This is a genomic window from Nocardioides lijunqiniae, assembly GCF_015024225.1.
Lineage (GTDB): Bacteria > Actinomycetota > Actinomycetes > Propionibacteriales > Nocardioidaceae > Nocardioides > Nocardioides lijunqiniae.
The window spans coordinates 56,366-113,516 of record NZ_JACJGM010000005.1; the positions used below are offsets into that span (position 1 = coordinate 56,366).

The following is a 57,151-nucleotide window of genomic DNA, read 5'->3' on the forward strand; positions in this document are numbered from 1 at the left end:
CGCCCACCACCTCCGGCAGGAACGGCTGGTAGGTCATGTACGGACGAGGGTCGAGGATCGTCACGGACGCCTCCGACCGCTTGAGGCGCTTCTCGAGGTGCCACGCGGCGTAGAAGCCGGCATAGCCGCCACCGACGATGAGGATCTGGGGAGTACGGAACATCGACGCTTCTCCTGACTGGGTGCGATCCCGTGCGGGGTCTCGCTTCTTCGACACCTGGGCGCCGCCGGATGTGAGGTGGGGCGTGGAGAGGGCCACCGGGCCGGCGCAGGACGCCGGCGTACCGTGGATGGCATGGACCGGGGACTTATGCTCAACGACGCGGACTGCGGCTTCTGCATGCGCACCGCCACGCTGGTGCCGCGCCTGGGCGTCGACGTCGAAAGCTCCACCGTGCAGTCGGCCGACCTCGCCGCACTGGGTGTCGACGAGGAGCGAGCCCTGGTGGAGATGCCCTACGTCCACCCCGACGGACGCGTGGACTACGGACACCAGGCGTTCGCGGCGATCCTGCGCACCGGCCCGCTGCCGTGGCGCCTGGTCGGGCGGCTGATGACGACCCGGCCCGTCGACCCGGTCGCGAGGCGCGCCTACCACTGGATCGCCGCCAACCGCTCGCGCCTGCCGGGCGGGACGCCCGCCTGCTCGCTCGACGCTCGCTGAGTCTCGGGCCTGGCGGGTCCGTCGACCCTTGACCTCACGAACGACGGCGGTGCGTGGTCGAGGGACCATGACCACCCCCAGGCCTGAACGCATCCTCGTCATCGGCGGCGGCTACGCCGGCGTCCTGTGTGCCAACCGGCTCGCTGGGAGGCTGGGGTCGCGAGCGCGGATCACCCTGGTCAACCCGATCGAGCCGTTCGTCGAACGGGTTCGCCTCCACGAGGTCGCCGCCCGGACCGACGCCGAGCCGGCCACCCGCCACTCGCTCCGGTCCCTGCTGAGGCCCTCGGTGGGGCTCCGGATCGCCCGCGTGACGAGGATCCGACCCGACGCCCATCGGGTAGACGGTGTCGAGGGCGCGGAGAACAGACCGTGGACCGACCACTACGACACGCTGGTGTACGCCGTCGGCAGTGGCGTGCCGGTCGGCGCGGTCCCCGGCGCGGCCGAGCACGCCCACAACATCTCCAGCCTGGAGGCGGCCCAGGCGCTGCGCCGCCGACTCGCCCAGCTCTCCGACGACGCCTCCGTCCTCATCGTCGGCGGGGGAGCGACCGCGATCGAGCTCGTCACGGAGCTCGCATCGCGACGACCGAGCCTGCGGCTCAGCATCGTCACCTCGTCCCGGCTCGCCCCCACCCTCTCGGTGAAGGCACGCCGCTACCTCGAGCAGGCTCAGGCGATGTCCTACGTCGACGTCGTGGAGCACACTCCCGTCACCGAGGTGACCCGGACCGGTGTCCGCACCGACCAGGGCGAGGAGCTGGCCGCGGACTGCGTGGTGTGGGCCGCGTCGTTCGCGGTGCCCACCCTCGCGCGGGACAGCGGTCTCGAGGTCGACCGCTCCGGTCGGCTGGTCGTCGACGAGTGCCTGCGCACCGCGAGGCACCCGGACATCCTCGGCGCGGGCGACGGGAGCGTCATCCTCGGACCGTCCGGCGCGACCCTGCGGATGGCGTGTGCGACAGCGATCCCCCAGGGGGGTCATGCGGCCGCCACGGTCATCGCGGGACTCGAGGGGCGCTCGCCCGAGCCCTTCGCGCTCGCCTATCTCGTCCTGGCGATGAGCCTGGGGCCCGGCGACGGACTCGTCCAGCGGACCCGGTTCGACGACACGCCGAGCGGGACCGTCCTCACGGGCAGGCCCGCGGCGGCGTTCAACGAGCTGAACACCAGGTACGCGAGGTCGGTCCTCGCCTGGGAGCGGACGCGCGCCGGCGCGTACCGCTGGGCCAAGCCGCCCACGAGCGCCCGCCGCGAGGGGCGCCGCAGGTCGGGACGACGCAGACTGCGAATCTGAGCAGCGACATCACATCTCACCGGTCTGTCCGGTCGAGCACGCAGAGGAGGTCCACCATGGACGAAGAGCCAGCTGAGACGAACCGTGACCTGCGTGCTGCCGACGGACCGGACCCGGGCGTCGACGTCCTGGAGGAGAGACGTCACCTGATCTCGTTGGCGTTCAGGATGCTCGGGACCATGGCCGAGGCCGAGGACGCGGTCCAGGAGACGTACGTGCGCTGGTACCGGATGAGCCAGGAGGAGCGGGACGTCATCGAGGTCCCGGCGGCGTGGCTGACCCGCGTGGCGAGCCGCGTCTGCCTCAACGTGCTCGGCTCGGCGCGCTGGCGACGGGAGTCGTACGCCGGGCCGTGGCTGCCGGAGCCCATCCCTGCGCACGCGGTCAGCGGGCTGTCCGCCTCGGTCACCGACCCGGCCGACCAGGTCACGTTGGACGACTCGGTCAGCACGGCTCTGCTCGTCGTCCTGGAGTCGATGACCGCCGCGGAGCGGGTGTCGTTCGTCCTGCACGACATCTTCGCCATGCCGTTCAACGAGATCGCGGAGATCGTCGGGCGAAGCCCGGCAGCCTGTCGTCAGCTCGCCACCTCGGCACGACGCCGGGTGCAGCAGGGGCGTGACCGCCGGGTCTCGCGGGCCGAGCACGACGAGGTCGTGACCGCGTTCGCCACGGCCGCTCGCAACGGGGACCTCGCCGGCCTGGTGGCCGTGCTCGACCCCGAGGTGGTCTGGAGGTCCGACGGTGGCGGTGTCGTGAACGCCGCGCGCAAGCCCGTGGTCGGGGCCGACCGGGTCGTGAGCTTCTTCATGGGCCTCCTCGCCAAGTACCCGCAGGCCGCGGTGCGCGAGCAGGCGACGCCGGACGGCCTCGGCTTCGCGCTGTGGGACGAGGGACGGGTCATCGGCGTGGTCACCCTCGAGGTCGTGGACGGCCTCATCTCCGACATCCGCACGGTGATGAACCCGCACAAGCTGACTCTCTGGAACTGACGGCACCTCACATCTCGCGGGCCCGTCTTGTCGTCGTCGTTGTCAGCACCGTGCTGCCGCTACGAAGGAGACCAGATGAGCACCACGAAGTGTCGCGCCGTCGTCATCGGCGGGGGATACGCCGGAGTCATGGCCGCCAACCGGATGCAGGGCAGCGCCGAGGTCGACGTCACCCTCGTCAACCCCCGGCCCGTGTTCGTCGAGCGCATCCGGCTCCACCAGCTCGCCATCGACGACGACGACGCCGTCGAGGACTACGCGTCCCTGCTCAACCCGGATGTCGAGCTCGTGGTCGACTCGGCCGAGCGCATCGTCGCGTCCCAGCGTCGCGTGTTCCTCGCCTCCGGCGCGACCGTCGAGTACGACTACCTCGTCTACGCCGTGGGCAGCACGGGCCACGTGCCCTCCGCCGTGCGGGGCGCTGCCGAGCACGCCTACCCCATCAGCGAGCTCGAGCAGGCACAACGGCTCAGGTCACGGCTGGCAGTCCTGCCGCTGTCGTCGCCCGTCACGGTGGTCGGCGGTGGTCTCACGGGGATCGAGACCGCCTCCGAGCTCGCGGAGGCGGGGCGGCGCGTGACCCTGGTCAGCGACGCCATCGCGCCGACGCTGAGCACGCCGGGTCGCCGGTCCGTGACCCGGCAGCTGGCCGCGCGCGGGGTCACCCTGGTGGAGGGGCCGGGCGCCGCGGTCGCCGCGGTCGCCGCGGACCGGCTGGAGCTCGCGGACGGCAGGGTGCTGCCGAGCGAGGTCACGGTGTGGACCGCAGGCTTCAGCGTTCCGCAGCTGGCCGCCTCCAGCGGCCTGAGCACGGACTCGTGCGGCCGGCTGCTGACGGACGAGACGCTGACGAGCGTCGACGACGCCCGGATCGTCGCCGCCGGCGACGCCGCGGCACCGTCCGACATGCCGTTCCGGATGAGCTGTCAGTCGGGGCTGCCGCTCGGTGCCCACGCGGGCGACACCGTGGTGGCTCGGTGGGGGAGCGGCCGCGTCACCGAGGTCAGCGTGCCCATGTACGCCCAGTGCATCAGCGTCGGGCGCACCGGGGGGACCGTCCAGGTGCAGCGCAGCGACGACACCCCCCGGCGCCTCTACGTCGGGGGGCGCGCCGGTGCCCTGATCAAGGAGCGGGTGTGCCGTCAGACCCTCCAGTGGATGCGCGGCGAGGCCCGGAAGCCGGGCTCCTACCGGATGCCGAAGGGGCCCGAGCGAGCCGGCACCATCGCGTCGCCCCACGTCTCCGGGGCCTCCTGAGCGACCGGTGTCCACCCGCCGGGTGGGAGCCCAGGCTGGGTCAGGCCGCACGGGCGGTGTCGCGGTGGCCATCCTCGTCCAGGATGCGTCGCAGGATGGCCCCGATCACCTGCGGCTCTGCCTCGAATCGTCGGAAGCGCGGGACGACGCTCGACGCGAGCCAGCGCCACCGGTCGTCGTAGTCGGTGATCCGCGGCCACCCCCGTGCGCCGGAGGCACGCTGGTCCGCGCGGGCGAGGGTGTAGAGGTAGAACGAGGTGAAGTAGTCGATCGCCTGGCACGGTCCCCGCGTCTCGAACGTCGTCGCCGACCCGACCGAGACGGCCCACGCGTACCGGCCGGAGAGACGGTCGAAGCGGGGCTGCACCACGACGCGCTGCTCGTGCTCGAGCAGGAGGAGGTTGCCCCTCCAGACGAGTTCCCGGGCCCTCCCTCGAGCCGCGGGCGACGCCGTCGCGTCCTCCAGCACCTGCCGAGCCTGGTCCAGTGCCTCGAACCCTGCCAGCACGGGGGCGTAGCGAGGCTCGTCGCGCAGGAGCGCGCGGAGCAGCGTGATCCCGTCCTGCGAGGTCAGGTAGGCGAGGTGGACCCAGAACAGGTCGTCGAAGATGGCGTTGTTCGTCGCCCGGAGCGTGTCCACGTCCCCGGTGAGCACCCGCCACCTCTCCGGTCCCTGCCGTCGGGCGGAGCCCCGGAGCCCCGGGTGGAGGTGGAGCGGAAGGAGGGCCACGCGGACGTGGTGCGACGCGATCGCCGCCATGCCGGCCCACTTGAAGCACGTGGGCAGCGCCAGGTAGGCCCAGGCGTAGCACGACGAGATCTCCCGGTTGCGGTGCAGGGCGCAGCACTCGTCCACAAGGAGCCCCTGGGCCAGGGCCTTCCAGCCGGCGACCGTGCGGGGAGCGCCCTGCTCCTGGATCCGATCGAGGGCGACGAGCAGTCGCCCGCCACCGAGCCCTTCCTCGCTCGCTGTGCTCACGCTCGACATCCGTGCCTCCTAGGTGATGAGGGCGACCCCCTCATCACCTACGACCGTTGCGGCACGCCGATCGTGAGGTCGCCGACCTCGGTGGTCGAGGCGCGAGCGCAGCGAGCCTCGAGACCACCCCGACGCACCGGCGGCCGTCTCCCCGTGCGGTCAGCCGAGGAACGCCCGCAGGGCCGCGTTGACCTCGTCGGCGTGGGTCCAGAGCAGGCCGTGCGGGGCGCCCTCGACCTCGACGTAGTCGGCGTGCGGCACGAGGTCTCGGAAGCGCCGGCCGGTGACGTCGATCGGCAGGATGTTGTCGGCGGTGCCGTGGAGGATCAGCGTCGGCAGCTGCGCGGCGCGGACCGCCTCCACGTCGTGCCGGAAGTCCTCGATCCAGCTGGACACCACGGCGTACGCCGCGACGGGGGCGCTGGCGGTGGCGGTGTTCCAGTTCGCCCGGACGACGTCCTCGCTGACACGCGATCCCAGAGTCTCGTCGAGGTTGTAGAAGTCCCGGAAGAACTGGGTGAACCACGCATAGCGGTCGGCTCTGGCCGCGGCCTCGATGTCGTCGAAGACCTTCGACGGGACTCCGCCCGGGTTGTCGTCGCGCTGCACGAGGAAGGGCTCGAGGGAGGCGAGGAACGCGAGCCTGGCGATGCGCTCGGTGCCGTGCTTCGCGACGTAGCGGGCCAGCTCGCCCGTGCCCATCGAGAAGCCGACCAGGATGACGTCGCGGAGGTCGAGCGTCGTGAGCACGGCGTCCAGGTCGGCGGCGAAGGTGTCGTAGTCGTAGCCGGTGCCGACCTTGGAGGACCGGCCGAAGCCGCGACGGTCGTAGGTGACGACGCGGTAGCCGGCGGCGAGCAGCTCGCGCGTCTGGCGCTCCCAGCTGTCACCGTCCAGCGGGTAGCCGTGGATGAGGACGACGGGCTGGCCCGCCCCCTGGTCCCGGTAGTACAGCTCGATCGGAGTGCCGTTCTCGTGGCCGACGCTGATGAGTCCCATGGTCGTTCCCTTCCAGTGATGTGCGGTGCGGTCAGCAGGCCAGGGCGGCCGTGCCGGTGTCGATGCCCCTGCCGAAGGTCAGGGGCACGTCGTGGACGACGGCGCGCGCCTGGGCGCCGCCGGGGTGAGGGGTGAGGCCGTGCGCGGCCGACCGAAGCGCTCGGGCGAAGGCTCGCGCGTCCTGGAACCGGTCGTCGGGGGACTTGGCGAGGGCCTTCGCCAGCACCGCGTCGAGCGCGGGAGCCAGGTCGGGGCGGTGGGTGCTGAGCGTCGCCGGCTCCTCGTGCACGTGCTGGTAGGCGACGGAGACCGGGTCGTCGCCGACGAACGGCGGCCGCCCGGCCAGCAGCTCGTACAGCAGGCAGCCGGCGGAGTAGAGGTCGCTGCGAGCGCCCGCAGTCGCGCCGCGCGCCTGCTCCGGTGAGAGGTACGCGGGAGTTCCCAGGAACGCCTGGGCATGGGTGAGGGTCGCCGCGGGATCGCTGCCGTCACGAGCGATCCCGAAGTCGACGACCGTGACCGTGTGGTCCGGGGTGATGATCACGTTGCCCGGCTTGATGTCGCGGTGGACGACACCGGCCCGGTGGCTGAACTCCAGCGCCGAGAGGACTCCCAGCTGGTAGGAGATGGAGCGCTCGAGGGTCGAGTCTCCCTGTTTGAGCAGCTCTCGCAGCGACCGGCCAGGGACGTGGTCCATGACGAGGAACGGGACGCACACCCGGTCCGGCGAGGATCCGTCGACCGCGTCCCACCCGGCGTCCAGGAAGGTGACGATCGCGGGGTGACGCAGGCCGGCCAAGAGCTGCCCCTCGCGCCGGAACCTGGAGGCGAGCTGTGGATCGGCGGCGAGCTCCTGGCGCAGCACCTTCACGGCGACCCGGCGTCCTGCGCGGAGGTCGTGGGCCGAGTGCACGACGGAGGTCCCGCCACGACCGATCACCTCACCCAACCGGTAGCGGCCCCCCAGCACTCGTGACGGGCTCATCGGCGTGGCCTCCAGTGCAGCAGCCGGGACGTCAGGGCGACCGTGACGACGACCCAGACCAGGGTGCCCACCAGGAGGAGCAGCGAGTCGGCGAGGGAGACGACGCCGTTCCAGGCATCGAGGACCACGTGGAGGGTCGAGCCGCCGGCGAGCAGCCGCTCGAGCAGCGGGAGGTTCTCGGTCATCCAGACCCAGATCCAGTGCCAGCTGGCGACCGCGATCATCACGAGCCCATCGGCAGCGGGGTCGCCGGCGCGTGCTCCGGGCACGTCACGTGCAGGCTGCTCACGTCGGTGACGGGACTGGCGGGCATGACGGTCCTTCGTGTCTGGGGGATCCCGGCCCGCTGGTGGGGGCCGGTCGTTGCGGTGGCCATCAGGCTCGCAGCGGCGGCTGCCCCTTCGCGTCAGTGAAAAGCCCTGAGTGCTCCCCGGACGTCACGGTGCGGGACGCGCACGGGGACGGTGGACGCCCTGCCGCGCAGGCGGATCAGGGACTTCTACCGACGCGAAGGTGCAGCCGCCGGTGGGAGGCTGCGGAGCCGGCACTCGGCAGCGGAGGGAGCCGAGCGGCCCACCGCCCACGAGGAGGACGATGACCTGGAGCACGCGCGAGCTTGCCGAGCTGGCGGGGACGACCGTGAACACGATCCGGCACTACCACCGGCTCGGTCTCCTCGCTGAGCCGAGACGCCTGCCCAACGGCTACAAGCAGTACGGGGAGCGGGACCTCCTGCGGCTGCTGGAGGTCCGGCGGCTGGCCGAGCTGGGCGTCCCGCTCTCACGGATCGGGCAGGTCGGCGCGCGCGGCGAGGGCGGGCAGGACGCGTTGCGCGAGCTGGACGCCGAGCTCGCCGCCGGCGTCGAGCGTCTGCTGCGTGCTCGGGCCGACATCTCCGCGATCCTGGACGACGCCGACGTGGTCGGGACTCCGCACGACGAACACGGATAGGTCGGCGGCCCGCTCCACGGCGGCCCGGCCGCCAGGCTGTCAGGTCGGCTCGGGACGGCCGTAGGTCTCCAGCAGCCGGAGCCAGATCTCGTTCATGGTCGGATAGGCAGGCACGGCGTGCCACAGGCGATCGAGCGGCACCTGACCGACCACCGCGATCGTCGCCGCCTGGAGCAGCTCCGCGACGTCCTGACCCACGAAGGTCACCCCGAGGATGACGCGGCGCCTCTCGTCGACGACCATCCTGGCCATGCCCTGGTAGCCGTCGGCCTGGAGGCTCGCCCCCGCGACCGAGCCGAGGTCGTAGTCGACGACGCGCACGTCGTAGCCCGCCTCGGTGGCCTGCGCCGAGGTGAGGCCCACCGAGGCCACCTCCGGCACGCTGAAGACGACCTGCGGAACCGCCTCGTGATCAGCGGTCGCCACGTGAGCGCCCCAGGCGGTGTCGTCCACGGTCCTGCCGAGTGCGCGGGCGGCGATGGCGTCACCGGCGGCGCGCGCCTGGTACTTCCCCTGATGGGTCAGGAGAGCGCGGCGGTTCACGTCGCCGGTGGCGTACAGCCAGTCGGTGCCCCTCACGAGCAGGGTGTCGTCCACGTCGATCCACATGCCGGGCTCGATGCCGGCGACCTCGATGCCGATGTCGTCGGTGCGCGGAGCGCGGCCGGCGGCGACGAGCACCTCGTCGACCTCGACGCTGCGATCGCCGATGGACACGGTGACCCCGGCGGGGGTCCGGGTGACGGCGGTGGGCGACTTGCGGTGGATGGTGACGCCCAGCCCGTAGAGACCCGCCGTGACCAGGTCGCCGACGAAGTCCTCCTGGCCCCGCAGCAGGCCGCTGCGGGCGAAGACGGTCACCTCGGTCCCGAACGATGCGTAGGCCGTGGCCATCTCGACCGCGACGACACCGCCCCCGACGACGGCCAGCCGTGGGGGAGCGGCCTGCGCGCTGGTGGCCTCGCGCGGGGTCCACGGGCTCGCGTGGGCGAGGCCGGGGATGTCCGGGAGGAGCGGGTCGGATCCGGTGCTGATGACGACGGCGTGCCGCGCGGTCAGCACGGTCTCGACGCCGTCCGACGCGGTGACGGTGACCTGCCTGGTCGCGGTGAGCCGGCCGTACCCGCGGATCAGGGCGATGCCGGCCCCGGACACCCAGTCCACCTGGCTCGAGTCGTCCCAGCCCTGGGTGAAGCCGTCGCGGCGGGCGAGGACCGCGAAGACGTCGAGACCGCCGGTCACCGCCTCGCGTGCCCCGCCGACCTGTCGGGCCGCACGGAGCGCCATGCCGCTGCGGATGAGTGCCTTCGAGGGCATGCACGCCCAGTAGGAGCACTCACCGCCGACGAGCTCGTGCTCGACGAGCACGGCGGTGAGCCCGCCCTTCACCGCGCGGTCGGCGACGTTCTCCGCGACCGCGCCTCCTCCGATGACCACGACGTCGTATGCCGTCTCCATGAGACCTCCTTGCTGGCTGGTGCGTGCGCGGGCGCAGGGTGACGTCGTCGGTGACGCCGCGCCTCAGGACTGCGATCGAGCTGGACCGCCGAGACTCCGTCAGTCGAAGACGGCGGTGGCCTCGATCTCCACGAGCAGCGCGGGCGTCCACAGCGCCTGCACCCCGATGACGGTGATGGGCGGCAGCGGCGTGGTGAAGCCGTCGGACTGCTGGGCGCGCGCGGTGCCCTCCAGCAGCTCCTCGGCCATGGAGGGTGTCCAGCCGACGACGTAGATGGTCAGTCGTGCGACGTCGCCGACCTCGCCCCCAGCGCTCGTGACGCCCACGGCCACGTGGTGCATGGCGGAGTGGACCTGGCCGGCCAGGTCGGTCGAGGTCACCTCACCTTCCGGGGTCACGGCTGCCTGGCCGGCGAGCAGGAGCAGGCGAGTGCCGACGCCCAGGGCGACGGGCGCGTAGTCGGGCTGCTGCAGGAGGCCGTTCGGGTGGGAGAGGGTCACGGGCACGTGGGTCGTCCTTCGTGTCGGGGTCGGACGTGGCCGACCGTGGGGAGCGGTGGCGTCACAGCCACCCGTTCGTGCGGGCGACGCGAGCGGCCTCGTGACGGCTGCGCGTCTGGGTCTTGCGGATGGAGCTGGAGAGGTAGTTGCGCACGGTGCCCTCGGCCAGGCACAGGGCCGCTGCCATGTCGGAGACGCTGCGGGCCTCGCTGGTGAGGAGGAGGACGTCGAGCTCGCGGTCGGTGAGGGGGGAGTCGTCGACGATGGCGCGCGCGGAGACCTCCGGGTCCATCCAGCACCTGCCGTCGTGCAGGAGCCTGATCGCCGAGGCGATCTGGTCGACGTCGGACGACTTGCTGACCACGCCGCGGACGCCGGCCCGGAGAGCTCGGCGCAGTGTTGCCGGCCCTGCATGACGCGCCAGCACCAGGACTGCCTGGTGCGGTCGCGCACGGAGGATCGCGGAGACTGCCTCCAGCCCGTCGATCCCGGGCATCTCGACGTCGATGACGAGGACGTCCGGTCGCTCACGCACGGTGACCTCGACCGCCCGTCGTCCGTCAGCCACCTCGGCGACGACCTCGATCGCGCCCTCCATCGGCAGGAGCCTGGCCAAGGCCGTGCGCAGCAGCGACTCACCGTCCGCCAGGACGATCCTTGCCGGTGCGAGGTCGCGCTCCGTGGAGCCGAGCCCTTCCGGCTCGAGCAGACGTAGGCTCATGGTGCGGGTCCCGGCTCTCTCGGATCGCTGGCTGCTGGTGCTCGGACGGCGCGACGGCGCTAGCGGCCGGTCTTGCGACGGAACGCTCGCCACGTCATGGCGCGCGTGTCGGGATCATCGATCACCCCGGGCCTCAGCCGGTGGATCGCCTGGTGGTGGGGTGCTGTCTTGACGATCTGAGGATCGGAGTACGCCTCGTCGGAGATCCGCTGCATGACCGCGACCCACAGGTCCAGCGCCTCCTTGCCGTACATCTCGCCCGACTCGGGCGTGAACGGCTCGGGGACCAGCCAGGGCTCGTGGCTGGTCCACGCCGGGTCCACACCGAAGTCGGACATGCGGTTCAGGACGTCGTGGACGTCGACCCCGGTTTCCTCCTTCATCGTCTGCACGCTGTAGCGCGTCATCTCCATCCGAGGCGACGTCGCGTCAGGGTGCGAGCGGGTGATCCCGCGGATCGCGAGCAGCCCCTTCTCCATGTAGTTGTTGCCGAGGACGGACAGGTCCGACGCCTGCGCGATCTGCTCGGCACCCATGGAGCGGACCCACGCGTAGGCCTTGAGCACCACCGGGACGTTGCCGAAGAACTCGCGGATCTTGCCGCTGCTCTGCGGGCGGTCGTAGTCGAGGTGGTAGCGCTCGCCGTCTTGCACGACCAGCGGCGCCGGCAGGAACGGCGCCACCTCGGCGGAGCAGCCGTACGCACCGACGGCGGGGCCGCCGACGCCGCTCTTGGGCGCACCGAACGTCTTGTGCAGCATGAACATGCAGGCGTCGAAGCCGATCTCGCGCGGGCGGATCTTCGACATGGTGCCGTTGAAGTTGGCGCTGTCGTAGAAGCACAGGCCGCCCGCCTCGTGGACGATCCGCACCCACTCCTTCATCTCGGGGTTGTAGACCCCCATGTCGTCGGGGTTCCCCACCATCAGGCCGGCCGTCCGATCGGAGACCGCGGCCTTGAGCGCGTCGAGGGACGGGTAGCCGTTCTCGTCGAGCATCAGCGTGATGACCTTGAACCCCGCCGCCGCAGCGGTCGCGGCGTTGCACGGGTGGGTCTGGATGGTCGTGATGATCTCGTCGCGCTGCTCGAGCTCGCCGCGAGAGGCGTGGTAGGCACGGACCACGGCGCAGTTCGTGAACGCCGCCTCGGCGCCGCCGCCGGCCTGGAACACGAACTGGTCCATCCCCGACATCTCCCGCAGCACGAGATCGGCGTTGTGCACGATCTCCAACGTGCCCTGCATCGTGTCCTCGTGCTGGTGCGGGTGCACCTCGGTCACCTCGGGCCGCCACGCGAGCTCCTCGTTGACCTGGGGGTTGTACTTCATCGTGCAGGTGCCGAAGAGGCTGACGCCCATCATGCCCAGCGTCTGCTGGGACAGGCGCAGGTAGTGGTAGAGGACCTCCGGCTCCGAGAGCTCCGGCAGCGCGGGCGGCTGCCGGCGGCGTACGCCGGCGGGAACCAGGTCCGCGACGGGACCGACCCGGGACTCGATGTCCGGACCGACGTCGGAGAACACCACCCCGCGACGACCGGGGTATCCCATCTCCATGATGACCGGCTCGTTCCACACCGGGGCCTGGTACTCCTGGGGCTGCGTGCTCATCACGTGACGACCTTCCTGATGGCCTCGACGAGGCGCTCGATGTCGGACTGGGTGTGGATCTCGGTGACGCAGTAGAGGGCGCTCTGCCCCAGCTCGGGGAAGTCCTCCGACAGGTCCTTGCCGCCGAAGATGGCGACGTCTCGGAGGGCCTCGTTGACGGCATCGACGCTCCTGCCGGTCTCGTCGAAGTTGACGACGAACTCCTTGAAGAATCCCTGCGGGAAGGTGACGCTCACCCCCTCGACCTCGGACAGCAGCTGCGCCGCGTAGTGGGCGCGCTGCAGGATCTGTCCGCCGATCTCCTCGAATCCCCGGGGACCCATCATCGCCATGTACGTGGTGGCGGCGATGGCCCACATGTAGACCGAGTGGCCGGTCCAGTCGTTGCCCTTGTCGCGCAGTCCGTAGGAGGACTGCTCGAACAGGCTGAGCCCGAAGCCGTACTCGCCCTCCTGCAGGGTCTCGCCGATGCTGAGCAGCAGGGTCGGGTACTGGTGGGCGTAGCGGTCCTCGTCGCGCGAGGCGATGAACCCGCCCACGCCACCGCCGGTGTGCAGGTGCACTCCGAGCGGCTGGATGGTGCCCACCACGATGTCCGCGCCGACGTGGACCGGCGAGGCGAGCACGCCGAGCGAGATGGGGTCGACCCCGACGACGGTCTCGGCGCCCGCCGCTCGCGCGATGGCGGCGATCTCGGCCCCCTGGTGCTCGATGATGCCGAGGTAGGAAGGAGTCTCGAAGTAGACGGCGGCCGTCTGCTGGCCCACCGCGGCGCGCAGGTCGTCGAGGTCGACGAGGCCCGTGGCCGGGTCGTAGTCGATCAGACGGACCGCGATGTGGCCGGCCATCTCGGCGGGCTCGCAGTAGCTGCGGATGACGGAGAGCCGCTCCGGGTCGATCGCGCGCACGACGGCGACCTCGTGGCGACCGGTCAGGCGCGCGGCCATGCGCATGGCGTGCCCGGCAGCGGAGCCCCAGCTGCGCACCGGCAGGCCGACGAGCTCGAGGTCGACGAGCTCACCGAGCTGGCTGCTGAACTCGAACCACGCCTGGTTGCGGCCGTGGTCGGAGCTGGGCTCTCCGAACACCGAGGTGAGGAACTCGTTGCGCCGCACGACCTCGTCGCAGGCGGCGGGCACGTGGTGCTGCCACGCCCCCGCCCCGAGGAAGCTCAGGTTCTGCTCGCAGGTGCGGTTCTTCGACAGGATCCCGACGAGGTGGCGCTTGAGCTCGGCCTCGCTGAGCGCGGGCGGGAGATCCAGCGGACGCGTGCTGCGGTGGTCCGCGGGGATCTGCGAGAACAGCTCGTCGATGCTGTCGACGCCGATCGAGTCGAGCATCTCCTGCTGGATGGCCGGTACGGAGTTGGCCATGTACGGATGTGCGGTGCGTCCTCTCACGAGGATCTCCTTCGGTTGTGGGGGATGGGAGGTCGTCAGGTGCTGATCTTGAGAACCGTGCTGCGGTCGTGGCCGGTGACGATCCGGAGGTAGCCGCTGAGCTGCGCATCCAGGTCGTCGTCGCCGGTGTCGACGCGCAGCACGGGCTCGTCGAGCGCGGCGAGCTTCTCGACCGAGGAGACGACGATGATCCGGTCGCGGCCCGCTCGGCGGATCACGGCGGCGCTGAGCTGCTGGTTGCCTCGGCCGAACAGGCTTCCCTGTCCGCCCAGGACGCCGACGACGAGGTAGGTCTCGTGATCGGCCGTGAGTCCCAGCAACGACCGCTCGTCGAGATCGAGACCGACGGACTCACCGTCGAGGACGGCGTCGACGCCGAGCAGCGTGGACGGCACGCCCAGCGCCTCCGAGACCCGCCTCGTGGTCGTCCCCGGGCCCAGCAGGTACAGACATCCGGGTCGCATGCGCGCTGCCACCTGCCGGCTGGCCCCCGCCAGCGAGCCGTCCTCGCCCGGATGCCCGCCGGACTTCGCATGCTGCGCGAGGTGTCGTTCGTACGGACTCCGGGCGTACCCGTGGAGCTGGGCGGAGACCCGGTCCTCGCGGAAGGCCGCCTCGTCCAGATCCATGACCTCGGCGTCGCGGAGCGGCGCCCGGGGGCTGCGTTGCAGGAAGAGGGCCGCCAGGTTGGCGGCGTTCCTCGGGTTGGTGCCGAAGACCGCCGAGTGCATCTTGACGCCCGCCGGGACGCCGAGCATCGGTACCCCGTCACCCACGGCGCCGAGGACGTCACGCGCCGTGCCGTCGCCGCCGACGAAGAGGATGAGGTCGACCGGTCGGGACGCCAGTGTCTCGGCCAGCGCGCGGGTGTCGGCCGCCGAGGAGATGCCCGGCTCGCGTCGATGGACCACCAGCGGATCGAGTCCGGCTTCGCGCGCCGGCGTCTCGCCCAGCTCGCCGGAGCCGGTCACCAGGCGCAGGGGCGCCGCCAGCTCCGCGAGACGGCTCAGCGCGACGTACGCCCGCTCCTGGGCCTGGGGGGTCGCGCCGCGCCGGCGCGCCTCCTCGAGGACGCGCGGGCCGTCGGTTCCCTTGAGCCCCACCGATCCGCCCATGCCCGCGACCGGGTTGACGATGAGGCCGAGAGCGGGTCCGTCCTCCGGCAGGGGTGACGCGCTCACGGCGCCACTGCCGAGGTCGACGGCCCGACTGCACCGGCAGTCACGCGAGTCCGGGTGCTGCTCTCGTGGCCGATGCAGACGTGGCGCATGGTGCCTCTCCCTCGCGGACTCGATCGGTGGCCTGCGGCTCCGGTCGATCCGGTCGTGGCTCGTCGGTGCCGCACCACCACCCTCGGGCCGGCGGCTGCGCGTTCGCGTCGGTAGAAGTCCCTGGCGTCCTCAGGTCTCGTCACTGCCGGGTACTGGCACCGTCAGGACGGCGACCACACCGTCGGTCGGCTCACGTGGCGCGACCGGGGAAGGCGGGTCGCACGGGTCTGCCCGAGCCGGTCAGGGGAGCTGGAGGTCCTTGAGCTGTCGGCGGGAGCTGATGCCGAGCTTGCGGAAGATGTTGCGCAGGTGGGACTCGATGGTGCGCGGACTCAGGAACAGCTGCGCACCCACCTCTCGGGAGGTTGCTCCGGTGGCGACCAGGCGGGCGATCTGCAGCTCGTGGTCGGTGAGGGTGCTGGTCGGGTGCACGCTGCGTCGACGCGGGTGCTCGCCGGTCGCGCGCAACTCGCGAGCGGCGCGCTCAGCGAAGGCGTCCGCGCCCATGTCGGTCAGCAGCTCGTGAGCGGTGCGCAGCTGCTCGCGAGCGTCCTGCCGCCGACCCTCGCGGCGCAGCCACTCTCCGTAGACGAGATGGGTGCGGGCGAGGTAGGTGACCATGCGACACGCTCGAAGCTGCTCGATCGCCTCTCGGTAGTGGCCCTCTGCCGACGCACCCGTGCTGACCAGGGCACGCGAGCGCGCCTCCAGCCCGCGGGCGAACGGAGTGCCGCTGGCGCTCGTGCGCACGACCAGCTCGTCCAGCGCCGCCGTGGCGGTCTCGGGCTGGTCGGCTCGGACAGCCGCCTCGACGAGCTCGGGCAGGGCCAGGCCGCGGCTGCTGTTCGTCAGCTCGTAGGACTGCCGCGCTCGCATGGCGGCGTCCTGGGCCTCCGGGTACTTGCCCAGCCCGTTGTACAGCACCGCCAGGGCGTAGGCGGCGAGCGTGGCGTCCGCGCCGCCCTCGTGCGCTCGCTGGGTGCTGTCGGCGAACAGCTGGGCGGTCTCGGCCTCGTGGCCGCGCCACGCGTGCAGGAAGAGCTGTGCGAAACGCACCGGCGCGGCACCGGTGGCCAGCGTGATGGCACTGCCTTCGGCGGCCAGCTCGGCAGCCTGCGGAAGGTCACCCGTGAGCACCAGCATGGCGGACAGGGCCGCGAGCGCCTGGGGGAGCGTGGCCAGCGCACCCGCCTCGCGAGCGAGCTCGACGTTGCGCTCGGCCAGCGCGCACGCCAGGTCGTCCTCATAGATCCCGACGGCCACGCGGGTCGCCAACGAGAGCCAGCGGCGACTCCCCATCTCACCCAGCGCCTCGCCGTCCACCCCACGATCGCGGAAGGCCTCCAGCGCGCGCCGCACGTCCGGGAACCCGGCGACGTAGCCTCGGGTGAAGGTCGTGACCAGACCGTCGAGCAGCAGGTCGCTCGGCCGGAGGGGCGCGGGAGCGGCGGGTGCGGCGAGGGCGACGGCGGCCACGTCGAGCACCCCGCCCCTGTCGCCGCCGCCGATGAGCAGCACCGCGTCCAACGCGTGCAGGTAGGTCTCCCGAGCCAGGCCCGCGTCCATCGGGGCGAGCGCCGCTGCCGCGTCCAGCAGCATCCACGGCACCTCGGGCGCCTGCGTCAGGTTGAAGGCGATCCGAGCGCGGAGCAGCTCGAGGCGGGCGCGCTGCCAGTCGTCAAGGGGGCCGATCTCCGCGATGGCCGCCAGGTCCTGCGCTGCCCTGGACGAACCCGCGTCGTGCTTGGCGTGCGCGGCCGCCAGCGCCCGGGTGGCACGAGCAGTCGAGTCGGGGGTCAGGCCCACTGCTTGGTGCAGGAAGGCGGCGGCGGCTGCGACCCCTCCACGCGCGCGCGTCCGGCCAGCGGTGCGCTCCAGGTCGGCGGCCGCCTCCTCGTCGGCTCCGTAGACCGCGTGCGCCCGGTGCCAGGCGCGCCGGTCGGGGTCCGTCGCGGCATCGGTCTCCTCGGCCAGGGCGCCATGGGCTCGGCGGCGGTTCGCGGGAGTGGCGGCGCGATAGACCGCCGAGCGGACCAGCGGATGTCGGAACCGCACCCGGGTGTCGATCTCCACGAGCCCCGAGGACTCCGCCGGCTCCACCGCCTCCTGGGGGATCTCCAGCCGTCCGGCGGCACGCCACAGCAGCGAGGCGTCTCCCGTCGGGTCGGCCGCGGCGAGCAGCAGCAAGAGCTGGGTGTCCGGGGAGAACGCCGCCGAGTGACGTTGGAAGCCGTCCTCGATCCGGCGAGGAACGCTGAGGGCGTCCGGCAGCTCGAACCCGCCCGCCAGCTGCGTGAGCCGGGCGCTGCGCGGCAGCTCCAGCAACGCCAGGGGGTTGCCGCGTGCCTCGGCCACGATCCGGTCGCGCACGAAGTCGTCCACGGGTGCATGGACACCGCCGTCCAGCAGTGTGCGCGCGTCGCTCTCCTCGAGGCCCCCCAGCTCGAGGCTGAGTGGTAGCCCGGCGAGGACGTCGACCTCGCCGGCCGTCACCTCGCGCAGGGCGAACACCATCGCCACGCGCTCGGCCCCCAGCCGTCGAGCAACAAAGGCCAGGACCTGGGCCGACGCGGTGTCCAGCCACTGCGCATCGTCGATGACGCAGAGCAGTGGTGCCTCCTCGGCGGCTTCTGCCAGCAGGTTGAGCGTCGCCAGTCCTACCAGGAAGCCGTTGGGCGCGGGCCCCTCGCGGCGGCCCAGAGCCACGCCGAGGGCGTCCTCCTGCGGTGCGGTGAGAGCTCCTGCCTTGTCGAGCAGCGGAGCGCAGAGCTGGTGCAGGCCCGCGAAGGCGAACTGGCTCTCGGACTCCGCCCCGGTGCACCAGGTCAGGCTGAACCCCAGAGGGATCGCCGTCTCCTGGGCGTGGTGCAGCAGCGCGGTCTTGCCGATGCCCGCCTGCCCACGGATCACCAGCGTGCCGCTGCTCCCGGCGCTGGCTGCAGCGAGCAGCTGCTGGATGGCGGCCCGCTCCGCATGCCGCCCCACGAGCTCCGCCACGTCACTCCCACTCCAGACCGGGTCGAGGTGTGTTCACACAACAGGGTCATCCTCCCTCAACCCCGCACCAGCCTCCAGCGCCGTCCACGGCTCGCCGGAGCCACCACCGACAGGTGAGTCAGGCACCCCGGGCTGCGCCACGCGTCACCGATCTCAGGTGCCGTCGCCGCCCTGCAGCGCAGCGGGAGGCAGCCAGTCGGCTCCGAGCAGGCGAGCGAGGTCGGTGAGGCCGGTCGTGTCGCCCCCGACCGTGTCGGAGGCGGCGGCGATCCGCTCCACCATCACGCGGCCGACCTGCTCCTCGACCGTGCCCTCGGCGTACGCGACCTGCCAGGGCGAGACCTGGTGGTCGCGGTGGGTCCGGCCGGTCACCTGCCGTGCCGCGATGCCGGAGAAGCGCGCCTGGTGGAAGACGCCCACCCGCGGCTCGGTGCTCGCCCGGCGTCCGTCGGCGAGCGTCTCGCCGGCGTGGAGGCTGATCGAGGCGACCGTGGTGAACACGCAGACCTTCGCCTCGCCGGTCTGGAACCGGAGCCGCTCGGCCTCGACGTCGAACCGGTCGCGTCCGTAGATCGTGGCCACCTCGATCCCGGAGTCGCGCAGCCGGTCGGCGATGGGGTCGGCGGCGGTCGAGACGAACTCCACCGAGCAGGCCACCTGGCGCTCGGACTCGACCTGCTGGCCGATCCACGCGACCGTCGAGTCGACCCGGATGAGCGCGGCCTTCTGCCGGAAGCGCAGCAGCGCGGCCCGTCCCTTGGCGACGTTGCGCCCGCGGCGCGCGAGGTCCATCTCCCGGCAGAACTCGCCCCACTCGGCCTCGTACGCCGTCCGCTCCGCCGGCGTGAGCGTCACCGGCATGCCGGAGATCGGGACCGGCCCCCACGGCGCGGCGCGGTGCAGCATCGCCGGGGGACGCACGTCGGCGAGCCAGCCGCGCACCAGCTTCAGGTCCGCGGCGCGTCGCGCGGGGTCGGTGGTCCACGTCGCGCCGTAGCGTCCCTGCTCCACCCCGACACCGTGACGCTCGAGCGCGGCGGCGAACGCGACCTCGGGCTTCGTCGCCGACGTCCACTGCCTCATCGGCTCCCCGAGCGTCTGCGCGTAGGCGGGAGCGAGGTACGGCAGCTCGAGGGGGGTGTGCCCGGGCGTCGCGGTCGTCGCGATGACGAACGGCGCCCGGTCGTGGGGCTTGCCGTGCCCCGAGATCCTGGCCCACAGCTTCCACCGCTTCGTCGTCGTACGTCGCAGCGCGTGGGCCTCGTCCGCGATGATCACGTCCCACGCGTGGTCGGTGACCTTGTCGAGCCGGTCCCAGGTGATCACGACCCACTCGAGGCCCCCGTCGCCCAGCGCCGCGATCGTGCGACACCAGTGCCCGATGGTGATCGCGGCGGGGCGGTCGGCCACGACGAGCACCCGTCGCGCGCCGCGGAGGTCGCCCACCGCCGTCGCGCCCAGCACCGCGGAGATCGTCTTGCCCACGCCGGGCTCGTCGGCCAGCAGGAACTGCCGCCCGCCCGCGGCCGCCCGCTCCGCGATCGCGTCAGCCGCCTCGAACTGGATCCGGCGCGGCTCGAGCTCGTCGGTCGCCGGGGGAGCGGGAGTCGGGTCGGGGTTGAGGGTTCCCTCGAGGAAGCGACCGAGCGTGTACGGACCCGGGACGTACGCCTTGAGGTGCGCGGGCACCGCGCGGCCGACGTACAGGTGGGCCTTGACGGCCGGGTGCCAGGCGGCGCCGTCGACCTGCGTGCCGTAGGGGACGTCGAGCACCCAGAGCCGCTCGCCGGGCCCGGCGGCCGGCAACGGTCGGGTCCCGCCCCGGCGCGCCGACCCCCTGCCCCGGTGGGCGCTGGATCGACGACGTTTGGCCACCCGCGGACGCTACCGGCACCGTCGCCGCGCACCGCGCCGCCTCGCCCGAGTGACCTGGGGTCGGGGTGAGCGAGCACCTACCCACCGGTGCGTTGTCAGTGATCTTCACCGACGCGAAGGCGTCCCCCGGTGCAGCACGCTCGAGTGACAGGCCCGGGCCTCCAGCGATGGAGTCCCGTGGACCTTCCGTCCCATGCGCGAGGAGAGCTCACCCATGTCCACCCAGGTCACCGTGACCAACAACACCGCCAGGCACCGGTACGAGGCTGTGGCGCAGTCCCCGGACCTTGCCGGGTTCGTCGACTACCAGGAGACCAGCGAGCTGGTCGTCCTGACGCACACGGAGGTCACCCCGGCGTACACGGGACAAGGGATCGGCAGCGTCCTGGCCCGCGCCGCGCTGGACGACGTCCGTGATCGCGAGCTGAAGGCGCTGGTGATCTGCCCCTTCATCATCGGCTGGCTGCGTCACCACGCCGAGTATCGCGACCTGCTCTTCAACGCCCCCGCGCCGGCGGTCGGCGATGAGTCGGTTCGGTCGTGACCGTGCTCGACGTGGGTGCGGATGCTGCGCCGCCGCGGTTCGACGGCTTGAGGGCCGTGGTCATCAACGCGACCCTGAAGCGCTCGCCGGAGCCCAGCAACACCGACGGGCTGCTCGGTGTCAGCACGCGGATCATGGAGGAGCACGGTGTCGAGGTCGACGTCGTCCGGGCGGTCGACCACGAGATCGCCGTCGGGTTGTGGCCGGACATGACCGAGCACGGTGAGGATTGCGACGACTGGCCGGGGATCCTCGACCAGGTGCTGGCCGCGGACATCCTCGTCCTCGCGGGGCCGATCTGGCTGGGCGACAACAGCTCGGTCATGAGGCGAGTGGTCGAGCGGCTCTACGGCAGCTCCAGCTCGCTCAACGAAGCCGGGCAGTACGCCTACTACGGCCGCGTCGGCGGCTGTGTGGTCACCGGCAACGAGGACGGCGTCAAGCACTGCGCCATGAACGTGCTCTACAGCCTGCAGCACCTCGGCTTCACCATCCCGCCGCAGGCCGACGCGGGCTGGGTCGGGCCGGCCGGGCCCGGGCCGTCCTACCTCGGCCCCGGGTCGGGTGGCCCGGAGAACGACTTCACCAACCGCAACACCACCTTCATGACCTACAACCTGATGCACCTCGCGGCGCTGCTGCGCAGCGCGGGAGGGATCCCGGCGTACGGCAACAGGCGCAGCCAGTGGGACGCCGGTTGCGCTCCCGACCAGGTCAACCCCGAGCACCGGTAGGCATCTCGCCAGGAGGAGCAAACCCATGACGACACACTTCGGCTCGACCCAGGCGTGGCCGCGACTGCGGGTCGACGACTGGACCGAGACCCGCGACACCCTGCACATGTGGACCCAGATCATCGGCAAGGTCCGGCTCGCCCACGCCCCGCTGCTCAACCACTGGTGGCAGGTCACGCTCTACGTCAGCCCGCGGGGCTTGACCACGGGCGCGATCCCGCACCGTGGCGGTCTCGTCGACCTCGAGCTCGACTTCGCGGCGCACCGCCTGCGGCTGCGCAGCAGCGACGGCGGGGAGCGCCTGGTCGGCCTGTCATCGAGACCCGTGGCCGACTTCTACGACGAGACGATGGCGGCGCTGCGCGGGCTGGGCATCGAGACGACGATCGATGCTCGCCCCAACGAGGTCGACCCGGCGACGCCGTTCGCCGAGGACCACCACCACTCGACCTACGACCCCGATGCGGCGCACCTGTTCTGGCGCCAGCTCGTGCACGCTGACCGGGCGCTGGGCGAGTTCCGGTCACACTTCGTCGGGAAGGTCAGTCCGGTGCACTTCTTCTGGGGGGCCATGGACCTCGCGTGCACCCGGTTCTCGGGGCGTGCGGCGCCCGAGCACCCCGGCGGTGCCCCCAACTGCGGCGACTGGGTGATGGTCGAGGGCTACTCGCGCGAGCTGAGCAGCGCCGGGTTCTGGCCCGGCGGGGGCGAGGAAGGTGCGTTCTACTCCTACGCCTACCCCGAGCCGGAAGGGTTCGCCGACCACCCGGTGGGCCCGGACGCGGCCTACTACAGCGCCGAGAACCGTCAGTTCCTGCTGCCGTACGAGGCAGTGGCCGCGGCCGAGGAGCCCGACCGGACCGTCGCGAGGTTCCTTCACGACACCTACCGGGCCGCCGCCGACCTTGGCGGCTGGGACCGGGAGCGTCTGGAGGACGACCCGCACCGGTGGCCGCAACATCGATCCGGCCCCGGGCGACAGTCCCGGTCACCGGAGGGGGGCACGGCGCTTCCAGCGCCGTAGCGATCCCCACCGGGAGCAGCACCGAGGCGGGACAACGGTCCTGCCCATCCGACACGCGCGGCTCGACAGGCTGCACGTCACCAGCAACGGAGGAAGAGCACATGGGACAGCTGATCGGAACGACGTCGGTCGTGACCGGGGGGAACGGCGGGATCGGCCTCGCGACGGCCGAACAGCTGGCGGAGGAGGGCTCGCACGTCTTCGTCACCGGCCGTCGCGAGGCCCAGGTGAGGGCCGCGGTGGAGGTCCTCGGGGCAGACCGAGCCACGGGCATCGTCGGGGACGTCTCCCGACCCGAGGACCTGGACCGGCTCTACGAGGCTGTCCGAGCTCGTGGGCAGGGCATCGACGTCCTGGTGGCGAATGCGGGGGTCGGTGAGGTCGCCACGCTTCACGACACCACCGAGGCGCACCTGGAACGGACCTTCGCCGTCAACGTCCGGGGCACCGTCCTGACCGTGCAGAAGGCCTTGCCGTTGCTCAACGACGGAGCCTCGGTGGTGCTGGTCGGATCGACCGCCGCCGAGCGCGGGATGGAGGGCTTCGGCGCGTACGCCGCATCGAAGGCAGCGGTGCGCTCCTTCGCGCGGACCTGGTCGACGGAGCTGAAGGGTCGCGGCATCCGGGTCAACGTGGTCTCCCCGGCCTGGATCGAGACCCCGGGCGGCACGGCGGCCTTCGGCGACGAGGAGACCGCTCAGGCGATGAAGGCGCACGTGGCCGCGACGGTCCCCAAGGGACGCATGGGTCGGCCGCGGGAGGCGGCTGCCGTGGTGACGTTCCTGGCCTCGGAGCAGAGCAGCTACGTGGTCGGCGCGAACTTCTACGTCGACGGAGGCGAGAACCAGACATGACCTCGGACATCCCCGGCGGGACACGTGGACGGAGAGGTCGACGATGACCACGCAGCGACAGCGAGTCGCCATCGTCACCGGCGCGGGAAGCGCCCACGGAATCGGGTTCGCGGCCGCCCGGCTGCTCGGCGCCGGGGGGAGTCGGGTGGTGATCACCTCGACCACGGACCGCATCTTCGAGCGGGTCACCGAGCTGCGCGCCGACGGCATCCGGGCGGAGGGGGTGGTCGCCGACCTGACCGATCCCGCTGGTGCGGACACCGTCGTCGCGTGCGCGTCCGACTCGTTCGGCGGCCTGGACATCCTGGTCAACAACGCGGGGATGACGTCCGTGTCCGACCACTCCTTCGCCCCGGGTGCGATCGACGGTCTGTCCCTCGACGACTGGCGTGCCTCGCTCGATCGGAACCTGACCACGTCGTTCCTGATGACCCGCGCGGTGGCCGGACCCATGCAGGCGGCCGGCTACGGCCGCATCGTCAACGTGTCGTCGGTGTCGGGACCCGTCGCCGCCTACCCCGGCGACGTCGCCTACCACGCGGCGAAGGCCGGCGTCGTCGGGCTGACGCGCGCCACGGCGATCGACATGGCGTCAGCGGGAGTCACCGTGAACGCCGTCGCCCCGGGCTGGATCGACACCGCCTCGGCCTCGGACTACGAGCGGGCGTTGGGCGCGGCCACACCCGTCGGCCGGTCCGGCACCGCGGACGAGGTGGCGCACGCGATCGCGTTCCTCGCCGGTGAGGGCGCCTCCTACATCACCGGTCAGCTCATCACGGTCGACGGAGCGAACTCCATCAGCGAGGAGCGCGGGCGGTGAACCCCCAGGAGGCCGCCACGCCGCGGCGACGAGCATCGGAGGACCCACGGACGACGCTGCCGACAGCACACGAGCCGCCATCGACGGGGCGATGGCGGCTCGTGCGGACGATCTGCGGACCAGCGAGGCCCGCTGACGGCGTCGTACCTCGTCAGCGAGCCACTCCAGGCTAGATGTCGTAGTAGAGCTCGAACTCGTGCGGGTGCGGGCGCATCTGCACGGGCAGGATCTCCTGGGTCCGCTTGTAGTCGATCCAGGTCTCGATCAGGTCGGGCGTGAAGACGTTGCCGGCCGTCAGGAACTCGTGGTCGGCCTCGAGCGAGTCGAGGACGGCGCCCAGCGAGGTGGGGACCTGGTCGATGTCGGCCATCTCGTCGGGCGGGAGCTCGTAGATGTCCTTGTCGATCGGGGCGGGCGGCTCGATCTTGTTCTTGATGCCGTCGAGGCCGGCCAGCAGCAACGCCGAGAAGGCGAGGTAGGGGTTGGCCGACGGGTCGGGGCACCGGAACTCGATGCGCTTGGCCTTGGGGTTGGAGCCCGTGATCGGGATCCGGACGCAGGCCGAGCGGTTGCGCTGGGAGTAGACCAGCGAGATCGGAGCCTCGAAGCCCGGCACCAGGCGGTGGTAGGAGTTGACGGTCGGGTTCGTGAACGCCAGCAGCGACGGGGCGTGCTTGAGGATGCCGCCGATGTAGTAGCGCGCCATGTCCGAGAGGCCGCCGTAGCCGGTCTCGTCGTAGAACAGCGGCTCGCCGTTGTTCCAGATCGACTGGTGCACGTGCATGCCCGAGCCGTTGTCGCCGAAGATCGGCTTCGGCATGAACGTCGCGGTCTTGCCGTTGCGCCACGCGGTGTTCTTGATGATGTACTTGAACTTCATGACGTCGTCGGCGGCCTTGAGCAGCTCGTCGAAGCGGTAGTTGATCTCCGCCTGGCCGGCGGTGCCGACCTCGTGGTGCGCACGCTCGACCTGCAGGCCGGCGCGCTCCAGCTCGATGACCATCTCGTCGCGCAGCTCGCCGAAGTGGTCGGTGGGCGCGACGGGGAAGTAGCCGCCCTTGTACTTGACCTTGTAGCCGCGGTTGTCGTTCTCGAAGGCGTCACCGGTGTTCCAGGCGCCGGCCGAGGAGTTGATCTCGTAGTAGCCGGCGTTGGCCTTGGTCTCGAAGCGCACGTTGTCGAAGACGTAGAACTCCGCCTCCGGCGCGAAGAACGCGGTGTCGCCGATGCCGGTGGTGCCGAGGTAGGCCATGGCCTTCTTGGCGATGTTGCGCGGGTCGCGCGAGTAGGGCTCGCCCGTGAGCGGGTCGTGGATGAAGAAGTTGACCACCAGCGTCTTGGCGACGCGGAACGGGTCGATGTAGGCGGTGGTCGGGTCCGGGAACAGCGACATGTCGGACTCGTGGATGGCCTGGAAGCCACGGATCGAGGAGCCGTCGAAGTTCAGCCCGTCCTCGAAGACGGACTGGTCGAACGACGACACCGGCACCGTGAAGTGCTGCATGACGCCCGGCAGGTCACAGAAGCGGACGTCGACCATCTCGACGCGTTCGTCCTTGATGTAGGCGAGCAGCTCGTCGCTGTTCTGGAACATTCGTCCTCCTTGGCTGCGACCCTCGACGGGACAGCCGGCAAAAGCAAGCAGATGTGGACACCCCGGAGCCACATTGCACCGAGGGGTGACCCGAACCTACGAACGGGCCATTTCTCGACCGTATCGGTTTCGTTTCGGGGATGTAACAGGTGGCCGGTAGGCGGTTGCCGACCGACGGCTCGATAGCCTGCGGGGGTGAGGACGACCTGATGACACCGCCGCTGGAGAGCGCGTCCTGGCCCCGGCGCGTGCTCGCGCTGTTCGTCGACTGGTTCGCCTCGACCCTCGCGGTCATCGCCTTCGTGGGTCTCGACGCCTACGGCGAGACCGGCAGCAACGCCCAGCTCTACGTCCTGCTCGTGTACGTCGTGGAGTCGGCGCTCTTCACCTGGCTGCTCGGCGGCTCGTTCGGCAAGCTCGCCACGCGGCTGCGCGTGGTCCCCGCCGACGGCCGGCTGCGCCCCCTCAACCCGTTCAAGGCGCTCCTGCGCCAGGCGATGATCGCCCTGGTGATCCCGCCCCTGGTCTACCGCGCCGACGGTCGCGGTTTGCACGACCTCGTGGCGGGAACGGTGACGGTCACGCTGCAGACGTTCCGCGGCCTGCGCCCCGGCCCCGCCTGACCACCCAGCCTGAACACCCAGCCTGACCACCCAGCCTGACCACCCGCTCCTCTGCCTCACCCCTCCCGAAAGGCACGACATGTCCCGCTCCCTCTTCCGCCGGACCGCCTCCGCCGCGGTCCTGTCCCTGGCCCTCACCTCGCTCGCCGCGTGCGGGGGAGACGACGAGAGCGGTGACGACTCCGGCTCCGGCGGCGGCACGTCGGCGTTCGACCGCATGGGCGGCTCCGAGGAGCCGACCGACGGCGCGACCGACGAGCCCACCGAGGAGTCGACGGAGGAGGCCGAGCCCACCGCCGGCGAGGAGGTCGAGGCCTCCGAGATGGTCGGCATCTTCGCCGCGGCGTTCGAGGAGGCCAGCACCGCGACGTTCACGATGAACATCGAGGGCGCGGCGGCCTACGAGGCCGATGGCCAGGCCGACTTCACCCAGACGCCCACGGCCATGAGCATGTCCATCAACGTCGGCGAGATGCAGCCGATCAAGATGGTGCTGGTCGACAACACGCTGTACCAGCAGAACCCCGGCACCGAGAAGTACACCTCCACGTCGCTCGACGACCCGAGCAACCCGCTGTCGAGCCTGGGCGACCAGCTCGACATCCGCTCGCAGTTCGACACCATGGAGAAGGCCATCACCGGCGCCACGTACGTCGGCGAGGAGGACGGCCTCGAGCACTACAGCATCGTGCTGGACTCGGCGACGCTGCTGGAGGCGCAGGACGCCGACACCACCTCGCTGCCCGAGGGCTCGCTCCCGCCGTCGTTCACCTACGAGCTGTTCTTCGACGACGAGGGGTACTTCCGCAAGATGGTCGCCGACCTCGGTGAGCTGGGCGGCGAGATGACCGCCAGCTACGACAACTGGGGCGAGCCTGTCGACATCAAGGCGCCCCCGGCCTCGCAGATCCAGTAGGTCGCCGCTCGAAGCCCCCGGGGGCACGCCCCCGGGGGTTGAGCAGGTGGTGCAGCGTCGGGGGTTGAGGAGGTTGCGCAGCCTCGGGGGTTGAGGAGGTTGCGCAGCAACCGTCTCGAAACCCCTCGGGCGAGCAGCAGAGGCTCAGCGGCCGCGCATGTTGCCGCGCATGCCCTTCATGCTCGTGGGCACGGGGCCCTTCGGCATGGGGATCGCGGAGCGGTTGGCGTCGAGGGCCTTGATCCGGTTGAGGACGTCGGTCAGCTCGGCGGGCTTGACCTGACGGCCGAGCTTCTGGACGTGGCGCACCAGCTTGGCCAGCGGCACCTGGCCCTCGCCGTCGCCCACGACGACCTCGTGGATCGGGGTCTCGGCCGCGACGCGCTCGTGCTTGCGCCGCTCGGAGGTGAGGATCTGGCGGACGCGGTGCTGGTTGCCCTCGGCGACGAGCACGATGCCCGGAGGGCCCACCACGCGGTGCACGACGTCCTGCTGCTTGTTGAACGCGATCACGGGGTCGGTCTTCCAGCCGCGCTTGAGCATCGTCAGGGCGCTCGCGGCGGCACCGGGCTGCCCGGCCATGCGGTCGTAGGCCGTGCGCTGCGCGCGGCGGGAGAACACGATCATCGCGCCGAGCAGGCCGAAGAGCAGCGCGCCGACGACCGACATGATCCACTGCACGACGCCCTCGCCGGGCAGCACGTAGAACAGCGCGAAGCCCACCGCACCGAACAGCAGGAACGACCCGAGCAGCCACAGCCCGATCCGCTTGTCGGTCTGCTTCGTCATCCGGTAGGTGGCGACGATCTGCTGACGACGGTTCATGTCGGCGGGATCGGTGGGCGTGTCCTTCTTGGCCATGGCTGTGGAGCTGCCTTACTCGTTCGGGCCGACCCGCGGTGGGTGCGGAGTCAGGCGGTGGCGGTGGAGACCGTGCTGGTGGTGCCCTCGCGGGCGTCCATCGCCTGACGGTACAGCCGACCGGCGCGGTACGACGAACGGACCAGCGGACCCGAGAGGACTCCGGAGAACCCGATCTCGTCGGCCTCGTCACGCAGCTCCACGAACTCCTCAGGCTTGACCCAGCGCTCGACCGGGTGGTGGCGCAGCGAGGGGCGGAGGTACTGGGTGATCGTGATGAGCTCGCAGCCCGCGCCGTGCAGGTCGCGCAGCGCCTGCGAGACCTCCTCGCGGGTCTCGCCCATGCCGAGGATCAGGTTGGACTTGGTGACCAGGCCGAAGTCGCGGGCCTGGGTGATGACATCGAGCGAGCGGTCGTAGCGGAACGCCGGACGGATCCGCTTGAAGATCCGCGGCACGGTCTCGACGTTGTGGGCCAGCACCTCGGGGCGCGACTCGAACACCTCGCGCAGGAGGTCCGGCTTGCCGTTGAAGTCGGGGATCAGGTTCTCGACGCCGGTGCCGGGGTTGAGGTCGTGGATGGCGCGCACGGTCTCGGCGTACAGCCAGGCGCCGCCGTCCTCGAGGTCGTCGCGCGCGACGCCGGTGATGGTGGCGTAACGCAGCTCCATCTTCTGCACCGACTCGGCCACGCGGCGCGGCTCGTCACGGTCGAGGGGCTGCGGCTTGCCGGTGTCGATCTGGCAGAAGTCGCAGCGGCGCGTGCACTGGTCGCCGCCGATGAGGAACGTCGCCTCGCGGTCCTCCCAGCACTCGAAGATGTTGGGGCAGCCCGCCTCCTGGCAGACCGTGTGCAGGCCCTCGGACTTCACGAGGCTCTGCAGGTGCTTGTACTCCGGGCCCATCTTGGCCCGGGTCTTGATCCACTCCGGCTTCCGCTCGATCGGGGTCTCGGCGTTGCGGACCTCGAGGCGGAGCAGCTTGCGGCCCTCAGGGGCGGGAGCGGTGGTCACGTCGGTCAACTGTACGCCGGGCCAGGGGGCCACCCAACTCGGCTCACCCGGTGGTCGCAGGCGGCTGCCGTGGCGCGGCCGTCAGGGGGTGACGAGCTCGATGCGAGGGGCGCGACCGGGCTCGGGACGCGCGTCGTAGTCGGGCGTCGGGGTGTACGGACCCCAGGCGAGCAGGTCGCGCAGGTGGCGCTCGACCGAGGGCAGCACCTCCTCGACACCGACCCGGCGGCCGAGCTCCTGCGAGAGCGTCGTGACGCCCGCGTCGGCGATCCCGCAGGGCACGAAGCGGTCGTACCAGGCGAGGTCGACGTCGCAGTTGAGGCTGAACCCGTGCATCGTGACGCCGCGGCTCACGCGGATGCCGAGGGCGGCCACCTTGCGCTCGGGGCCGTGGTCGTCGGCGCGCAGCCAGACGCCGCTGCGACCCGGGACCCGTGCGGTCACGACGCCGAGGTCGGCGCACACCTGGATCAGCGCCTCCTCGACGCGGCGGACGTAGTCGACGACCTTCACGTGGTCGGGCAGCCGCACGATGGGGTAGCCCACGAGCTGGCCGGGACCGTGGAAGGTGATCTTGCCCCCGCGGTCGACGTCGACCACGTCGGCGCCACCGGCGTCGGCCGGCCGCTCGTGCGGCTCGGTGCGCTTGCCGGCGGTGTAGACGGGCGGGTGCTCGAGCAGCAGGACGGTCCCGGGCTGCTCGTCGTCGGACACGCGGGCGTGCACGTCGCGCTGCAGCTCCCAGGCCGCGAGGTAGTCCAGGGCGTCGGCGCCGAGGCCGACCTGCTCGAAGCGGAGCTCACTCACGTCTCGATGCTACTCGGGGCCCGCGGTCTAGACACCGCGCCCGCTTCGGCGCCGGCCCTATCGCGGCCGGACGTCCGCTCGTAGGTTTCGCGAGCAGTGGGGCACCCCGCTCCGCTCGGAAGGAGACCCCCCATGATCACGACCAGCCTGCGGTGGGTCCGGAGCAACGCCGTCGCCCTCGTCGCCCTCACCGTGGCGATGGGCGGCACGTCGTACGCCGTGGCCGCGCTGCCCAAGAACTCCGTCACCAGCCGGGCGATCGCGCCCGACGCGGTGCGGTCGGGGGACGTCAAGAACGGCTCCCTGCTGCGCAGGGACTTCAAGGCCGGTCAGCTGCCCCGCGGCGCGACCGGCGCGCAGGGCGCGCCCGGGCGCTCGGCGCTCACCACCCTGAGGATCGGGGAGACGGTGACCGGGGTGGTCGGCATGGACACCGAGGTCGCAGCCGCCGGAGGAGACCTCCGGACCTGGGCGAGCTTCCCCATCCCCGGAACGACAGGGCCCCTCCAGGTCCGGATCGACGGAGCGGCCGCGGAGACGGAGTGCACGGGCGTGGCCGGCGCTCCCACGGCCCCCAACGGCTTCCTCTGCGTCTACCCCCAGGGTGCGGTCAACCCCGTGTTCGGCCCCCTGACCCACGAGGTCGCCTACCGCAACCGTCTGGGCTTCAGCGTGGTGTGGGGTCCCGTCTCGTCGGGGGACACCTTCTTCTACGGCACCTACGCCTACACGCAGGGCGACTGAGGGACCAGGTCGCTCAGAGGCGGGAGCCGAGGAAGGCCAGCTGGTCCGGGAGCACCCGGCGCCAGTAGGCCCGGTCGTGGGCGCCCGGCTCGAACGTCGCGGTCACCTCCGCGTCGGAGGGGAAGCCGTCCACGTAGTCCTCGACGTCGCGGTAGAACGGGTCGCCGGTGCCGCAGTCGATGCGCACGGCGGTGCCGGCCAGGTCCTCCTGGCGGCCGGTGACGGTGAACTCGCGGTACTCCGCCTCGTCCTCGAAGCCGGAGCGGCTCGCGGACGAGGCATCGGACCAGAGCGCCGGCGAGCCGACCGCCACGACCGGTGCGCGCCCGGGCCCCAGCAGCCCGGCCAGCCGGAGCGCGCCGTACCCGCCCATCGACCAGCCGAGGAGTCCGATCCGGGCGACGTCGAGGTCGTCGCGGCGACCGAGCAGGGGCAGGAGCTCGTCGGTCACCATCGCGCCCGCGTCCTCCCCGTCGGGTCGTGGGTGCCAGTAGGAGCGCCCGCCCTCGGGCGCGACGACGACGAACGGCGGGACGCCGTCTGCCACCGCCGCGGCGAGGAACTGCGGGATCCCCACGCCGCCGGGCTGGAAGGCATCGAGCCTCCACCCCAGTCCGTGCAGGGCCACCACGACCGGCAGGCGGGCACCCTCGGCGCCGGGCGGGCGCAGCAGCACCCATCCGGTGCGGGCGCCGCGCCGCTCGGAGACGAACGAGCCGGTCTCGACCGGCCCCGGCGCGATGTCGGGCACGCGTCCGGGCTCGCCGTTCAGGCCGAGCGCGGCCTGGAGGGCGGGCCGGCCGGGCAGGACGCCCTCGACGACTCCGGCCGTGCCGGCCACGCCCACCGTCGTCACCGCGGCGGCACCCAGCAGGACTCCGCGTCGGCTCAGCACGAGCCGATCCTCGCAGCCTGTGGACAACCGCCGAGGAGGTCCGCGATCGGGGTAGGAGCAAGGGATGAACGCACGTCCTGTGACGCCGGTGATGACGGTCTGGTTGCTGGTCCTCCTGCTGGCGAGCGCCTGCTCGTCGGCGCCGACCGCCGAGCGGTCGACCGGGCCTCCGCCGGCGGCCGCGCAGGAGTCGCCGGTGGCGGTGCTGCAGGCCTGGGACGAGCGACGTGCGGCGGCGTGGGCCGGCGGTGACGTCGCCGCGCTGCGCCGTCTCTACGTCGCCGGCTCGGTGGCCGGCGTGCGCGACGTGACGATGCTGAGGCGCTACGTCGAGCGCGGGCTGACGGTGGCCGCCCTGGACGTGCAGGTGCTGTCCGGACGCGTCGTCGGGCGCGAGCCCGACCGGTTGACCATGGAGGTCACCGAGCGGCTGGCGCACGCCTCGGCGTCGGACGGCGCGCGGTCGTGGCGGCTCCCGCGCGGCGGGGTGGCGACGCGGCGGGTGACGTTGCGCCTGGTCCGCGGCGACTGGCTCGTCGCGCAGGTGGCCGCCGTGGCGCCGTCAGCGCAGCCGTCAGCGCAGCCCTGAGGCGAGGACGGCGTGCACGTCCCGGTCACGCACCTCGTAGCCGGACTGCTCGAGCGCGGCGGGTCGCACGTTGAGCGAGCCCAGGATCTCCGGGGCCATCTCGCCGCCGGCGAGGTTGAGGAGCGGCCTCGGGGCGAAGACGAACGCCGGGCGGCGGACCGCCCGGGCCAGCGCCTGCGTGAACTCGCCGTTCGTGGGCGTCTGCGCGCAGCACAGGTTGAACGGGCCGGAGGCCGTCGGGTGCTCGGCGAGGTGCACCACCCCGCCGACCCAGTCGCGCAGCGAGACCATCGCCATGTGCTGGCGCCCGTCACCGAGGCGCGCCCCGAGGCCGGCCTTGAAGAGGAGTCGCAGCTGCTTGAGCGGCGCGCCGCGGCGGTCCATCACCGGAGACGTGCGCAGGATGCAGACGCGGGCACCGGCCGTCACCGCCGGGTCGGCCGCCTCCTGCCACTCACGGGTGACCTGCGTCAGCAGCGCGTGGCCGCGGCTGTCGGAGGCCTCGGTCAGGACCTGGTCGCCGTGGTCGCCGTAGTAGGAGATGCCGTTGCCCGCGAGGAACGCCGGGGGGCGCGCGGCCGCGGCCACCGCGGTGGCCAGGACCCGGGTGGTCGTCACCCGGCTCTCCCGCAGCTCGCGCGCCCACGTCTTCGAGTGGGGGTTGCCGGCGGTGGGGGAGCCGGCGAGGTTGACGACCACGTCGGCCGAGGAGACGAGCGACTGGTCGAGGACGCCGGCGTAGGGGTCCCACCGCGACTCGTCGCTGCCCGCCGGCTCACGCCGTACGAGGGAGGTGACGGTGTGGCCCCGATGGACCAGCTCCTCGCGCAGGTGGGTGCCGAGGAAGCCGGAGCCCCCGGCGAGGACGATCGACAGGGAGGCCATGCACCCAGCCTGCCAGGCGGTGCCCCACGCGGTGCCCGTGCGGTGACCCCGCGGCGGCCACGGTGGCCGCGGTGGCAAGGCGGAGCCGCACGACGCGATCCGTCCCAGGCGTCACACTGCCCGGCCGAAACTCACGCTTCCCGTACGAAGCTTCCTGACGGAAGCGTGAGTTTCACCGGGTACCCGGTGAAACTCCCCGGCTACCGGTGAGGCCCACGACACACCGAGGCCCCGCACGAGCGAGCTCGTGCGGGGCCTCGGTGCGGTGCTCAGACCTCGAACTGACCGGCCTCGAGACGCTTCTTCACGTCCTGCAGGAAGCGTCCCGCGTCCGCGCCGTCGACCAGGCGGTGGTCGTAGGTCAGCGCGAGGTAGACCATGTAGCGCACGGCGATCGTCTCGCCGAGATCGGCGTCGTCGATGACGACCGGACGCTTGACGACCGCGCCCGGGCCGAGGATGGCGACCTGCGGCTTGTTGATGATCGGGGTGTCCCACAGGGCCCCGACGCTGCCGAGGTTGGTGATCGTGAACGTGCCGCCGCCGAGCTCGTCGGGACCGATCTTGTTGGTGCGGGTGCGCTCGGCCACGTCGGCGATCTTCTTGGCCAGACCGGCGATCGAGAGGTCGCCGGCGTCCTTGACGACGGGGGTGATCAGGCCCTTCTCGGTGTCCACCGCGAACGCGAGGTTCTCGCGGTCGTAGTAGGTGATCGTGCCGGCGTCGGTGTCGATCGTCGCGTTGAGCTTGGGGTGCTGCTTCAGCGCGTCGATGGCGGCCTTGGCGAAGAACGGCAGGTACGACAGCTTCACGCCCTCGCGGGCGAGGAAGTCGGCCTTGGACGCGTCGCGCAGGCGGGCGATCCGGGTGACGTCGACCTCGATGACCTGCGTGAGCTGGGCCCCGGAGTGCAGCGAGTCGAGCATCCGCTCGGCGATGATCTTGCGCAGCCGGCTGATCTTCTCGGTCGTGCCACGCAGCGGCGACGGGGTGGTGCTGGGCGCCGACGGGGCAGCGGGAGCCGACGGGGCTGCGGCAGCCGCGGGTGCGGCGGCCGGGGCCTCCTTGGCCTTGGCGGCCGCGTCGAGCACGTCCTGCTTGCGGATGCGTCCGCCCACACCGGTGCCGGTCACCGACGACAGGTCGACGTCGTGCTGGGTGGCGAGCTTGCGCACGAGTGGCGTGACGTAGCCGGAGCTGTCGGAGGACGGCTTCGGGTCGCCCTCGCCGGTGGTCGGAGACTGGGCGCTCGGGGCGGGGGCGGTCTCCTTGGCGGGAGTCGTCTCCTCCTCCAGCTCGGGCTTGCCCTTCTCCTCGGGCTCCTGCTCGGCCTGCGGGTCCTGGGCGGGCTCGGGCTTCTTCTCGGGCTCGGGCTCCGGCTCGGACTTCTCCTCGGCGAGCTCGGCCTCCTGCTGCTCCTTCTTCTCGGCCTGCTCCTCGTCCTTGGGCCGCGCCTCCGGCTCGGCCTGGGCGGGGGCGTCGTCGGCGGACCCGATGACGGCCAGCTCGGCGCCGACCTCGACCGTCTCGTCCTCCTCGGCCTTGATCTCCAGCAGGGTGCCGGCGACGGGCGAGGGGATCTCGGTGTCGACCTTGTCGGTGGAGACCTCCAGCAGCGGCTCGTCGACGGCGACCTCGTCGCCGACCTGCTTCAGCCAGCGGGTGACGGTGCCCTCGGTGACGGACTCGCCCAGCGCGGGCAGGGTGACCGACGTACCGCCGCCGCCTCCACCGCCGGAGCCGCTGTCGGAGGACGCGGCCGGCTGCTCGGGCTCGGGCTCCTCCTCCTGCGCGGGCTCGGGCTCGGACTTCTCCTCGGCGAGCTCGGCCTCCTGCTGCTCCTTCTTGGCCGCCTCCTCCTCGTCCTTCGGCTGGGCCTCGGGCTCGGCGGACTCGGTGGCGTCGCCGGCGGACTCACCCTCGTCGCCGATGACGGCGAGGATCGCGCCGACCTCGACGGTGTCGTCCTCCTCGGCCTTGATCTCGAGCAGCGTGCCCGCGACCGGGGATGGGATCTCGGTGTCGACCTTGTCGGTGGAGACCTCCAGCAACGGCTCGTCGACGGCGACGGTGTCACCGACCTGCTTGAGCCAGCGGGTGACGGTGCCCTCGGTGACGGACTCGCCGAGTGCCGGGAGGTTGACTTCGGTAGCCATGGAGTTCCTTCGTGAGCTCGAGGTGGGGGATCAGGAGTGGGCGTGCAGGGGCTTGCCGGCGAGGGCGAGGTGCGCCTCTCCGAGAGCCTCGTTCTGGGTGGGGTGGGCGTGCACCAGGGGCGCGACGTCCTCGGCGTGAGCCTCCCAGCTGTAGATCAGCTGGGCCTCGCCGATGAGCTCGCCGACACGGTCGCCGACGAGGTGGACGCCCACGACGGGGCCGTCCTTCTGGCGGATGAGCTTGACGAAGCCCTGGGTCTTGAGGATCTGGCTCTTGCCGTTGCCGCCGAGGTCGTAGGTGAGCGTCTCGATGCCGTCGGCGCCGTACTTCTCGGCGGCGGCGGTCTCGGCGAGCCCGACCGAGGCGATCTCCGGGTGGCTGTAGGTCACGCGCGGGATGCCGAGCTCGTCGATGGGCGTCGGGTCGAGCCCGGCGATGTCCTCGGCGACGAAGATGCCCTGCTGGAAGCCGCGGTGCGCGAGCTGGAGGCCGGGCACGATGTCACCGACGGCGTAGACACCCTCGACGTTGGTGCGGCAGCGCTCGTCCGCGAGGACGAAGCCGCGGTCCATTGCGACACCGATCTCCTCGTAGCCCAGGCCCGACGTGCTCGGGCCGCGGCCGACCGCGACGAGCAGCAGCTCGGCCTCGATGACGCTCTGCTCACCATCGGCGCTCTCCACGGTGACGGCGACGCCGTCTTCGGTGGTCGTGACGCTCTGGAACGGCGTGCCGGTGCGGAAGGCGATCTTGCGCTTGCGGAAGGCCCGCTCGAGAGCCTTGGAGGACGCCTCGTCCTCGGCGGCCACGAGGCGCGGCAGTGCCTCGATGATCGTGACCTCGGCGCCGAAGCTCTTCCAGACGCTCGCGAACTCGCACCCGATGACGCCACCGCCGAGCACGATCACCGAGGCCGGCACCTGCTCGAGGCGCAGCGCGTGCTCGGAGGTGATGACGCGCTCACCGTCGATGTCGAGGCCGGGCAGGGACTTGGCGTAGGAGCCGGACGCCAGCACGAGGTGCTTGCCGGTGACGACGCGGTCGCCGACGGTGACCTGCCGGTCGCCGGTGACCCGGCCCTCGCCCTCGATCACGGTGATGCCGCGCGAGGAGATCAGGCCGGTGAGGCCCTTGAAGAGCCGGGAGACGACGCCGTCCTTGTAGGAGTTGACGCCGGCCATGTCGACGCCGTCGAGCGTGGCGCGGACGCCGAACTGCTCGGAGTCGCGCGCCGAGTCGGCGACCTCGGCCGCGTGCAGCAGGGCCTTGGTGGGGATGCAGCCGACGTGCAGGCAGGTACCGCCGAGCTTGCCCTTCTCGACCAGCCCGACGGTGAGGCCGAGCTGGGAGGCGCGCAGCGCGCAGGCGTAGCCGCCCGATCCCGCCCCGAGGATGAGAACGTCGAAGTCCGCCTGTGTCACGCCAGTCCCTCCGCCAGTGATGTCGCCCCATCCTTGCACTTCCGGCCGAGGTCACAACACCGGCCTCGTGACCCCGGGCGACAGGTCCGACGATCACGTCCTGCGCGCACGATGACCGTCGGGAGGGCAGACTGGCCCCATGGGTTTTCTGGACCGCTTCCGGCGGGGGACGGGCACGCGCATGCGTCGACCCGGCAAGGACGCTGCCCGCACGGGCTCCACGACGGTGCGCGCCTCCGACAAGGTCGACGAGCAGCACCTGCACGAGTTCGTCGGGGCGCGACGCGGTGTCGAGGGCTTCGTCGAGCCCCGCACGGCGGTCAGCGACGTGACGCTGCTGCTGGTCGCCCACGACGGCGAGTGGACCCGCCGGCGCGTGCCGTCGGTCCAGTGGGCCCACGACTTCGCCAACCGGCACCAGGTGCCGTCCTACGACGCCGCCGTGGTCGGCATCCCGCAGCGGATGCGCGACTACAACAGCCGCCAGAAGCAGCTGCGCAAGGAGCGCGGGCTGTAGGTCGGGTCAGCGCTCGGAGAGTGCCCGGGCGTAGTCGACGAGGGTGGCGACGCCCCAGCCGGTGCCGCCGGCGCTGACGTGACCGCGGGGGCCGCCGGAGTTGAAGGCGGTGCCGGCGATGTCGAGGTGGGCCCACGGCAGACCCGCGGTGAACTCGCGCAGGAAGGTGCCGGCGAACAGCCCGCCGCCCCAGCGCACCCAGTCGTGCTGGGAGAGGTCGGCGATCTTGCTGGCCCGGACCCGCTCGACCATCCCGTCGGGGAACGGCATCGGCCAGTGGTCCTCGCCCGCGACCTCGGAGGCGGCGATGACGTCGCGCACGATGTCGTCGCTGCCCATGACGCCCGCGACGCGGTCGCCGAGCGCCAGCACCATGTGGCCGGTCAGGGTGGCGACGTCGAGCACGATGTCGGGCTTCACCTCGGTCGCGCGCACCAGCGCGTCGGCCAGGACGAGCCGCCCCTCGGCGTCGGTGTTGAGCACCTCGACGGTCGTGCCGCCGTACTGCGTGATCACGTCGCCGGGGCGCATGGAGGTCCCGGACACCATGTTCTCGGCCATGGCGGCGAAGGTGCTGACCTTGATCGGCAGGCCGAGCGCGGCGATCGCGTACGTCGCCTGGATGACCGCGGCGGCGCCGGACATGTCGCTCTTCATCTCGTGCATGCTCTGCGCGGGCTTGATGGTGAGGCCGCCGGAGTCGAAGGTGATGCCCTTGCCGACGAGTGCGAGGTGGCACACCGGCTTCTTCGGGGAGTAGGTGAGCTCGACCAGGCGCGGCGGGGCGGACGAGCCCTGGCCGACGCCGAGGATGCCGCCGCAGCCGAGCTCGGCCAGGCGCTTCTCGTCGAGCACCGTGACGGAGACCTTGGGGGCGCCGCGGCCCTTGCCCCACTCCTTGCCGGACGCCACGGCGGCGTCCGCGAAGGCGGGCGGCGTCAGGTCGCCGGGAGGGGTGTTGACCCAGTCGCGGGTCTGCACGACGGCCCGGACGACGACCTGCGCCTCCTCGAAGGCGGTGACGGTCTCCTTGCGACGCGCGTTGGGCGTGAGCAGCACGACGTCACCGGGGGCGTCGTCCTCGGTCTGCTTCTTGTACGTCGTGAACGTGTAGGCGCCCAGCTGGTAGCCCTCGGTGACGGAGCGGACCAGCACGGGGGAGTCGGCGGGCAGCGCGAGCGCCACCGAGGCGGCGTTGCTCACCGCGCGGGCGGCGCCCCCGGCGGCCCGGCGCACGGAGTCGGCGGTGACGTCGTCGCCGAGTCCGGCGAGCAGCAGCACCGGCGCGCTGATCGCCCCGCCGGTCGGCAGCTTCACCAGCTCGCCGGCCTTGCCCTTCACGCCGAGCGTGGCCAGCAGCGGGGCCAGCTTGCGGCCGTAGGCCTTGGCGACGTCCTCGCCGCCGGGCGCCAGCTGCGGGCCCTTCGCGGTGGACAGGACCCCCACGACGACCGCGTCGGCTCGGGACTTGGCGGGGCTGGCGCTGCGCAGCGTGTAGGACGTGGTCACCGAGGCAGACTAACCGGCGCGCGGTGGCGCCCCGCCCCGCCGGGGCGGCCCTCGGCGCTGAGGTAGGTTCGCGCCATGGCCGAGGAACTGCTGCACTCCCCGCTCCACGACCGCCACGTCGCCCTCGGGGCGAAGTTCGCCGAGTTCGGCGGCTGGTCGATGCCGCTGGAGTACTCCTCCGGCGTCGTGAAGGAGCACACCGCGGTGCGCACCTCCGTGGGCGTCTTCGACGTCAGCCACCTCGGCAAGGCCATGGTGAGCGGGCCGGGCGCGGCGGCGTACGTCAACCGCACCCTGACCAACGACCTCGCCAAGATCGGTCCGGGGCAGGCGCAGTACACGCTGTGCTGCGACGACGCGACCGGCGGCGTGGTCGACGACCTGATCGCCTACTACCGCGACGACGAGCACGTCCTGCTCGTCCCCAACGCCGCCAACACCGCCGAGGTCGTGCGCCGCCTGGCCGCCGAGGCGCCCGAGGGCGTGACCGTGACCGACCACCACCGCGACTACGTCGTGCTCGCGGTGCAGGGCACGAGGTCCGACGAGGTGCTCGCGGCCGTCGGGCTCCCCGTGGGCCACGACTACATGAGCTTCACCGAGGCGGAGTTCGAGGGCGTCGGCGTCGTCGTGTGCCGCACCGGCTACACCGGCGAGCGCGGCTACGAGCTGATCGCCGCCAACTCGGTGGCCGAGTCCCTGTGGGACGCGCTGCTCGCGGCCGGCGCGGCCCACGACATGCTCGCCTGCGGCCTGGGCGCTCGCGACACGCTGCGCACCGAGATGGGCTATCCGCTCCACGGCCAGGAGATCTCCCTCGACGTCACCCCCAACGAGGCGCGCCTCGGCTGGGCGGTCGGCTGGAAGAAGGAGGCCTTCTGGGGGCGCGAGGTACTGCTCGCCGAGAAGGCCGCCGGACCGAAGCGCATCCTGCGCGGCCTGGTCGCCACCGGTCGCGCCATCCCGCGCCCGCACATGATGGTCAGCCTGACCGCCGACGTGCTGCTGGGCGAGATCACCTCCGGCACGTTCTCCCCGACGCTGAAGAAGGGCATCGGCCTCGCGCTGCTGCCCGCCGAGATCCACCCCGAGGCCGAGGTGGGCGTCGACGTGCGCGGACGCCGCGAGATCTTCCAGCTCACCAAGCCGCCGTTCGTCGACACCTCGGTGAGGGAGTCATGAGCCTGCCCGAGCTGCCCTCCACGTTCCGCCAGCCGACGCCCGCGGAACGCCCCTGGACCTGGCGCCTCGAGAACGCCGCCGGCGAGGTCGTCACCGTCTCCGGCGACCACGCCGACCAGCGCTTCGCCAGCCAGGCCGACGCCGAGTCGTGGGTCGGCGAGATCTGGACCGACCTGGCCGCCGAGGGCGTCGACGCGGTCACGCTCTTCGAGCACGACCGCCAGGTCTACGGGCCGATGTCGCTGCACGCCTGACCCCTGCGCGGGACGCCCTCGCGATCCGTGAGGGCAGTGACTCCGAACACCTCGGTGACAGGGTTGCCCGTGGACGGAAGGCGGTAGCGGATGCGCGACGACGGCGACCTCGCGGCGTACGCCGCCGCCCGGTGGCCGTCGATGATCCGGACCCTGGTGCTGCTGGGCGTCGCGCCGCACCGTGCGGCGTACGTCGCGGAGGGGGCGGTGGCGCGGCTCCGCGACGACTGGCGGCACCGCGACGAGCTCGGCGACCTCGACAGCCACGCCTTCCGCGTCCTGCTGGAGGCGCGGAGCCGGGAGCGGGACGAGGCGCCGGACGCCGCAGCGGACCACGACCTGGCGCCGGACGATCCCGACTGGCCGGCGCTTCGGCGCCGGCTCGAGCGGCTCCCCGATCAGGAGCGGGCGGCGGCCGTGCTCGACGCCGCCACCGACCTGGCTCCGGACCAGGTGGAGGCGGTGCTCGGGGACGCGGCCCGCGGCCCGGACGACCTCCGCGAGCCCCTGGCCCGCGCGGCGTCCGCGGTGCCGCTCCCGGCGTTCTCGTTCGACGACGTCGTCGCCCGGCACCGCGTCGAGCGCCGCGAGCGGCGGGTCCGCACCGCCCGCCGCGCCGGCGTGCTCGCCCTCGTGGTCGCCGTCGTCGCGGGTGGGTGGACGTGGTGGGCCACCCGCCCCGGCCCGCCGCCGGGACTGTCCGACGTGGCGGTGGAGCGACGTGACAACCCCGCCCCCGTGGGCTGGTACGCCGACGGCACGCTGCGCCTCGACGTGGTCGCCCTCAGGATCGAGGACCTGCAGAGCTTCGCCAGGGTCCCGAGGGGTGCGGTCTACGCCGACGGCTCGGGCGAGGTCGTGCTGGTCGACAGCGGCGGCGACCGCACCCGGCTCGGCGAGCAGGCGCCGGACGGGGCCTTCGCGGCCTCGGCCCCCGACGGGCTGGTCGCGTGGGTCGACGTGGCGGGGGAGCCGGAGCTCCGGGTCTACGACCTCGCCGCCGACGAGGTGGTCACGAGCGTGCCGGTGGCCGCGGCGACCAGGGTGCTCGCGATCGACGACGGTCGCGTCTACGTCGCCGGGCCCGACGGGGCCTTCGTCCTCGAGTGGGAGGACGAGAGCTGGAGCGCCCTCGCGCGGGTCAGCCCGGACGGGCTGCTGGACGTCGCGGGCTTCGCCGCCGCCCACCAGGCCGACCCGCAGACCGTGGACCTGGTGCACCTGCAGTCCGGGCTGGACGTGAGCGTGCCGGGGACCGGCGCCCAGGTGGCTCCCGACGGTGCCCACGTGCTGACGCGCCAGGGCGGACCGGGCGGACCGGTCCGTCTCTACGACGCGTTCACGGGGAGGGAGGTCGCCACCGGCCTGGCACCCGGCGCGCAGGTGTACGCCGCCAAGCTCGACGGCCGCGGCCTGGCGACGTACCTCGTGGAGCTGGCGCAGGACGACCCCGCCGACGGACCGCGACTGTCCAACGCCGGCAGCCTGCAGCTCGTGAGCTGCCCGCTCGAGGACCCGGGGGAGGAGAGCACGTGCACCGTGCACCTCACCTTCCCGAAGAGCGCGTCCTGGGTGCTCGAGCAGTAGCGTCGGCCCATGCGCGCGTTCCGTCAGGTCGACGTCTTCTCCTCCGAGCCGCTGCTGGGCAACCCGGTCGCCGTGGTCCACGACGCCGACGGCCTCGACGACGAGCAGATGGCGCGCTTCGCGCGCTGGACCAACCTGTCGGAGACGACGTTCCTGCTGAGCCCCACGGACCCGGCCGCCGACTACCGGCTGCGGATCTTCACGCCCGGTCGCGAGCTGCCGTTCGCCGGGCACCCCACCCTCGGCAGCGCGCACGCGTGGCTGGAGGCCGGCGGGGTGTCGCGCGCGTCCGACCGGGTGGTGCAGGAGTGCGGTGCCGGCCTGGTGCAGGTGCGCCGCGGCGAGCGGCTCGCGTTCGAGGCGCCCCCGCTGACCCGCTCCGGCCCGGTGGACGCCGTCGACGTCGCGCGCGTCGCGGCCGCCCTCCGGATCCGGGAGGACGACGTCGTCGACGCGGCGTGGGTCGACAACGGACCGGGGTGGGTGGGCGTGCTGCTGGCCGACGCGGCGGCGGTGCTGGCGTGCCGGCCCGACATGGCGGCCTTCGACGGCCTCAAGATCGGTGTGGTGGGCGTCCACCCCGACGGCGACCCGGCGGTCGAGGTGCGCGCGTTCTGCCCCGGCCTGGGCGTGCCCGAGGACCCCGTGACCGGCAGCCTCAACGCGGGCCTGGCGCAGTGGCTGGCCGGGGACCGGCTGCCGGCGTCGTACGTCGCCTCGCAGGGCACGGCGGTCGGGCGCCGCGGGCGGGTGCACGTGACGTCCGGGCGCGACGGGGTGTGGGTGGGCGGCGACACCCTCACGACGGTCACCGGGACGGTCCGGATCTGAGCGGCTTCGGGCGGTAGGTTGGGGGCATGCAGCAGTACCTCGACCTCCTCCAGCGGATCCTCGATGACGGGGTCGAGAAGGGTGACCGCACCGGCACCGGCACCCGGTCGGTCTTCGGCCACCAGATGCGCTTCGACCTCAGCGAGGGCTTCCCGCTCGTCACCACCAAGAAGGTGCACACCCGGTCGGTGTTCGCCGAGCTGCTGTGGTTCCTGCGCGGCGACACCAACGTGAAGTGGCTCCAGGACCGCGGCGTCACGATCTGGGACGAGTGGGCCGACGCCGACGGCGACCTGGGCCCCGTCTACGGCTACCAGTGGCGCTCGTGGCCCGCCCCCGACGGCCACCACATCGACCAGATCGCCCACATCGTCGAGCAGATCCGCCGCGACCCCGACTCCCGCCGTCACATCGTGTCGGCGTGGAACGTCGCCGACATCCCGCAGATGGCGCTGGCCCCCTGCCACACGATGTTCCAGTTCTACGTCGCGGGTGGCCGCCTGTCCTGCCAGCTCTACCAGCGCTCCGCCGACGTCTTCCTCGGCGTGCCGTTCAACATCGCGTCGTACGCCCTGCTGACGCACATGGTCGCGCAGGTGACCGGCCTCGAGGTCGGCGACTTCGTCCACACCCTCGGCGACGCCCACCTCTACTCCAACCACCTCGACCAGGCGCGTCTCCAGCTCACCCGCGACCCGCGACCGCTGCCCACGCTGCGCCTGGACGGCTCGGTGAGCGCCCTGGACGCCTTCGAGCTCGAGCACATCGCGCTGGAGGGCTACGACCCGCACCCCGGCATCAAGGCGCCCATCGCCGTCTAGTCGGCTTGGGTGTCTTACTGGGAGTTAGTTCAGCCTGTCCAAGTGGGCGAATGCGCAGTTTCGGGCCAGTTGAATAGCGTCTTATGCACCGTTTCAAGCTCCTGAGTCGAAAGCCTTTCCTTAACAGTCACCCGTTGTCGAATACCACTTCGGCGGCCGTGGTGCGGATTTGAGTTCGCGGCGTCAATGATCGCTTGCATTGCCGTTTCGTAAATCAAGCCCCAGTTCATGGCATCGCGCGTCCCGCGGGACTCTGAGCGGAGTCGCTCCAGGGCCTCTGTGAGGCGGAGCGACCAATCGCGGTCCCACCAAAGGTCGGGCTCCCTAACAGAAAACAAGTGCTCCTCAACGAGGTGTTCCGAAGGCTCGGAGGCCCGAAGCCAGCGGACAACGTCGAATCCATCGTGTACTTCTCGTGGGCTCTGAACCCACCCCCGCTGGTTCCACTCCGGATAGAGGGTGTCGCCCGTCGGGCGCAACTTGATCTCTGAAATGACTTGCATGTGGGCGATTGGGAGTGCGCCTGCGTATAGGTGTGAACCACCAGCCACCATGAGATCGCCGGATAACTCCTCGGCCATGTCTACGGCGGCCTGCAGAGTGTGAGCGACCCGCACACCTGGGGCTTTCCACGACTGATCTCGGGTCAACACGATCGTGTCACGATCTGGCAGGGCTCTGCCGATCGAATCAAAGGTTGCGCGTCCCATGAGAACTGTCTGGTGGAGGGTTGAACGCTTGAAATGTGCGAAGTCCTCTGGAAGGCGCCAAGGGATGCCGCCGGCGTGCCCGATTACGCGGTTTTGGGCCACGGCCGCAATGAGGACGATCCTCTTGGATCGAGCGAGCAGTGCAGACAAGCCGTGACCTCCTCCGATGTGGTGAGCACTGTAACGAAACAGGAGGTCGGGGCGTGGCCCGTGTTGGTCTGAGGTCCACAAGGCGAACGCGACACTTCGGAGTTTACGACCCAACACGCCGTCCTGGTCTCGTCGCTGGCAGTCTAGGTACATGGAACTTCGGGTGTTCACCGAGCCCCAGCAGGGGGCCACGTACGACGACCTGCTCGCGGTCGCGCGGGAGGCCGAGGCGCTCGGCTTCGGCGCGTTCTTCCGCTCCGACCACTACCTCGCGATGGGCGGCGACGGCCTGCCCGGACCCAGCGACGCGTGGGTCACGCTCGCCGGCCTGGCGCGCGACACGAGCACGATCAGGCTCGGCACGATGATGACCAGCGCGACGTTCCGTCACCCCGGACCGCTCGCCATCAGCGTCGCGAACGTCGACCAGATGAGCGGCGGGCGCGTCGAGCTCGGCATCGGGGCGGGCTGGTTCGAGGCGGAGCACGAGAAGTACGGCATCCCGTTCCCCACGACGGGGGAGCGCTTCGACCGCTTCGAGGAGCAGCTGGCGATCATCACCGGCCTGTGGGCGACGCCGGCCGACGGCAGCGGGTCCTTCAGCCACGACGGCCGCCACTACCAGGTGACGGACTCCCCGGGCCTGCCCAAGCCGACCCAGACGAAGCCGCCGGTGCTGATCGGCGGCGTGGGCAAGAAGCGGACGCCGGCCCTGGCGGCGGCGTACGCCGACGAGTTCAACCTGCCGTTCGTCGACGAGGAGACCACCTCGGCACAGTTCGGACGCGTGCGCGCCGCCTGCGAGACCGCCGGCCGCGACCCCGAGGACCTCGTCTACTCCAACGCGCTCGTCCTGTGCGTCGGCGCCGACGAGGCCGAGCTGGAGCGTCGCGCCCGGTCCATCGGCCGCGAGGTCGCGGAGCTGCGCGAGAACGGCCTGGCCGGCACGCCCGAGGAGGTCGTCGACAAGATCGGGCGGTACGCCGCGCTGGGCAGCGAGCGGCTCTACCTGCAGGTGCTGGACCTGGCCGACCTCGACCACCTCCGTCTGGTGGCGGCTGACGTCATGCCGCGCGTGTGACCGATATCCTCGAACCCATGACCACGACGCCCGCCGCCTCGCCGCCGCCGTTCGGCCGGGTCCTCACGGCGATGGCCACGGCCTTCCACGACGACGGCTCCGTCGACCTCGACGGCACCGCCCGGATCGCGGCCCACCTGGTCGACCACGGCCACGACGGCGTCGTGGTGTCGGGCACGACCGGCGAGTCGCCCACCACCTCGGTCGCCGAGGACGGCGAGATCCTCGCCGCGGTCAAGGACGCCGTCGGCGACCGGGCGGTCGTCATCGCGGGCGTCGGCACGAACGCCACCGCCCACTCGGTCGAGCTGGCCCAGCAGGCCGCGAAGATCGGCGCCGACGGCCTGCTCCTGGTCACGCCCTACTACAACAAGCCCAGCCAGGCCGGCGTCCTGCACCACTTCCGCAGCGTCGTCGAGTCCAGCGACGTCCCGGTCATGCTCTACGACGTCCCGAGCCGCACCGGCACGACGATCGCGCTGGAGACCTACGCCGCCGCGATCGAGTGGGACAGCGTGGTCGCGGTCAAGGACGCCTACAACGACTTCGCCCGCGGCGTGCGCCTGACCCAGCTGGGCTACGCCGTCTACTCCGGCGACGACATCTCCACGCTCGGCTGGCTCGCCCACGGAGCCGTCGGCGTCGTCTCGGTCCTGGGGCACGTCGCCGGCCCGCAGATCCGGCAGATGGTCGACGCCTACCTCGCCGGTGACCACGCCGCCGCGCTGGAGGCCTACACGCGCATGCTGCCGGCGGTCGACGCGGTGATGGGGGTCGCCAACTACGGCGCCACCACGGCGAAGGCCGCGCTGCAGCTGGCGGGCGTGCTCGACAACCGCAACGTCCGGGCGCCCCTGGTGCCCCTCGACGACGACGAGGTCGCCGCGCTGCGTGCGGGTCTCGACGCCTCCGGACTCCTCTGACCCGACAGGACCCGCGTTGAGCCACCCGCACCCCGAGCTGTCCGCGCCGCCCGAGCTGGCGGAGGGGGCCCTGCGGGTGATCCCGCTCGGCGGTCTCGGCGAGGTCGGGCGCAACATGACCGTCTTCGAGTACGCCGGTCGCCTGCTGGTCGTCGACTGCGGCGTGCTGTTCCCCGAGGACCACCACCCCGGGGTCGACCTGATCCTCCCGGACTTCGCGCCCATCCGGGACCGCCTCGGCGACATCGAGGCGCTGGTGCTCACCCACGGGCACGAGGACCACATCGGCGCCACGCCGTACCTCTTGCGCGAGCGCGGCGACATCCCGCTCGTCGGCTCCGAGCTCACCCTCGCGCTGCTCGACAGCAAGCTGCGCGAGCACCGCCTCAGGGAGACCGTCCACCACCGCGTCCGCGAGGGCGACCGCCTGACGTTCGGGCCGTTCGAGCTCGAGTTCGTGGCCGTCAACCACTCGATCCCCGACGCGCTGGCCGTCGCCGTCCGCACCGGCGCGGGGCTGGTGCTCCACACCGGTGACTTCAAGATGGACCAGCTCCCGCTGGACGGGCGGATCACGGACCTGCGCGCGTTCGCCCGGCTGGGGGAGGAGGGCGTCGACCTCTTCCTCACCGACTCCACCAACGCCGAGACCCCGGGCTTCACCCCGGCCGAGCGCTCGATCACCCCGGTCATCGACCAGGTGTTCCGCGACTCCGCCAAGCGTGTCGTCGTCGCCTGCTTCGCCTCCCACGTCCACCGCGTGCAGCAGGTCCTGGACGCCGCGGTGGCCCACGACCGCAAGGTCGCCTACGTCGGCCGCTCGATGGTGCGCAACATGATGATCGCCAAGGAGCTCGGCTACCTCACCGTGCCGGCCGGCGTGCTCGTCGACGCCAAGGAGCTGGCGAAGCTGCCGCCCGAGCGGGTGGTGCTCATCTCCACCGGCTCGCAGGGCGAGCCGATGAGCGCGCTGAGCCGGATCGCCCAGCGCACCCACAGCTTCGTGCACATCGAGGAGGGCGACACCGTCCTGCTCGCCTCGAGCCTGATCCCCGGCAACGAGAACGCCGTCTACCGCGTCATCAACGGGCTGGCCCGGTGGGGCGCCCGCGTCGTCCACAAGGGCAACGCCCTCGTGCACGTCTCCGGTCACGCCAGCGCCGGCGAGCTCCTCTACTGCTACAACATCGTCCGTCCGCGCAACGTCCTGCCGGTGCACGGGGAGATCCGCCACATGCTGGCCAACGCTGAGCTCGCCCGCATGACGGGCGTCCCGAACGTCGTGGTGGCCGAGGACGGCGTCGTGGTGGACCTGGTCGACGGCGTCGCGTCCGTGGCCGGGAAGGTCGAGTGCGGCTACGTCTTCGTCGACGGCAGCTCGGTCGGCGACATCACCGAGTCCGACCTCAAGGACCGCCGGATCCTCGGTGAGGAGGGCTTCCTCTCGATCATCGTGGTCGTCGACTCGGTGAGCGGCAAGGTCTCCGGAGGGCCGGAGATCCATGCGCGCGGCAACGCGCTGGAGGGCTCGTCGTTCGACGACATCAGGCAGCCGATCATCGACGCCCTGGACCGTGCCATCGCGGAGGGCAGCACCGACGCCTACCACCTGCAGCAGACCGTGCGGCGGGTCGTCGGCCAGTGGGTCAACCGCACCCACCGCCGGCGTCCCATGATCATCCCGGTCGTCATCGAGGCCTGACCCGGGCGCGACGAGGCCCCGCCGGATCGCTCCGACGGGGCCTCGTGCGTGTGGGGCTAGCGCCGGATCCGCACCGTGAACTCCTTGCTGGCGGCGGCCGTGTCCTCGTCACCGAGGTAGCGGGCGACCAGCTGCTGGCGACCGCGCGGGAGGTTGTCCCTCACGGTCAGCGTGACCACGCCGTTGCGGAGGCGGCCCACGGCGACGACGTCGCCGTCGTGAACGACCCGCACCCTGCCGGTGGCCTCGCCGTCGGGGCTGACGACCTTGACCCGCACCGGGAAGTCGCGACGGAAGCGCACCGACTCGGGAGCCCGGACCGACACCGCCGCGCGGCCCTTCACCACGGTCACGGTCACCGGCGCGCTGCTGGGCGCGAAGGTAGCGTCGCCGCGGTAGTCGACGGTCATGACCCGGGTGCCGACGGGGAGCCGGCGCGACAGCTGGAACGTCGCGTCGCCGTCGGAGTTGAGCGTCTGCTCGCCCAGGTTGTCGCCGGCGGCGTTGCGCAGCACGACGACCCCGGTGGGCGACGAGCCGCCCGTGCCGGCCCCGCGGTCGACGCTCACCTTGATCCGCGAGGCCTTGCCGACCCGCGAGGGCTCGGGCTGGTGCTGGGCGCTGACGGTCGCAGCCGCCTTGCACAGCGAGACCCGGATGTTGTCGACGTACCAGCCGTCGTTGCCGCCGCAGCCGTCGCGACCGACGTCGAAGCGGAACTGCACGGTGTCGCCGGGCTTGACGCCGAGGGCGCCAAGATCGACCTGCGAGGTGCCCCAGGAGCCGGAGGTCTCGCCGCCGTCGGTGCCGGTGAACGAGTCCTCGCCCGCGAGCGGGTTGGTGTTGCCCTGCGCGGCGGTGGCCAGCTTGCCCGGCTTGTTGAAGACGTACGCCGCAGCCGGGATGACCGTGAACGCGCCGCCGTTGACGCTGGCCTTGACGTTGCCGCCGTCGTAGGACGCCTCGGTGGCGACGTAGTGCTCGAACGACAGTCGCGGGGAGCGGTTCTGACCCAGCGGCATCTCGACCACCGGCGACGCGATGGAGTCGCGGCTCGAGAAGTCGGTCTCGCCGTCGCCGGTGCACTGGCCGTCGTCGGGGGTGGGGCCGTAGGCCACGCCGCCCGGGTGGTTGCCCGGAGCGTCGCCGCTGGCCTCCCACGGGGCGCCGAAGCCGCCGACGGGCTTGCCGTCGACCACCGCGAGCTGCTGCGACGGCGTCCAGGCGGCCAGGCCGTCCTCGAAGTCCTCGCTCCACACGGTGACGGTGTCGAAGCCCGCGCCGCACAGCGACGGGGTGTTCTTGTCCAGCAGCGCCTTGAAGTTGCACTTCGTGACCGGCGTGCGCATCTCCGTGGCCAGGATCGCCTTGCGCAGCTGGGCGCAGTCGTCGGCCGTGATCGGCTCGGCGGGCTGCGGGGTCGCGTTGGGCTGGGTGGTCAGCCGGGTGATCGGCTGGCCCACCAGGTCCGTGCACGAGGCCTCGAGGCCCTCGGCCGCCGCGGTGAAGTTCGACGACGGGACGAGGTACTCGGTCTGGGCGCGCCACCAGATGGCGGCGGCCTGGTCCAGGCCGATGCCGGTGATGGTCTGGCCGTTGTAGGTGCCGCCGTCCACGGTCAGCGCGTAGGCGTGGTTGGGCACGCCGGAGTTGCCGTGGACGCCGCCGGCGTCGGTCATCAGCGGGTCGCAGTTGTACTCCGCGTCCGTCACCTTGCCCGGGTTGCCGTAGCAGGTGGGCGTCCACATGTCGCGGATCGCGCCGCCGAAGGCCTTGGACTTCTCACCGACGAGCCACCGGGTCGAGTCGGTGCGGTCGGTGATGTCCTCCGCGGCGATCGTCGCGTTGACGGTGCCGGCCTGCTTGATGCGGACCCCGTCCTCGAGGGCGACCATGACGCCGGGGATGGTGGCCGTGCCCGACATCGGCGTCGGCAGACGACCGGGCGCGTTGTCGCCGACGACGATGCCCGTGGCACCGGCCGCCGTGGCCTGGTCGACCTTGATCTGGAAGGTGCAGGTGCCGCGGTCGACGTAGGCGTACTTGCCGGAGACCTCCACGGCGTTGGTGTAGGCCGTGCAGCCGTCGGTCGTGACCGGGCCCTCGGTGTTGGCGGCATCGGTCGCGACGACGACGTCGGTGGTGACGCCCGTGGTGTCGTAGGCCGGGCCGAACGCCGCGGCCACGGCCTTGCACGGGCCTGCGGCGCCGGCGGGGGAGTTGATGGTCATCTGCAGCGCCGCCGGAGCGGTGGGCTCGCACTCCCCGTCGGGCCGCTTGGCGCCGAACGTCTCGCCCTCGTCCTCGCGGTTGTTGATCTGGTCGAGGGTCTCACCCCAGACGTCGGAGTAGGACTCGTTGAGGGCGCCGGACTGGTACTGGTAGATGAGACCGGAGGTGTACTCGGTGTAGGCGTGGCCCCACTCGTGGGACACGATGTCGTCGGAGGTGACACCGTCGCAGTAGTTGGTGGTGATGCCGTTCCAGTTGGCGTTGGGGCACTTGATGGTCGGGTCGTTGTTGACCGTCCGCATCACCGCACCCTCGCCGTCGTAGGAGTCGCGGCCGAAGGTGTTGGCGAACATCCAGTAGGACTCGCCGGCGGAGTTCACGAGGTTCTGCTGGTCCTGGTTGAGCGTGCCCGGCAGGGCGTCGCCCTCCTTCCACACCGGCGGGGTGGTGCGGGACTTCTCGTAGAGCTCGCGCTCCAGCGCGTCGGCCCCGAGCGAGTAGCGGTTGACCAGCTTGCCGGTGTCGGCGTCGAGGATCAGCACGTCGCGGATGTTGCGCTCGTTGGTGACCGTCACCTGGTAGGCCAGGACGGTCGGACCGGTCTCTCCCTTGAGGAAGCCGGTGCGGTAGACGACCAGCTCGGTCTCGGCGGCCTCGATGCCCGTGGTGTCGGCCGCACCCGAGCCGTCGGCGTCCTTGGCGGGGTCGCCCTTCACGAAGGCGACGGCGTTCGCGCCGGCCTTCTCGGGCGACACGGCGGGGTCGGTGTCGACGCGCAGGTCCGGCACGGCGAAGCCGTTGACGGAGGTGAGGTCGCCCTGCTTGTCGACGTGGGCCTTGAGGCCGGACCCGAAGACCTCGACGCCCTCGAAGCGCTGCACGAAGCTGACCGTGGTGCCGTAGCGGTTGGTCGTGACGTCGGTCTGCTCGAGCTGGCCGCGGGTCGAGCCGAAGGCGCCGGCGTACTCGTCGAGGAAGCGGTCGACCTTGGCCACGGCTGCAGCAGGCGAGGTGCCGCTCACGCCCGGGTACAGGTCGGCCTCGGCGCCGGTGGCGCGGGCGAAGCCCACCTTGCCGGTGGCCTTGTCGTTGAGGAGCCGCAGCCCCCCGTCTGCCTCGCCGCGCATCCGCTGCATGAGCGAGTCCGCGGCCGGAGCCTGCGGTGCGGCGGTGGCCTGGACGCCGGGCACGGCGGCCAGGCCGCTGCCCAGGAGCACGAGGCTCAGCCCTGTCTTGAGAAACTTCACTGGATGTTCCCTCCCGAGTGGGTATCCGGTGCACCGGTGTTCCGAGGCACCGAATTGGCACCCTAGGTACTCCCGCACCGCACGGTCTAGTGCCTGGCGGTCCCTGACCGGAGATTTCACGGTCGCCGGAGACGCGACGAGGCTCCGCCGGACGTCCGGCGGAGCCTCGTTGCTGGTGCGGTGGTGCGGTGGTGCGGTTGCTGACTAGCGGCGGACGCGCACCGTGACGGTGTCCGTGGCCGGCATCAGCTTGTCGGTGCCGTTGAAGCGCACCTGCAGGCGGTGCCGACCCGGTCGCAGGCCGCGCACGCTGATCACGCCGACGCCCTTGCGGACCACGCCCTTGCCGACGACCTTGCCGCCCTTGAGGAGGCGGACCGTCACGGTCGGCTTGGCCGACGAGCCGATGGCCTTGACGCGCGCCACGACCCGGCCGGGGTTGCGCGCCTTGGCGTTGAGCGCCGTCTTGTTCTTGCAGCTGACGACCTTGACGTTGTCGACGTACCAGCCGTCGAGCCCGCCGCAGCCGTCACGACCCATGTCGAACCGGATCCGGACGCGCTGGCCCGCCTTGAGCCCGGCCTTCTTCAGGTTGACGATCGAGGTGCCCCACGACCCGTAGTTCTCGCCACCGTCGGTGCCGGTGAACCCGGGCTGGCCCCTCAGCGGGCTGGTGTTGTCGCTCGTCGGGTCCAGGGTGGCGCCCGGCGCGTTGAAGGCGTAGGCGGAGGCCGGGATGACCTTGAATGCCCCGCCCCCCACGCTGATCTTCACGTTGCCGCCGTCGAAGCCGTACTCGGTGGCGACGTAGTGCTCGAACGACATGCGCGGGGAGTACCCGCCCGGCACCGTGATCACCGGGCTGGTGATCGCGTTGCTGCTGGAGACGTCACCCGCACCGCCGGAGCACTCGCCCACGCCGTCCGGGTCGGGACCGAAGGCGACCTTGGAGGAGTGACCGCCGGGAGCGGTGGCGACCGGCTTCCACGGGATGCCGCTGCCGCCCTCGTACACGACGTTCTGGGTCTGCTTCCAGCCGGCCAGGCCGTCCTCGAAGTTCTCCTTGAAGGCCGTCTTGGTGACGGTGTTCTTGCCACAGCCGGCGGGGGTGTTCTTCGCCAGCATCGGCTTGAACTGGCACTGCTGCGTCGGGTCGCGACGCAGCTCGACCGCGGCGCTCGCCTGGTCGACGGCCAGGCAGTCCTCGGCCGCGACGGGCGTCGCGGCCACCGGGGCTGCGTTGGGCTCCACCGTCAGCTGGTTGATCGGCTGACCGACCAGGTCGGTGCAGGAGGAGGCCAGGCCGTCGGCGAGGTCGGTGAAGTCCGCGGTCGGGAAGAGGTAGGAGCTCTGCGTGCGCCAGTAGATCGCCGCCGCCTTGTCCCGCCCGATGCCCGGCACGGTCACGCCGTTGTAGGTGCCGCCGTCGACCAGCAGCGCGAACGCGTGGTTGACCACGCCGGAGTTGCTGTGCACGCCGCCGCTGTCGTCGGTCGAGCACTTGTACTCGGCGTCGGACACCTTGCCGGGGTCGCCGTAGCAGGTGGGGTTCCACATGTCACGGATCGCGCCGCCGAAGGCGGGGTCGGCCTCGCCGGAGAGCCAGCGGTAGGAGTCGTCCTTGGCGGTCTCGTCGATGTCCTTCACCGTCACGTTGACCGTGCCGGAGGCCTTGATCTTGGCGCCGTCGGCCTGCCCGATCATGACGCCGTAGATGTCGGCCTGACCGGAGGGGGAGAAGGGGGCCTCGCCAGGGGCGTTGTTGCCGATGATGATGCCGGTGGCGCCGGCGGCCTCCGCAGCGTCGGCCTTGGCGCCGAAGGTGCAGGTGCCGCGGTCGACGTAGACGAACTTGCCGTCGATGGCGGCGGCGTTGGTGAACGGCGCGCAGCCGTCGACCGGGGCGCCGACGACGACGTCGGTCGTGACGCCGGTCTTGTCGAAGACCGGTCCGAACGCCGCAGGGGCGGCGTCACAGGCGCCCGCGACGGGCGCGGGGCTGTTGATGGTCAGGCCGACCGCTCCGCGCGTGTACTTGGAGCACACCGACGGGTCGTCGGACCGAGGGCCGTCGGGGGTCTCGTTGTAGCGGTCGTTGAGCGAGTCGACGTTCTCTCCCCAGATGTCGGAGAACGCCTCGTTCATGGCGCCCGCCTGCCACTGGTAGATGAGGCCCGAGGTGTACTCGGTGTAGGCGTGGGCCCACTCGTGCGCGACGGTGTCGTCGGAGCTGACACCCGAGCAGTAGTTGGTCGTGGCGCCGTTCCAGTTGGCGTTGGGGCAGTTGATCGACGGCTCGTTGTTGACCGTGACCATCTGGGCGCCCTCCCCGTCGTAGGAGTCGCGGCCGAAGGCGTTCTTGAACAGCCAGTAGGCCTCGCCGGTGCCCTCCACCTCGTTGCGCTGGTCGACGTCGAGCGTCCCGGGGAACGCGTCGCCCTCGGCCCAGGCCTTGGTGTACTTGGTCTCGTCGTCGGCCTCGTCGGGGGTGTCCTTGTCGTCCACCGACGCCTCGACGAGGAGCCGGTCCAGCGCGTGGGCCATCATCGAGTAGCGGTTGACGGTCTTGCCGGTGGCGGCGTCGAGGAAGACCATGTCGCGCACGGTCGTGCCGTTGGTGACCTCGACGACGTAGGCCAGGACGGCCTTGCCGTCGACGCCGCGGGTCGAGCCCATGCGGTAGATCATCAGCTCGGTGCTCTTGGCCTTCAGCCCGCCGCGACCGACGCGGGAGTCGCCGCGCTCGGCCGGCTTGGCCCGCACGATCGCGACGGCGCGGGAGGCGGCCTCGGAGGCGGACAGGGTGGGCTTCGTGCTCAGCGACAGGGCCGGGGCGGCGTAGCCGTTGACCGAGGTCAGGTCGCCCTGCTCGTCGACGTGGGCCCGGATGCGCGAGCCGAAGACGTCGATCCCGCGGTAGGTCTGGTGGTAGTCGACGGTCCAGCCGTAGCGGTCGGCGCTGACGCCGGTCTGGGAGAGCTGGTCCGCGGTGGCGCCGAACGCCGCCGCGTAGTCGTCGAGGTAGGTGCGCGCCTTCGCGGCCGCGCCCTTGGCCGAGTCGCCGTCGACGCCCGGCAGGAGGTCGCCGGCGCCGGCGGCGCGGACGAAGCCGATCTTGCCGGTGGCGCGGTCCTTCGTGACGGACACCCTGCCCGTCGCCTCGTCGCGCATCTGCTGCACCAACGAGTCGCCCTTGGCCGGAGCCGGGGGCGCGGCCATCGCCTGCATGCCGGGGACGGCGGCCAGGCCGCTCCCCAGGAGCACGAGGCTCAGCCCTGTCTTGAGAAACTTCACGTGATGTTCCCTCCGAGTGGGTTGTCCGGTGCCCCGGCGTTCCGAGGCACCGACTAGGGACCCTAGGTACGGGTGGTCCGAAAGGTCTAGGGTCCGGGCCCTTTCCGCCGAAACAATTTGCGCCGTCGTAACACGTCGGCGGCTCGTGGTAGACGGCTGGTGGGCGACACGCATCGTGTGGTGCGTGTGACTGGTGTGACGGTGGCCTAGTTTGGTCGCATGGCGACCCGTACGTCTTCCCCGCCGGGTTCGCGAAGCAAGAGCACGTCCTCGTCCAGGTCCACGAGCGGACGAGGAGGCTCGAGCACGCGAACGCGGAGTGCCCGGAAGTCACCCAGCAGGACCACCCAGGCCAAGGGCCGCGCGCGCACGAGCGCGAGCAAGCGACCCGCGGCCAAGCGCCGCCCGGCGCCCCGGCCCGCACCGCGCGCCGTCCGCAGCGGGACCGGGCCGGTCGCCCGGATCTTCCTCGCGGTCTTCCGCGGCCTGGCCACGGTCTGGCTCGGCGTCGCCCACGGTGTCGGCGCGCTCGCGCGCGGCGTGGGCCACAGCGCTCGCGACCTCGAGCCCGAGCAGCGGCGCGACGGAGCCGGCCTGTTCCTCTTCGGCCTCGCGGTCGTCGTCGCGGGGGCTGTGTGGTTCCAGCTGCCCGGCGGCGTCATGGAGGTCGTCCGCACCGCGGTGGCCGGGTCGGTCGGCAAGGTCGGCTGGTTCGTCCCGCTGCTGGTGGTCGTCGCCGGCATGCGCCTGATGAGGGACCCGGTCTCCACCGGTCCTGCCGGGCGCCAGGTCGTCGGCTGGGCGGCGTTCGCGTTCGGCATCCTCGGCATCGTCCACATCGCCAACGGCAACCCGCAGCCGGCCGTGGGCGACTCCAGCAACCTCCAGGAGGCCGGTGGGGCCGTCGGCTTCGTCGTCTCCTCGCTGCTGCTGGACCTGCTCCAGTCGGTCTACGTCGTGGTGCCGCTGCTGGTGCTGCTCGCGTTCTTCGGCACGCTCGTCATCACCGCGACGCCGCTCTACCGCGTGCCCGAGCGGCTGGCCTCGCTCACGGACCACGCCCTGGGTCGCCACCCGCACGAGGACGACGAGGATCTCGAGGAGGGTGCCACGCAGCCGATGCGCTCGCGCGGTCGCCGCAAGGACCTCGACATCGACCCCGACATGGGCGACGTGCCCTACGACAGCCCCGTCGTGGAGGAGAAGCCTAAGCGTCGCCGCAAGGCCGACGCCCTCGACGTCGCGCTGGAGGAGGACGCCGGCCTGGGCATCATGGGCGGCTCCGTCGACAGCCCGAGCTTCCCGGAGGTCCCGGACGAGGTCGACGTCATGGCCGTCTCGGTCCCCGAGGAGAAGGGCGACCTCGAGCCGCCCCCGCACACGCCGATCCCGCAGCGCGTCGAGCAGCTCTCGCTGTCCGGCGACATCACCTACTCGCTGCCCGGCAACGAGGTCCTCAAGCCCGGCTCGGTCCACAAGGCGCGCTCCAAGGCCAGCGACGACGTCGTGGGCCGGCTGACGCAGGTCATGGAGGAGTTCGGGATCGACGCCCAGGTGACCGGCTACACGCGTGGTCCCACCGTGACCCGCTACGAGGTCGAGGTCGGCCCCGCGGTCAAGATCGAGAAGGTCACCGCCCTCTCCAAGAACATCGCCTACGCCGTGGCGTCGGCCGACGTGCGGATCCTGAGCCCGATCCCCGGCAAGTCCGCGATCGGCATCGAGATCCCCAACGTCGACAAGGAGATCGTCTCGCTCGGCGACGTGCTCCGCTCCAACGCGGCGCGCTCCGACCACCACCCGATGGTGGCCGGGCTCGGCAAGGACGTCGAGGGCGGCTTCGTCGTCGCCAACCTCGCGAAGATGCCGCACCTGCTCGTGGCCGGCGCGACCGGCTCGGGCAAGTCGTCGTTCATCAACTCGATGATCACCTCGATCCTGATGCGCTCCACGCCCGACGAGGTGCGGATGATCATGGTCGACCCCAAGCGGGTGGAGCTCAACGCCTACGAGGGCGTCCCGCACCTGATCACGCCGATCATCACCAACCCCAAGAAGGCGGCCGAGGCGCTGCAGTGGGTCGTGCGCGAGATGGACCTGCGCTACGACGACCTCGCCAACTTCGGCTTCCGGCACATCGACGACTTCAACAAGGCCGTCCGCGCCGGCAAGGTCGAGGTGCCGCCCGGCAGCGAGCGGGTGCTCGCGCCGTACCCGTACCTGCTCGTCATCGTCGACGAGCTGGCGGACCTGATGATGGTCTCCCCGCGCGACGTCGAGGACTCGGTCGTCCGCATCACGCAGCTGGCCCGTGCCGCCGGCATCCACCTGGTGCTGGCGACGCAGCGACCCTCGGTCGACGTCGTCACCGGTCTGATCAAGGCCAACGTGCCGTCGCGGCTGGCGTTCGCCACGAGCTCGCTGGCCGACAGCCGGGTCATCCTCGACCAGCCGGGCGCCGAGAAGCTCGTGGGCCAGGGCGACGGGCTGTTCCTGCCCATGGGGGCCTCCAAGGCCGTGCGTGTGCAAGGCTCCTGGGTCACCGAGGCGGAGATCGCCCAGGTCGTGGCGCACTGCAAGACCCAGCTCGAGCCGACCTACCGCGAGGACGTCACGGTCGCCCCGCAGAGCAAGCGCGAGCTGGACGACGACATCGGTGACGACATGGACCTC

49 protein-coding genes (2 of these 49 cut by a window edge) are annotated in these 57,151 nt (G+C 71.6%); 24 read left to right on the forward strand and 25 right to left on the reverse strand.

Annotated features, from left to right (window positions below; all coding sequences use genetic code 11):
* Positions 1-163, reverse strand: the 5' portion of a protein-coding gene (locus IRQ30_RS03985; protein ID WP_193611740.1) for an NAD(P)/FAD-dependent oxidoreductase. Its footprint begins 1,262 nt before the window's first position; the window shows 163 of its 1,425 coding nt (coding positions 1-163); it begins with the start codon at positions 161-163; its stop codon lies beyond the left edge, outside the window.
* Positions 164-295: 132 nt separating this feature from the next.
* Here IRQ30_RS03985 and IRQ30_RS03990 point away from each other — a divergent pair, with 132 nt between their 5' ends.
* From IRQ30_RS03990 to IRQ30_RS04005, 4 genes are all read left to right on the forward strand, one after another.
* Positions 296-664 (forward strand): thiol-disulfide oxidoreductase DCC family protein, encoded by a 369-nt coding sequence (locus tag IRQ30_RS03990; RefSeq protein ID WP_193611741.1) that lies wholly within the window; start codon positions 296-298, stop codon positions 662-664.
* Positions 665-731: 67 nt separating this feature from the next.
* Complete coding sequence (locus tag IRQ30_RS03995) at positions 732-1,964, forward strand: NAD(P)/FAD-dependent oxidoreductase (RefSeq protein ID WP_193611742.1); 1,233 nt, start codon at positions 732-734, stop codon at positions 1,962-1,964.
* Between the two features lie 56 nt (positions 1,965-2,020).
* A complete protein-coding gene (gene sigJ / locus IRQ30_RS04000) occupies positions 2,021-2,956 on the forward strand; it encodes an RNA polymerase sigma factor SigJ (protein ID WP_193611743.1) in 936 nt (311 codons plus the stop codon).
* A 75-nt stretch (positions 2,957-3,031) separates the two neighbouring features.
* A complete protein-coding gene (locus IRQ30_RS04005; protein ID WP_193611744.1) occupies positions 3,032-4,213 on the forward strand; it encodes an NAD(P)/FAD-dependent oxidoreductase in 1,182 nt (393 codons plus the stop codon).
* A gap of 40 nt (positions 4,214-4,253) precedes the next feature.
* On the opposite strand, the gene IRQ30_RS04010 is transcribed toward IRQ30_RS04005, so the two are convergent.
* From IRQ30_RS04010 to IRQ30_RS04025, 4 genes are all read right to left on the reverse strand, one after another.
* Positions 4,254-5,192, reverse strand: a complete 939-nt coding sequence (locus IRQ30_RS04010; RefSeq protein ID WP_193611745.1) for a DUF2515 family protein — start codon at positions 5,190-5,192, stop codon at positions 4,254-4,256.
* Positions 5,193-5,351: 159 nt separating this feature from the next.
* Positions 5,352-6,191: an alpha/beta fold hydrolase gene (locus tag IRQ30_RS04015; RefSeq protein WP_193611746.1), complete on the reverse strand. Its 840-nt coding sequence runs from the start codon at positions 6,189-6,191 to the stop codon at positions 5,352-5,354.
* Positions 6,192-6,222: 31 nt separating this feature from the next.
* Complete coding sequence (locus IRQ30_RS04020; RefSeq protein ID WP_193611747.1) at positions 6,223-7,176, reverse strand: protein kinase domain-containing protein; 954 nt, start codon at positions 7,174-7,176, stop codon at positions 6,223-6,225.
* Positions 7,173-7,400: a hypothetical protein gene (locus IRQ30_RS04025; RefSeq protein ID WP_193611748.1), complete on the reverse strand. Its 228-nt coding sequence runs from the start codon at positions 7,398-7,400 to the stop codon at positions 7,173-7,175. The genes IRQ30_RS04020 and IRQ30_RS04025 overlap by 4 nt, the downstream gene beginning before the upstream one ends.
* Before the next feature lie 370 nt (positions 7,401-7,770).
* On the opposite strand from IRQ30_RS04025, the gene IRQ30_RS04030 reads away from it, so the two are divergent.
* Positions 7,771-8,127, forward strand: a complete 357-nt coding sequence (locus tag IRQ30_RS04030) for a MerR family transcriptional regulator (RefSeq protein WP_193611749.1) — start codon at positions 7,771-7,773, stop codon at positions 8,125-8,127.
* A gap of 39 nt (positions 8,128-8,166) precedes the next feature.
* Here the strand turns inward: IRQ30_RS04030 and IRQ30_RS04035 are convergent, their stop codons facing one another.
* The 8 genes from IRQ30_RS04035 to IRQ30_RS04070 all read right to left on the reverse strand — a co-directional run bounded on the left by IRQ30_RS04035 (position 8,167) and on the right by IRQ30_RS04070 (position 19,855).
* Entirely contained in the window at positions 8,167-9,585 is a 1,419-nt protein-coding gene (locus IRQ30_RS04035) for a dihydrolipoyl dehydrogenase family protein (RefSeq protein ID WP_193611750.1), read from the reverse strand.
* A 99-nt stretch (positions 9,586-9,684) separates the two neighbouring features.
* Entirely contained in the window at positions 9,685-10,092 is a 408-nt protein-coding gene (locus tag IRQ30_RS04040; protein ID WP_193611751.1) for a Rid family hydrolase, read from the reverse strand.
* 55 nt (positions 10,093-10,147) lie between these two features.
* Positions 10,148-10,807 carry a response regulator transcription factor gene (locus IRQ30_RS04045; protein WP_193611752.1) on the reverse strand — a complete coding sequence of 220 codons (660 nt, stop codon included), beginning with the start codon at positions 10,805-10,807 and terminating at the stop codon, positions 10,148-10,150.
* 59 nt (positions 10,808-10,866) lie between these two features.
* A complete protein-coding gene (gene gcvPB, locus IRQ30_RS04050) occupies positions 10,867-12,414 on the reverse strand; it encodes an aminomethyl-transferring glycine dehydrogenase subunit GcvPB (RefSeq protein WP_193611753.1) in 1,548 nt (515 codons plus the stop codon).
* A complete protein-coding gene (gcvPA, locus tag IRQ30_RS04055) occupies positions 12,414-13,814 on the reverse strand; it encodes an aminomethyl-transferring glycine dehydrogenase subunit GcvPA (RefSeq protein ID WP_338089562.1) in 1,401 nt (466 codons plus the stop codon). Before gcvPA ends, gcvPB begins: the two co-directional genes overlap by 1 nt.
* A gap of 35 nt (positions 13,815-13,849) precedes the next feature.
* A complete protein-coding gene (locus tag IRQ30_RS04060; protein WP_338089563.1) occupies positions 13,850-14,995 on the reverse strand; it encodes an ATP-NAD kinase family protein in 1,146 nt (381 codons plus the stop codon).
* A 330-nt stretch (positions 14,996-15,325) separates the two neighbouring features.
* A complete protein-coding gene (locus IRQ30_RS24085) occupies positions 15,326-18,082 on the reverse strand; it encodes an AAA family ATPase (protein WP_338089564.1) in 2,757 nt (918 codons plus the stop codon).
* 153 nt (positions 18,083-18,235) lie between these two features.
* Positions 18,236-19,855 carry a DEAD/DEAH box helicase gene (locus IRQ30_RS04070; protein ID WP_193611754.1) on the reverse strand — a complete coding sequence of 540 codons (1,620 nt, stop codon included), beginning with the start codon at positions 19,853-19,855 and terminating at the stop codon, positions 18,236-18,238.
* A 334-nt stretch (positions 19,856-20,189) separates the two neighbouring features.
* Between IRQ30_RS04070 and IRQ30_RS04075 the strand changes: the two genes are divergently transcribed.
* The 5 genes from IRQ30_RS04075 to IRQ30_RS04095 all read left to right on the forward strand — a co-directional run bounded on the left by IRQ30_RS04075 (position 20,190) and on the right by IRQ30_RS04095 (position 23,933).
* Positions 20,190-20,501 (forward strand): GNAT family N-acetyltransferase, encoded by a 312-nt coding sequence (locus tag IRQ30_RS04075; RefSeq protein ID WP_338089565.1) that lies wholly within the window; start codon positions 20,190-20,192, stop codon positions 20,499-20,501.
* Positions 20,498-21,235 (forward strand): flavodoxin family protein, encoded by a 738-nt coding sequence (locus IRQ30_RS04080; RefSeq protein ID WP_338089566.1) that lies wholly within the window; start codon positions 20,498-20,500, stop codon positions 21,233-21,235. Before IRQ30_RS04075 ends, IRQ30_RS04080 begins: the two co-directional genes overlap by 4 nt.
* Positions 21,236-21,260: 25 nt before the next feature.
* Positions 21,261-22,259, forward strand: coding sequence for a DUF5996 family protein (locus tag IRQ30_RS04085; RefSeq protein WP_227466945.1), 999 nt, complete (start codon positions 21,261-21,263; stop codon positions 22,257-22,259).
* Positions 22,260-22,360: 101 nt separating this feature from the next.
* The gene (locus IRQ30_RS04090) at positions 22,361-23,113 is read left to right on the forward strand and encodes an SDR family NAD(P)-dependent oxidoreductase (protein WP_193611756.1); all 753 of its coding nucleotides are present in this window, start codon (positions 22,361-22,363) and stop codon (positions 23,111-23,113) included.
* Between the two features lie 43 nt (positions 23,114-23,156).
* Positions 23,157-23,933, forward strand: coding sequence for an SDR family oxidoreductase (locus tag IRQ30_RS04095; protein WP_193611757.1), 777 nt, complete (start codon positions 23,157-23,159; stop codon positions 23,931-23,933).
* A 169-nt stretch (positions 23,934-24,102) separates the two neighbouring features.
* Here IRQ30_RS04095 and glnA read toward each other — a convergent pair whose 3' ends face one another.
* The gene (glnA, locus tag IRQ30_RS04100) at positions 24,103-25,527 is read right to left on the reverse strand and encodes a type I glutamate--ammonia ligase (protein ID WP_193607796.1); all 1,425 of its coding nucleotides are present in this window, start codon (positions 25,525-25,527) and stop codon (positions 24,103-24,105) included.
* Between the two features lie 209 nt (positions 25,528-25,736).
* On the opposite strand from glnA, the gene IRQ30_RS04105 reads away from it, so the two are divergent.
* Complete coding sequence (locus IRQ30_RS04105) at positions 25,737-26,150, forward strand: RDD family protein (protein WP_193611758.1); 414 nt, start codon at positions 25,737-25,739, stop codon at positions 26,148-26,150.
* A gap of 79 nt (positions 26,151-26,229) precedes the next feature.
* Positions 26,230-27,066 carry a LolA family protein gene (locus IRQ30_RS04110; RefSeq protein ID WP_193611759.1) on the forward strand — a complete coding sequence of 279 codons (837 nt, stop codon included), beginning with the start codon at positions 26,230-26,232 and terminating at the stop codon, positions 27,064-27,066.
* Positions 27,067-27,210: 144 nt separating this feature from the next.
* Here IRQ30_RS04110 and IRQ30_RS04115 read toward each other — a convergent pair whose 3' ends face one another.
* From IRQ30_RS04115 to lipB, 3 genes are all read right to left on the reverse strand, one after another.
* Entirely contained in the window at positions 27,211-27,927 is a 717-nt protein-coding gene (locus tag IRQ30_RS04115; protein WP_193607793.1) for a DUF4191 domain-containing protein, read from the reverse strand.
* A gap of 50 nt (positions 27,928-27,977) precedes the next feature.
* Entirely contained in the window at positions 27,978-28,940 is a 963-nt protein-coding gene (gene lipA, locus IRQ30_RS04120; RefSeq protein ID WP_193607792.1) for a lipoyl synthase, read from the reverse strand.
* An 81-nt stretch (positions 28,941-29,021) separates the two neighbouring features.
* Complete coding sequence (gene lipB, locus IRQ30_RS04125) at positions 29,022-29,747, reverse strand: lipoyl(octanoyl) transferase LipB (protein ID WP_193611760.1); 726 nt, start codon at positions 29,745-29,747, stop codon at positions 29,022-29,024.
* Positions 29,748-29,879: 132 nt separating this feature from the next.
* On the opposite strand from lipB, the gene IRQ30_RS04130 reads away from it, so the two are divergent.
* Positions 29,880-30,491: a hypothetical protein gene (locus IRQ30_RS04130; protein ID WP_193611761.1), complete on the forward strand. Its 612-nt coding sequence runs from the start codon at positions 29,880-29,882 to the stop codon at positions 30,489-30,491.
* Between the two features lie 13 nt (positions 30,492-30,504).
* Here the strand turns inward: IRQ30_RS04130 and IRQ30_RS04135 are convergent, their stop codons facing one another.
* Entirely contained in the window at positions 30,505-31,386 is an 882-nt protein-coding gene (locus IRQ30_RS04135) for an alpha/beta hydrolase-fold protein (RefSeq protein ID WP_193611762.1), read from the reverse strand.
* A 64-nt stretch (positions 31,387-31,450) separates the two neighbouring features.
* Here IRQ30_RS04135 and IRQ30_RS04140 point away from each other — a divergent pair, with 64 nt between their 5' ends.
* Positions 31,451-31,975, forward strand: a complete 525-nt coding sequence (locus IRQ30_RS04140; RefSeq protein WP_193611763.1) for a hypothetical protein — start codon at positions 31,451-31,453, stop codon at positions 31,973-31,975.
* Here the strand turns inward: IRQ30_RS04140 and IRQ30_RS04145 are convergent.
* The 3 genes from IRQ30_RS04145 to lpdA all read right to left on the reverse strand — a co-directional run bounded on the left by IRQ30_RS04145 (position 31,961) and on the right by lpdA (position 36,438).
* Positions 31,961-32,860, reverse strand: a complete 900-nt coding sequence (locus IRQ30_RS04145) for a TIGR01777 family oxidoreductase (protein ID WP_193611764.1) — start codon at positions 32,858-32,860, stop codon at positions 31,961-31,963. The two genes, IRQ30_RS04140 and IRQ30_RS04145, sit on opposite strands and share 15 nt — an antisense overlap.
* A 269-nt stretch (positions 32,861-33,129) precedes the next feature.
* A complete protein-coding gene (gene sucB, locus IRQ30_RS04150) occupies positions 33,130-35,016 on the reverse strand; it encodes a 2-oxoglutarate dehydrogenase, E2 component, dihydrolipoamide succinyltransferase (protein WP_193611765.1) in 1,887 nt (628 codons plus the stop codon).
* A gap of 30 nt (positions 35,017-35,046) precedes the next feature.
* On the reverse strand, positions 35,047-36,438 hold the full coding sequence (gene lpdA / locus IRQ30_RS04155; RefSeq protein ID WP_193611766.1) for a dihydrolipoyl dehydrogenase: 1,392 nt from the start codon (positions 36,436-36,438) through the stop codon (positions 35,047-35,049).
* Positions 36,439-36,577: 139 nt separating this feature from the next.
* On the opposite strand from lpdA, the gene IRQ30_RS04160 reads away from it, so the two are divergent.
* Entirely contained in the window at positions 36,578-36,955 is a 378-nt protein-coding gene (locus IRQ30_RS04160) for a hypothetical protein (protein ID WP_227463779.1), read from the forward strand.
* A gap of 6 nt (positions 36,956-36,961) precedes the next feature.
* Here IRQ30_RS04160 and IRQ30_RS04165 read toward each other — a convergent pair whose 3' ends face one another.
* Entirely contained in the window at positions 36,962-38,464 is a 1,503-nt protein-coding gene (locus IRQ30_RS04165) for a leucyl aminopeptidase (protein WP_338089567.1), read from the reverse strand.
* Positions 38,465-38,539: 75 nt separating this feature from the next.
* Here IRQ30_RS04165 and gcvT point away from each other — a divergent pair, with 75 nt between their 5' ends.
* From gcvT to IRQ30_RS04190, 5 genes are all read left to right on the forward strand, one after another.
* The gene (gene gcvT / locus IRQ30_RS04170) at positions 38,540-39,646 is read left to right on the forward strand and encodes a glycine cleavage system aminomethyltransferase GcvT (RefSeq protein WP_193611767.1); all 1,107 of its coding nucleotides are present in this window, start codon (positions 38,540-38,542) and stop codon (positions 39,644-39,646) included.
* Positions 39,643-39,900: a hypothetical protein gene (locus IRQ30_RS04175; RefSeq protein ID WP_193611768.1), complete on the forward strand. Its 258-nt coding sequence runs from the start codon at positions 39,643-39,645 to the stop codon at positions 39,898-39,900. Before gcvT ends, IRQ30_RS04175 begins: the two co-directional genes overlap by 4 nt.
* Before the next feature lie 90 nt (positions 39,901-39,990).
* A complete protein-coding gene (locus IRQ30_RS04180; protein ID WP_193611769.1) occupies positions 39,991-41,487 on the forward strand; it encodes a hypothetical protein in 1,497 nt (498 codons plus the stop codon).
* Between the two features lie 9 nt (positions 41,488-41,496).
* On the forward strand, positions 41,497-42,318 hold the full coding sequence (locus IRQ30_RS04185) for a PhzF family phenazine biosynthesis protein (RefSeq protein ID WP_193611770.1): 822 nt from the start codon (positions 41,497-41,499) through the stop codon (positions 42,316-42,318).
* A 26-nt stretch (positions 42,319-42,344) separates the two neighbouring features.
* Positions 42,345-43,139, forward strand: a complete 795-nt coding sequence (locus tag IRQ30_RS04190) for a thymidylate synthase (protein ID WP_193611771.1) — start codon at positions 42,345-42,347, stop codon at positions 43,137-43,139.
* A gap of 29 nt (positions 43,140-43,168) precedes the next feature.
* Here the strand turns inward: IRQ30_RS04190 and IRQ30_RS04195 are convergent, their stop codons facing one another.
* Positions 43,169-43,999 (reverse strand): dihydrofolate reductase, encoded by an 831-nt coding sequence (locus tag IRQ30_RS04195; protein WP_227466946.1) that lies wholly within the window; start codon positions 43,997-43,999, stop codon positions 43,169-43,171.
* Positions 44,000-44,150: 151 nt separating this feature from the next.
* Here IRQ30_RS04195 and IRQ30_RS04200 point away from each other — a divergent pair, with 151 nt between their 5' ends.
* Genes IRQ30_RS04200 through IRQ30_RS04210 form a run of 3 tightly spaced genes read left to right on the forward strand, consistent with a single transcriptional unit; the run spans position 44,151 to position 47,705 of the window.
* Positions 44,151-45,080 (forward strand): LLM class F420-dependent oxidoreductase, encoded by a 930-nt coding sequence (locus IRQ30_RS04200; RefSeq protein WP_193611773.1) that lies wholly within the window; start codon positions 44,151-44,153, stop codon positions 45,078-45,080.
* A gap of 17 nt (positions 45,081-45,097) precedes the next feature.
* A complete protein-coding gene (gene dapA, locus IRQ30_RS04205) occupies positions 45,098-46,003 on the forward strand; it encodes a 4-hydroxy-tetrahydrodipicolinate synthase (RefSeq protein WP_193607776.1) in 906 nt (301 codons plus the stop codon).
* A 16-nt stretch (positions 46,004-46,019) separates the two neighbouring features.
* Complete coding sequence (locus IRQ30_RS04210; protein ID WP_193611774.1) at positions 46,020-47,705, forward strand: ribonuclease J; 1,686 nt, start codon at positions 46,020-46,022, stop codon at positions 47,703-47,705.
* Positions 47,706-47,761: 56 nt separating this feature from the next.
* On the opposite strand, the gene IRQ30_RS23170 is transcribed toward IRQ30_RS04210, so the two are convergent.
* Positions 47,762-51,184, reverse strand: coding sequence for a M4 family metallopeptidase (locus tag IRQ30_RS23170; protein WP_193611775.1), 3,423 nt, complete (start codon positions 51,182-51,184; stop codon positions 47,762-47,764).
* A 204-nt stretch (positions 51,185-51,388) separates the two neighbouring features.
* Positions 51,389-54,478: a M4 family metallopeptidase gene (locus tag IRQ30_RS23730; protein WP_193611776.1), complete on the reverse strand. Its 3,090-nt coding sequence runs from the start codon at positions 54,476-54,478 to the stop codon at positions 51,389-51,391.
* 219 nt (positions 54,479-54,697) lie between these two features.
* On the opposite strand from IRQ30_RS23730, the gene IRQ30_RS04225 reads away from it, so the two are divergent.
* Positions 54,698-57,151 carry the 5' portion of a DNA translocase FtsK gene (locus tag IRQ30_RS04225; protein WP_193611777.1) on the forward strand. 219 nt of this gene lie beyond the right edge of the window, so the window shows 2,454 of its 2,673 coding nt (coding positions 1-2,454); it begins with the start codon at positions 54,698-54,700; its stop codon lies off the right edge, out of view.

Excerpts from the sequence above, each read along its gene's own strand:
- IRQ30_RS04095 (WP_193611757.1), top strand. The coding sequence starts at position 23,157 with ATGACCACGCAGCGACAGCGAGTCGCCATCGTCACCGGCGCGGGAAGC.
- IRQ30_RS04105 (WP_193611758.1), top strand. The coding sequence starts at position 25,737 with ATGACACCGCCGCTGGAGAGCGCGTCCTGGCCCCGGCGCGTGCTCGCG.
- IRQ30_RS04175 (WP_193611768.1), top strand. The coding sequence starts at position 39,643 with ATGAGCCTGCCCGAGCTGCCCTCCACGTTCCGCCAGCCGACGCCCGCG.
- IRQ30_RS04160 (WP_227463779.1), top strand. The coding sequence starts at position 36,578 with ATGGGTTTTCTGGACCGCTTCCGGCGGGGGACGGGCACGCGCATGCGT.
- IRQ30_RS04110 (WP_193611759.1), top strand. The coding sequence starts at position 26,230 with ATGTCCCGCTCCCTCTTCCGCCGGACCGCCTCCGCCGCGGTCCTGTCC.
- IRQ30_RS04020 (WP_193611747.1), bottom strand. The coding sequence starts at position 7,176 with ATGAGCCCGTCACGAGTGCTGGGGGGCCGCTACCGGTTGGGTGAGGTG.
- IRQ30_RS03990 (WP_193611741.1), top strand. The coding sequence starts at position 296 with ATGGACCGGGGACTTATGCTCAACGACGCGGACTGCGGCTTCTGCATG.
- gcvPB (WP_193611753.1), bottom strand. The coding sequence starts at position 12,414 with ATGAGCACGCAGCCCCAGGAGTACCAGGCCCCGGTGTGGAACGAGCCG.
- IRQ30_RS04045 (WP_193611752.1), bottom strand. The coding sequence starts at position 10,807 with ATGAGCCTACGTCTGCTCGAGCCGGAAGGGCTCGGCTCCACGGAGCGC.
- IRQ30_RS04015 (WP_193611746.1), bottom strand. The coding sequence starts at position 6,191 with ATGGGACTCATCAGCGTCGGCCACGAGAACGGCACTCCGATCGAGCTG.
- IRQ30_RS04200 (WP_193611773.1), top strand. The coding sequence starts at position 44,151 with ATGGAACTTCGGGTGTTCACCGAGCCCCAGCAGGGGGCCACGTACGAC.
- glnA (WP_193607796.1), bottom strand. The coding sequence starts at position 25,527 with ATGTTCCAGAACAGCGACGAGCTGCTCGCCTACATCAAGGACGAACGC.
- IRQ30_RS04185 (WP_193611770.1), top strand. The coding sequence starts at position 41,497 with ATGCGCGCGTTCCGTCAGGTCGACGTCTTCTCCTCCGAGCCGCTGCTG.
- IRQ30_RS04035 (WP_193611750.1), bottom strand. The coding sequence starts at position 9,585 with ATGGAGACGGCATACGACGTCGTGGTCATCGGAGGAGGCGCGGTCGCG.
- IRQ30_RS04115 (WP_193607793.1), bottom strand. The coding sequence starts at position 27,927 with ATGGCCAAGAAGGACACGCCCACCGATCCCGCCGACATGAACCGTCGT.
- IRQ30_RS04005 (WP_193611744.1), top strand. The coding sequence starts at position 3,032 with ATGAGCACCACGAAGTGTCGCGCCGTCGTCATCGGCGGGGGATACGCC.
- gcvT (WP_193611767.1), top strand. The coding sequence starts at position 38,540 with ATGGCCGAGGAACTGCTGCACTCCCCGCTCCACGACCGCCACGTCGCC.
- IRQ30_RS04090 (WP_193611756.1), top strand. The coding sequence starts at position 22,361 with ATGGGACAGCTGATCGGAACGACGTCGGTCGTGACCGGGGGGAACGGC.
- sigJ (WP_193611743.1), top strand. The coding sequence starts at position 2,021 with ATGGACGAAGAGCCAGCTGAGACGAACCGTGACCTGCGTGCTGCCGAC.
- IRQ30_RS04030 (WP_193611749.1), top strand. The coding sequence starts at position 7,771 with ATGACCTGGAGCACGCGCGAGCTTGCCGAGCTGGCGGGGACGACCGTG.
- sucB (WP_193611765.1), bottom strand. The coding sequence starts at position 35,016 with ATGGCTACCGAAGTCAACCTCCCGGCACTCGGCGAGTCCGTCACCGAG.
- IRQ30_RS03995 (WP_193611742.1), top strand. The coding sequence starts at position 732 with ATGACCACCCCCAGGCCTGAACGCATCCTCGTCATCGGCGGCGGCTAC.
- IRQ30_RS04180 (WP_193611769.1), top strand. The coding sequence starts at position 39,991 with ATGCGCGACGACGGCGACCTCGCGGCGTACGCCGCCGCCCGGTGGCCG.
- dapA (WP_193607776.1), top strand. The coding sequence starts at position 45,098 with ATGACCACGACGCCCGCCGCCTCGCCGCCGCCGTTCGGCCGGGTCCTC.
- IRQ30_RS04190 (WP_193611771.1), top strand. The coding sequence starts at position 42,345 with ATGCAGCAGTACCTCGACCTCCTCCAGCGGATCCTCGATGACGGGGTC.
- IRQ30_RS04145 (WP_193611764.1), bottom strand. The coding sequence starts at position 32,860 with ATGGCCTCCCTGTCGATCGTCCTCGCCGGGGGCTCCGGCTTCCTCGGC.
- IRQ30_RS04025 (WP_193611748.1), bottom strand. The coding sequence starts at position 7,400 with ATGATCGCGGTCGCCAGCTGGCACTGGATCTGGGTCTGGATGACCGAG.
- IRQ30_RS04085 (WP_227466945.1), top strand. The coding sequence starts at position 21,261 with ATGACGACACACTTCGGCTCGACCCAGGCGTGGCCGCGACTGCGGGTC.
- IRQ30_RS04140 (WP_193611763.1), top strand. The coding sequence starts at position 31,451 with ATGAACGCACGTCCTGTGACGCCGGTGATGACGGTCTGGTTGCTGGTC.
- IRQ30_RS04130 (WP_193611761.1), top strand. The coding sequence starts at position 29,880 with ATGATCACGACCAGCCTGCGGTGGGTCCGGAGCAACGCCGTCGCCCTC.